This is a genomic window from Streptomyces xanthophaeus (assembly GCF_000725805.1).
GTDB lineage: Bacteria > Actinomycetota > Actinomycetes > Streptomycetales > Streptomycetaceae > Streptomyces > Streptomyces xanthophaeus.
Window position 1 is genome coordinate 1 of the sequence record NZ_JOFT01000027.1, and the last position, 57671, is coordinate 57671.

44 protein-coding genes (1 of these 44 running past the window's edge) are annotated in these 57671 nt (G+C 72.5%); 11 read left to right on the top strand and 33 right to left on the bottom strand.

The genetic code is table 11. The annotated features are described in order from the left end of the window. Window positions 1-387 precede the first annotated feature (387 nt). The 3 genes from IO30_RS0117270 to thyX all read right to left on the bottom strand — a co-directional run bounded on the left by IO30_RS0117270 (window position 388) and on the right by thyX (window position 4028). Window positions 388-2073: a ribonuclease J gene (locus IO30_RS0117270; protein WP_031143983.1), complete on the bottom strand. Its 1686-nt coding sequence runs from the start codon at window positions 2071-2073 to the stop codon at window positions 388-390. Window positions 2074-2187: 114 nt separating this feature from the next. After that, entirely contained in the window at window positions 2188-3087 is a 900-nt protein-coding gene (gene dapA / locus IO30_RS0117275) for a 4-hydroxy-tetrahydrodipicolinate synthase (protein ID WP_031143985.1), read from the bottom strand. Window positions 3088-3287: 200 nt separating this feature from the next. Beyond that, window positions 3288-4028, bottom strand: a complete 741-nt coding sequence (gene thyX, locus IO30_RS0117280; protein WP_031143987.1) for an FAD-dependent thymidylate synthase — start codon at window positions 4026-4028, stop codon at window positions 3288-3290. Window positions 4029-4308: 280 nt separating this feature from the next. On the opposite strand from thyX, the gene IO30_RS0117285 reads away from it, so the two are divergent. Beyond that, a complete protein-coding gene (locus IO30_RS0117285; RefSeq protein ID WP_031143989.1) occupies window positions 4309-4548 on the top strand; it encodes a hypothetical protein in 240 nt (79 codons plus the stop codon). A gap of 48 nt (window positions 4549-4596) precedes the next feature. Then, window positions 4597-5157, top strand: a complete 561-nt coding sequence (locus IO30_RS0117290; RefSeq protein ID WP_031143991.1) for a PH domain-containing protein — start codon at window positions 4597-4599, stop codon at window positions 5155-5157. 33 nt (window positions 5158-5190) lie between these two features. Here the strand turns inward: IO30_RS0117290 and IO30_RS0117295 are convergent, their stop codons facing one another. From IO30_RS0117295 to eccD, 6 genes are all read right to left on the bottom strand, one after another. Next, on the bottom strand, window positions 5191-5643 hold the full coding sequence (locus tag IO30_RS0117295; protein WP_031143992.1) for a hypothetical protein: 453 nt from the start codon (window positions 5641-5643) through the stop codon (window positions 5191-5193). A 3-nt stretch (window positions 5644-5646) separates the two neighbouring features. Beyond that, the gene (gene dapB, locus IO30_RS0117300; protein ID WP_031143993.1) at window positions 5647-6399 is read right to left on the bottom strand and encodes a 4-hydroxy-tetrahydrodipicolinate reductase; all 753 of its coding nucleotides are present in this window, start codon (window positions 6397-6399) and stop codon (window positions 5647-5649) included. Window positions 6400-6424: 25 nt separating this feature from the next. Continuing rightward, complete coding sequence (locus IO30_RS0117305) at window positions 6425-7804, bottom strand: M16 family metallopeptidase (protein ID WP_031143994.1); 1380 nt, start codon at window positions 7802-7804, stop codon at window positions 6425-6427. Continuing rightward, entirely contained in the window at window positions 7801-10023 is a 2223-nt protein-coding gene (locus tag IO30_RS0117310; RefSeq protein ID WP_031143995.1) for a polyribonucleotide nucleotidyltransferase, read from the bottom strand. Before IO30_RS0117310 ends, IO30_RS0117305 begins: the two co-directional genes overlap by 4 nt. Window positions 10024-10326: 303 nt before the next feature. After that, a complete protein-coding gene (rpsO, locus tag IO30_RS0117315) occupies window positions 10327-10614 on the bottom strand; it encodes a 30S ribosomal protein S15 (RefSeq protein WP_031143997.1) in 288 nt (95 codons plus the stop codon). A 182-nt stretch (window positions 10615-10796) separates the two neighbouring features. Further along, on the bottom strand, window positions 10797-12302 hold the full coding sequence (eccD, locus tag IO30_RS0117320; RefSeq protein ID WP_031143999.1) for a type VII secretion integral membrane protein EccD: 1506 nt from the start codon (window positions 12300-12302) through the stop codon (window positions 10797-10799). 217 nt (window positions 12303-12519) lie between these two features. Between eccD and IO30_RS0117325 the strand changes: the two genes are divergently transcribed. Both IO30_RS0117325 and IO30_RS0117330 read left to right on the top strand, forming a co-directional pair. Beyond that, entirely contained in the window at window positions 12520-16473 is a 3954-nt protein-coding gene (locus tag IO30_RS0117325) for a type VII secretion protein EccC (RefSeq protein ID WP_031144000.1), read from the top strand. Window positions 16474-16592: 119 nt separating this feature from the next. After that, window positions 16593-16838: a DUF397 domain-containing protein gene (locus IO30_RS0117330; RefSeq protein ID WP_031144002.1), complete on the top strand. Its 246-nt coding sequence runs from the start codon at window positions 16593-16595 to the stop codon at window positions 16836-16838. 86 nt (window positions 16839-16924) lie between these two features. On the opposite strand, the gene IO30_RS0117335 is transcribed toward IO30_RS0117330, so the two are convergent. The 4 genes from IO30_RS0117335 to eccB all read right to left on the bottom strand — a co-directional run bounded on the left by IO30_RS0117335 (window position 16925) and on the right by eccB (window position 20759). Further along, window positions 16925-17233 (bottom strand): WXG100 family type VII secretion target, encoded by a 309-nt coding sequence (locus IO30_RS0117335; protein WP_031144004.1) that lies wholly within the window; start codon window positions 17231-17233, stop codon window positions 16925-16927. 41 nt (window positions 17234-17274) lie between these two features. Beyond that, a complete protein-coding gene (locus tag IO30_RS0117340) occupies window positions 17275-17637 on the bottom strand; it encodes a WXG100 family type VII secretion target (protein ID WP_031144006.1) in 363 nt (120 codons plus the stop codon). A gap of 213 nt (window positions 17638-17850) precedes the next feature. Beyond that, window positions 17851-19176 (bottom strand): type VII secretion-associated serine protease mycosin, encoded by a 1326-nt coding sequence (gene mycP / locus IO30_RS0117345; protein WP_078904745.1) that lies wholly within the window; start codon window positions 19174-19176, stop codon window positions 17851-17853. Between the two features lie 2 nt (window positions 19177-19178). Then, window positions 19179-20759, bottom strand: coding sequence for a type VII secretion protein EccB (gene eccB / locus IO30_RS0117355; RefSeq protein WP_031144010.1), 1581 nt, complete (start codon window positions 20757-20759; stop codon window positions 19179-19181). Between the two features lie 258 nt (window positions 20760-21017). Between eccB and eccE the strand changes: the two genes are divergently transcribed. The 3 genes from eccE to IO30_RS0117370 all read left to right on the top strand — a co-directional run bounded on the left by eccE (window position 21018) and on the right by IO30_RS0117370 (window position 25985). Beyond that, window positions 21018-22292, top strand: a complete 1275-nt coding sequence (eccE, locus tag IO30_RS0117360) for a type VII secretion protein EccE (protein ID WP_031144012.1) — start codon at window positions 21018-21020, stop codon at window positions 22290-22292. After that, complete coding sequence (locus tag IO30_RS0117365; protein WP_031144014.1) at window positions 22289-22987, top strand: hypothetical protein; 699 nt, start codon at window positions 22289-22291, stop codon at window positions 22985-22987. Before eccE ends, IO30_RS0117365 begins: the two co-directional genes overlap by 4 nt. A gap of 142 nt (window positions 22988-23129) precedes the next feature. Further along, window positions 23130-25985: an SCO5717 family growth-regulating ATPase gene (locus IO30_RS0117370; protein ID WP_031144016.1), complete on the top strand. Its 2856-nt coding sequence runs from the start codon at window positions 23130-23132 to the stop codon at window positions 25983-25985. A gap of 105 nt (window positions 25986-26090) precedes the next feature. Here IO30_RS0117370 and IO30_RS0117375 read toward each other — a convergent pair whose 3' ends face one another. From IO30_RS0117375 to rimP, 9 genes are all read right to left on the bottom strand, one after another. Beyond that, window positions 26091-27047 carry a bifunctional riboflavin kinase/FAD synthetase gene (locus tag IO30_RS0117375; RefSeq protein WP_078904175.1) on the bottom strand — a complete coding sequence of 319 codons (957 nt, stop codon included), beginning with the start codon at window positions 27045-27047 and terminating at the stop codon, window positions 26091-26093. 162 nt (window positions 27048-27209) lie between these two features. Then, a complete protein-coding gene (locus IO30_RS42020; RefSeq protein WP_157853332.1) occupies window positions 27210-31373 on the bottom strand; it encodes a hypothetical protein in 4164 nt (1387 codons plus the stop codon). A 464-nt stretch (window positions 31374-31837) separates the two neighbouring features. After that, a complete protein-coding gene (gene truB / locus IO30_RS0117385) occupies window positions 31838-32746 on the bottom strand; it encodes a tRNA pseudouridine(55) synthase TruB (protein ID WP_031144022.1) in 909 nt (302 codons plus the stop codon). Next, window positions 32746-33210 (bottom strand): 30S ribosome-binding factor RbfA, encoded by a 465-nt coding sequence (rbfA, locus tag IO30_RS0117390; RefSeq protein ID WP_031144024.1) that lies wholly within the window; start codon window positions 33208-33210, stop codon window positions 32746-32748. The genes truB and rbfA overlap by 1 nt, the downstream gene beginning before the upstream one ends. Window positions 33211-33244: 34 nt before the next feature. Continuing rightward, on the bottom strand, window positions 33245-33538 hold the full coding sequence (locus IO30_RS0117395; RefSeq protein WP_030030358.1) for a DUF503 domain-containing protein: 294 nt from the start codon (window positions 33536-33538) through the stop codon (window positions 33245-33247). 185 nt (window positions 33539-33723) lie between these two features. Further along, entirely contained in the window at window positions 33724-36840 is a 3117-nt protein-coding gene (gene infB, locus IO30_RS43620; RefSeq protein WP_078904176.1) for a translation initiation factor IF-2, read from the bottom strand. A gap of 151 nt (window positions 36841-36991) precedes the next feature. Further along, window positions 36992-37279 (bottom strand): YlxR family protein, encoded by a 288-nt coding sequence (locus IO30_RS0117405; protein ID WP_078904177.1) that lies wholly within the window; start codon window positions 37277-37279, stop codon window positions 36992-36994. Window positions 37280-37459: 180 nt separating this feature from the next. Then, on the bottom strand, window positions 37460-38470 hold the full coding sequence (gene nusA / locus IO30_RS0117410) for a transcription termination factor NusA (RefSeq protein ID WP_031144032.1): 1011 nt from the start codon (window positions 38468-38470) through the stop codon (window positions 37460-37462). Between the two features lie 2 nt (window positions 38471-38472). Further along, window positions 38473-38970 (bottom strand): ribosome maturation factor RimP, encoded by a 498-nt coding sequence (gene rimP / locus IO30_RS0117415; RefSeq protein WP_031144034.1) that lies wholly within the window; start codon window positions 38968-38970, stop codon window positions 38473-38475. Between the two features lie 157 nt (window positions 38971-39127). On the opposite strand from rimP, the gene IO30_RS0117420 reads away from it, so the two are divergent. The 4 genes from IO30_RS0117420 to IO30_RS0117435 all read left to right on the top strand — a co-directional run bounded on the left by IO30_RS0117420 (window position 39128) and on the right by IO30_RS0117435 (window position 42081). Further along, entirely contained in the window at window positions 39128-39679 is a 552-nt protein-coding gene (locus tag IO30_RS0117420) for a hypothetical protein (protein WP_031144036.1), read from the top strand. Continuing rightward, window positions 39676-40116, top strand: a complete 441-nt coding sequence (locus IO30_RS0117425) for a ferritin-like domain-containing protein (protein WP_031144038.1) — start codon at window positions 39676-39678, stop codon at window positions 40114-40116. Before IO30_RS0117420 ends, IO30_RS0117425 begins: the two co-directional genes overlap by 4 nt. Before the next feature lie 93 nt (window positions 40117-40209). Continuing rightward, entirely contained in the window at window positions 40210-41112 is a 903-nt protein-coding gene (locus IO30_RS0117430) for an aminoglycoside phosphotransferase family protein (protein WP_031144040.1), read from the top strand. Window positions 41113-41154: 42 nt separating this feature from the next. Then, window positions 41155-42081 (top strand): slipin family protein, encoded by a 927-nt coding sequence (locus IO30_RS0117435; protein ID WP_037894375.1) that lies wholly within the window; start codon window positions 41155-41157, stop codon window positions 42079-42081. A gap of 59 nt (window positions 42082-42140) precedes the next feature. Here IO30_RS0117435 and IO30_RS0117440 read toward each other — a convergent pair whose 3' ends face one another. The 11 genes from IO30_RS0117440 to IO30_RS0117490 all read right to left on the bottom strand — a co-directional run. Further along, window positions 42141-43835, bottom strand: a complete 1695-nt coding sequence (locus IO30_RS0117440) for a proline--tRNA ligase (protein ID WP_031144043.1) — start codon at window positions 43833-43835, stop codon at window positions 42141-42143. A gap of 42 nt (window positions 43836-43877) precedes the next feature. After that, window positions 43878-44450, bottom strand: coding sequence for a GNAT family N-acetyltransferase (locus IO30_RS0117445; protein ID WP_031144045.1), 573 nt, complete (start codon window positions 44448-44450; stop codon window positions 43878-43880). Window positions 44451-44509: 59 nt separating this feature from the next. Continuing rightward, window positions 44510-45403: a GNAT family N-acetyltransferase gene (locus tag IO30_RS0117450; RefSeq protein WP_202205092.1), complete on the bottom strand. Its 894-nt coding sequence runs from the start codon at window positions 45401-45403 to the stop codon at window positions 44510-44512. Window positions 45404-45523: 120 nt separating this feature from the next. Then, window positions 45524-46681: a flavodoxin-dependent (E)-4-hydroxy-3-methylbut-2-enyl-diphosphate synthase gene (ispG, locus tag IO30_RS0117455; protein ID WP_031144049.1), complete on the bottom strand. Its 1158-nt coding sequence runs from the start codon at window positions 46679-46681 to the stop codon at window positions 45524-45526. Between the two features lie 172 nt (window positions 46682-46853). Further along, entirely contained in the window at window positions 46854-48155 is a 1302-nt protein-coding gene (locus IO30_RS0117460) for a M50 family metallopeptidase (protein WP_031144051.1), read from the bottom strand. Continuing rightward, entirely contained in the window at window positions 48152-49405 is a 1254-nt protein-coding gene (gene dxr, locus IO30_RS0117465) for a 1-deoxy-D-xylulose-5-phosphate reductoisomerase (protein ID WP_031144053.1), read from the bottom strand. The genes IO30_RS0117460 and dxr overlap by 4 nt, the downstream gene beginning before the upstream one ends. A gap of 21 nt (window positions 49406-49426) precedes the next feature. Further along, window positions 49427-50764, bottom strand: a complete 1338-nt coding sequence (locus tag IO30_RS0117470) for a serine/threonine-protein kinase (RefSeq protein ID WP_157853333.1) — start codon at window positions 50762-50764, stop codon at window positions 49427-49429. Window positions 50765-50831: 67 nt separating this feature from the next. Next, on the bottom strand, window positions 50832-52775 hold the full coding sequence (locus IO30_RS0117475; protein ID WP_031144057.1) for an acyl-CoA dehydrogenase family protein: 1944 nt from the start codon (window positions 52773-52775) through the stop codon (window positions 50832-50834). Window positions 52776-53034: 259 nt separating this feature from the next. Beyond that, window positions 53035-54480 carry an aldehyde dehydrogenase family protein gene (locus IO30_RS0117480; protein WP_031144058.1) on the bottom strand — a complete coding sequence of 482 codons (1446 nt, stop codon included), beginning with the start codon at window positions 54478-54480 and terminating at the stop codon, window positions 53035-53037. Between the two features lie 600 nt (window positions 54481-55080). Further along, entirely contained in the window at window positions 55081-56661 is a 1581-nt protein-coding gene (locus tag IO30_RS0117485) for a PucR family transcriptional regulator (protein WP_031144059.1), read from the bottom strand. A gap of 271 nt (window positions 56662-56932) precedes the next feature. Further along, window positions 56933-57671, bottom strand: partial view of a hypothetical protein gene (locus tag IO30_RS0117490; protein ID WP_031144061.1) — the 3' end only. The gene runs 1625 nt beyond the window's last position; 739 of the gene's 2364 nt are visible here — the last part of the coding sequence; the start codon falls outside the window, past its right edge — the gene reads right to left on this strand; its stop codon occupies window positions 56933-56935.

Consider the following 57671-nt stretch of genomic DNA (forward strand, 5'->3'; position numbering starts at 1 on the left):
CACCCTCTCGGGCTTTCCTCCGGGCTTCGTTCTTCGTTTCCGACTCTATCAGACTCTTTCGTGTCCGATTCCCGGTCGAAGCGGGTTTCGCTTTCCAGGATTCCGCTTTCGCGTTTCCCTTTCCGGCGATTCCGACTCTATCAGATTCTTTTCCGTGCCGTTTCCGGTTGGATTCGAATTCAGATGGCCTTCGGAGGGCCTTTCCCTTTCGGGTGGATCAGACTTTATCAGGTCTCCCTGGGTCCGACATTCCCACCCGCTCGCACGACACGTACGGGCACACGTGTGTGCCCGGGTCCGTGCGAGGTGGAGACGTAAAGGTACTGGAGCGGGGCCCCTGGATGCAAATCCAGTTGCCCCGCCCCGGTGTGGCGGCTACCGCGAGGGTCAGACCTCGACGACGACCGGGAGGATCATCGGGCGGCGACGGTAGCCGTCCGAGACCCACTTGCCCATCGTGCGGCGGATGAGCTGCTGGAGCTGGTGCGGCTCGGCCACACCGTCCGCGCCGGCGCGGGCGATGGCTTCCTCGATCTTCGGCAGGACGGACGCGAAGGCCGAGTCCTCGATGCCGGAGCCACGGGCCTGGATGCTCGGGCCGCTGACGACCTTGCCCGTGGTGCTGTCCACCACGACGTAGACCGAGATGATGCCCTCTTCGCCGAGGATCCGGCGGTCCTTCAGGTGCACCTCGGTGACGTCGCCGACCGAGAGGCCGTCCACGTACACGTAGCCCGCCTGGACCTTGCCGGAGATCCGGGCCTTGCCGTCGATCAGGTCGACGACCACGCCGTCCTCGGCGATGACGATGCGGTCCTTCGGGACGCCCGTCTGCGCGCCGAGCTCGGCGTTGGCGCGCAGGTGGCGCCATTCGCCGTGGACCGGCATCAGGTTCCGCGGCTTGCAGATGTTGTAGAAGTACAGGAGCTCGCCCGCCGACGCGTGGCCGGATACGTGCACCTTGGCGTTGCCCTTGTGCACCACGTTGGCGCCCCAGCGGGTCAGGCCGTTGATCACGCGGTAGACCGCGTTCTCGTTGCCCGGGATCAGCGACGACGCCAGGATCACGGTGTCGCCGGGGACGATCCGGATCTGGTGGTCGCGGTTCGCCATGCGGGACAGGGCCGCCATCGGCTCGCCCTGGGAACCGGTGCAGACCAGGACGACCTCGTGGGCCGGCAGGTCGTCGAGGGTCTTCACGTCGACCACGAGGCCGGCCGGGACCTTCAGGTAGCCCAGGTCACGGGCGATGCCCATGTTGCGGACCATCGAGCGGCCGACGAAGGCGACCCTGCGGCCGTACTCGTGGGCTGCGTCGAGGATCTGCTGGATGCGGTGCACGTGGCTCGCGAAGCTCGCCACGATGATCCGGTTGTGGGCGTTGGCGAAGACCGTGCGCAGCACGTTGGAGATCTCGCGCTCCGGCGGGACGAAGCCCGGGACCTCGGCGTTCGTCGAGTCCGAGAGGAGGAGGTCGATGCCCTCTTCGCTCAGGCGCGCGAAGGCGTGCAGGTCGGTGAGCCGCTTGTCCAGCGGGAGCTGGTCCATCTTGAAGTCGCCGGTGGCCACGACCAGGCCCGCGGGGGTCCGGATCGCGACGGCCAGGGCGTCGGGGATGGAGTGGTTGACCGCGATGAACTCGCAGTCGAACGGGCCGAGGTTCTCGCGCTCGCCCTCCTTCACCTCAAGGGTGTAGGGGCGGATGCGGTGCTCCTGGAGCTTCGCCTCGATGAGGGCCAGCGTCAGCTTGGAGCCGATCAGCGGGATGTCCGGCTTCTCCCGGAGGAGGTACGGGACGGCGCCGATGTGGTCCTCGTGGCCGTGCGTGAGGACGATGCCGTCGATGTCGTCGAGGCGGTCCCGGATGGACGTGAAGTCCGGCAGGATCAGGTCGATGCCCGGCTGCTCCTCCTCGGGGAAGAGCACGCCGCAGTCGACGATCAGCAGGCGGCCGTCGAACTCGAAGACGGTCATGTTGCGGCCGATCTCGCCGAGACCGCCCAGGGGGGTGACCCGGAGGCCGCCCTTGGGGAGCTTCGGCGGCGGGCCGAGTTCAGGATGCGGATGGCTCAAAAGTGTCTCCTCACCACACACGCCACGTACCTCGGAAGGCACGTGGCGCGCATGTCATTCGTGCACTTGCTGTTGTCTGTTTCGGTCTTGCGTATTCAGTTGTGAAGTCTGTTATCAGAGCTGTACCCCGCCGGCGGCAAGATCGATCTTGAGCTGCGCCGTCTCTTCGGCGGTCAGCTCGATCATCGGGAGCCTCAGCGGGCCCGCGGGCAGGCCCTGCAGGTTCAGCGCGCCCTTGGTGGTCATCACACCCTGGGTGCGGAACATGCCGGTGAAGACCGGGAGCAGCTTCTGGTGGATCTCGGCGGCCTTCTGGACGTCTCCGCCCAGGTGGGCCTCCAGCATCGCGCGCAGCTCGGGGGTGACCACGTGGCCGACCACGGAGACGAAGCCGACCGCGCCGATCGACAGGAGCGGCAGGTTCAGCATGTCGTCGCCCGAGTACCAGGCCAGGCCGCTCTGTGCGATGGCCCGGCTCGCCTGGCCGAGGTCGCCCTTCGCGTCCTTGTTGGCAACGATACGGGGGTGCTCGGCCAGCCGTACCAGTGTTTCGGTGTCGATCGGGACACCACTGCGGCCGGGGATGTCGTAGAGCATGACCGGCAGCCCCGTGGCGTCGGCGACCGCCGTGAAGTGCCGGAAGAGTCCCTCTTGCGGCGGCTTGTTGTAGTACGGGGTCACGGCCAGCAGGCCGTGCGCCCCGGTCCGCTCGGCCTGGCGGGCCAGCTCGACGGTGTGACGCGTGTCGTTGGTGCCGATGCCCGCGACCACGTGGGCGCGGTCTCCGACGGCTTCGAGTACGGCTCGTACGAGATCGTCTTTCTCCGCGTCGGTGGTGGTCGGCGACTCACCGGTCGTGCCGTTGATGATCAGGCCGTCGTTGCCTGCGTCCACCAGGTGGACGGCGAGCCGCTGCGCGCCGTCGAGGTCGAGTGCGCCGTCCGCCGTGAACGGCGTGATCATAGCGGTGAGGACCCGCCCGAAGGGGGTCTGCGGAGTCGAGATCGGAGCCATGGGTAACACGCTACTCGCTGCCATGCTCGCGGTGTCCCCTCGGGGGACGTCTACAGAGTGTTGGACGCCGGCACTGCCTGCTCGGGGGTTCAAGCAGTGCCGGGTCCGTTTGATCAGCCTAGATGAACTTTACGAAACGCCGCAATACGGACACTTAGGACTTGACCCAGCACATCAGTACGCCACGGGTGTACCGGCCCTTACGGGGCAACGCGCCCGTTGCCGTTGAAGGCTGCGTACGTGAGCGGCATCAGCCGGGCCCAGTGCTGCTCCATCTTCTCGCCGACCATCTCGATCTCCCGCTGCGGGAAGGACGGGACCGCCGCGAGCTCGTGCTGCGTGCGCAGTCCGAGGAAGTGCATGAGCGAGCGCGCGTTGCAGGTCGCGTACATCGAGGAGAAAAGTCCGACCGGCAGGACCGAACGGGCAACCTCGCGGGCCACGCCCGCCGCGAGCATCTCCTGGTAGGCCTCGTAGGCCTGGCGGTAGGAGTCCTCCATGACGCGGCCCGTGAGTTCCTGCTGCGCCGTGGTGCCCTCGACGAAGACGTACTTGCCGGGACGGCCCTCCTGGACGAGCTTGCGCTCGGCGTCGGGGACGTAGAAGACCGGCTCGAGCTCCCTGTAGCGGCCCGATTCCTCGTTGTACGACCAGCCCACGCGGTGACGCATGAACTCGCGGAACACGAAGATCGGCGCGCTGATGAAGAAGGTCATCGAGTTGTGCTCGAACGGGCTGCCGTGGCGGTCCCGCATCAGGTAGTTGATGAGCCCCTTGGACCGCTCCGGGTCCTTCTGCAGCTCCTCCAGGGACTGCTCGCCGGCCGTGGACACGCGGGCGGCCCACAGCACGTCGGAGTCGGCGGCGGAGTGCTTCACCAGCTCCACCGTCACATCACTGCGGAAGCTGGGTTTCAGATCTGAAGCGGCGGTCTCGCTCACCGGGGGTCCTTCCAAACGTGCGTTACCTGGGGCGCGCCCACTCTACGTCGCCCCCCGGCGCTCCCCGCGCAAGTGCCTCGCCGTCCGGGACCGGGCGCCCGCGCCCGCGCTGCCCTCCTCACAGCTGACGCAGCGCCATGAATTTTGGTTAATGTCCCGAATTCAGGCACCGATTGGGGCACCCGTACGTCCTACTCACCAGAGGCACACGCACACCACCGCCGCCACCGCCACACCCGCCACCGCTCAGGTGGACCCGACCGCGAGGAGAGTCACTCCCATGTTCAGCCGGCGCGAACCCGTCCCGTTCGCCTTCGTCGCCGAGGCCGACCGTTTCCGCAGCAACGTCACTCCGCCGCCGCGCGAGAGTCTGGGCAAGACCCAGATCGCCGCCCGTAGTCTGGTCGGACTGACCGTGGTGGCGGGGCTCGTCGGCTCGCTCCTCTTCGGCCTGCCAGCACTGCAGCCGAGCAAGGCACCCGAGAAGTCGCAGCAGTCGCAGGCCTCCGAGGGGCGGTAGCCTCACGGGCACAGCCCAACCGAACGTGCATGTGAGTGAGGTCCAGCCGTGCCCCTGCCCTTCCTGACGGCCGACGGCGTCTTCGACACGGATGACCCCGGCGACGAGGTACTGGCCCACGACGACCAGGACCGCTGGCGGCGTCCCTACCGGCCAGGCCCCTGGCGCGTCGCCATCGCCGCCGTACTGCTCCTGCTGTCCGCCTTCATGCTGCTGGCCACGATGATCATCGCCTTCGCGGGTACCTGGGCGGGCGCCTTCGGCTGCCTGGCCGCCGCGCTCGCCGTCATCGGGGCTGCGGTGCAGATGCTGCGTGCGGGCGTCTGGGTGAACCGCACGGGGCTGCGCCGGGTCGGGTTCTTCGGGACCCGCTCGATCGCCTGGAGCGAGATCACCGAGGTCCGTACGGTCCAGCAGCCCGTGCGCTGGCTCGGGCTGCCGAGGACCGTGCAGGGCCAGGCGCTGACGGTGGCCGGGCAGGGCGGCACGGAGCTGCCGGTGCTGCTGACCGACCACAACGCCGACTTCCTGGCCCGGACCGAGGCCTTCGACCGGGCCGCGGACGCGGTCGAGGCGTGGGCCGAGGAGTACCGGCCGCTGCCCGCCTGAGCGGCGCCGCAGGACATGGAGCCCGTACGGGGATCAGCCCCGTGCGGGCTCCGCGTCGTGCAGGGCGATCGCCCGCTGCATGGCCTTGCGCGCCCGCGGGGTGTCGCGGGCGTCGTGGTAGGCCACGGCGAGGCGGAACCAGCTGCGCCAGTCCCCCGGCGCGTCCTCGGTCTCGGCCTTGCGGCGCGCGAAGACCTCGTCGGCGGAGTCCCGCAGGATCCGGCCGTACTGGTCCCGCTCCAGCTCGTCGACGGGCAGTGCGCCCTCCGCCTCCAGCTCGGTCGCGAGCCGGTTGGCCTTGGTGACGAACTGGGTGTTCTTCCAGAGGAACCACACGCCGATGACGGGCAGGATCAGCACCGTCACCCCGAAGGTGACGGTGAGCCAGGTGCCCTGCTGGATCAGCAGCAGTCCCCGGCTGCCCGCCAGGACGAAGTAGACGACCAGGACGGCAGCCGTGAGGAAGTAGGTGATCTTCGCGCGCATGGCTCAGCCCAGGTCGAGGAAGTGTTCGAGGCCGAAGGTGAGGCCCGGGGTCCGCACGACGCGGCGCACGCCGAGCAGGATGCCCGGCATGAAGCTGCTGTGGTGCAGGGAGTCGTGACGGATCGTCAGGGTCTCGCCCTCGCCTCCGAGGAGGACCTCCTGGTGGGCCAGCAGGCCGCGCAGCCGGATGGCGTGCACCGGGACGCCGTCGACGTCCGCGCCGCGCGCTCCGTCGAGTGCGGTGGCGGTGGCGTCGGGCTGCGGGGCGCAGCCCGCCTCGGCGCGGGCGGCCGCGATGAGCTGCGCGGTGCGGGTGGCCGTACCGGAGGGGGCGTCCACCTTGTTGGGGTGGTGCAGCTCGACGACCTCGACGGACTCGAAGTATCGGGCCGCCTGGGCCGCGAACTTCATGGTGAGGACGGCACCGATGGAGAAGTTCGGGGCGATGAGCACACCGGTCTGCGGGGATCCGGCCAGCCAGGTGTTCAGCTGCGCGAGGCGGTCCTCGGTCCAGCCGGTGGTACCGACGACGCCGTGGATGCCGTGGCGGATGAGGAAGTCCAGGTTCTCCATCACCGAGGCGGGTGTCGTCAGCTCGACCGCGACCTGGGCACCGGCCTCGGCCAGCGTCTCCAGCTTGTCGCCGCGGCCGAGGGCGGCCACCAGCTCCATGTCCTCGGCGGCCTCGACGGCCTTGACCGCCTCGGCGCCGATACGGCCCTTGGCTCCGAGGACTGCCACGCGCAGCTTGCTCATGTTGCTTCCTTACCTACGTACGGAACTATGCGACGGCCTCGTCGAGGCGGGCGGCCTGCTTCTCCTTGAGCGGGCCGATCACCGCGAGCGAGGGCCGCTGGGCCAGTACATCCTGTGCGACCGAGCGGACGTCGTCCGGGGTCACGGAGGCGATCCGGGCCAGCATGTCGTCGACCGACATCTGGTCGCCCCAGCACAGCTCGCTCTTGCCGATGCGGTTCATGATCGCGCCGGTGTCCTCCAGGCCGAGGACGGTCGATCCGGAGAGCTGGCCGATGGCCCGCCTGATCTCCTCGTCGCTGATCCCGTCGGAGGCGACCTTGTCGAGTTCGTCGCGGCAGATCCGCAGCACGTCGTGGACCTGGCTGGGCCGGCAGCCCGCGTACACGCCGAAGAGGCCGGTGTCGGCGAAGCCCGAGGTGTACGAGTACACGCTGTAGGCGAGGCCGCGCTTCTCCCGGACCTCCTGGAAGAGGCGGGAGGACATGCCGCCGCCGAGGGCGGTGTTCAGCACGCCCAGGGCCCAGCGCCGCTCGTCGGTGCGGGCGAGGCCGGGCATGCCGAGGACCACGTGGGCCTGCTCGGTCTTGCGGCCCACCAGGTCGACGCGGCCGGAGGTGCGGATGCGCTTGGTGCCGGTGCGCGGGCCGATCGGCTCGGCATCGGCGCGGCCGAGGGCTCCGGCCTTCTCGAACGCGGCACGGACCTGGCGTACGACCTTGTTGTGGTCGACGTTCCCGGCTGCGGCCACGACCAGGTGGGTCGGGTCGTAGTGCTTCTTGTAGAAGCGGCGGATCCGGTCGGCGCCGAGGGCGTTGATCGTTTCGACGGTGCCGAGGACGGGACGGCCCAGGGGGGTGTCGCCGAACATGGTCTGCGCGAAGAGGTCGTGCACGCAGTCGCCCGGGTCGTCCTCGGTCATCGCGATCTCTTCGAGGATGACCCCGCGCTCGGCGTCGACGTCCTCCTCACGGATCAGCGAACCGGTCAGCATGTCGCAGACGACGTCGATGGCCAGCGGCAGGTCCGTGTCGAGCACGCGCGCGTAGTAGCAGGTGTACTCCTTCGCCGTGAAGGCGTTCATCTCGCCGCCGACCGCGTCGATCGCGGAGGAGATGTCCAGGGCACTGCGCTTGCCGGTGCCCTTGAAGAGGAGGTGCTCCAGGTAGTGCGTGGCTCCGTTGAGCGTGGGCGTCTCGTCGCGGGAGCCCACGTGCGCCCAGATGCCGAAGGTCGCGGAGCGGACCGAGGGCAGCGTCTCGGTGACGATGCGCAGTCCGCCGGGCAGGACCGTGCGCCGGACGGTGCCGATGCCGTTCTGCCCCTTGAGCAGGGTTTGGGTACGGGCGACGGCCCGCCCCTCCGAAGAGGGGCGGGCCGTCACACGGGAACTACGCGACGTCACTTGTCGGAGTCGTCCTTGTCAGCCTCGGCGTCGGCGGTCTCGCCGTCGATCACGGGGATCAGGGAGAGCTTGCCGCGGGAGTCGATCTCGGCGATCTCGACCTGCACCTTGGTGCCGACCGCGACGACGTCCTCGACGTTCTCCACGCGCTTGCCACCGGCGAGCTTGCGGATCTGCGAGATGTGCAGCAGGCCGTCCTTGCCCGGCATGAGGGAGACGAAGGCACCGAAGGTGGTGGTCTTGACGACCGTACCCAGGTACCGCTCGCCGACCTCCGGCATGGTCGGGTTGGCGATGCTGTTGATCGTGGCGCGGGCGGCCTCGGCGGCCGGGCCGTCGGCGGCACCGATGTAGATGGTGCCGTCGTCCTCGATCGTGATCTCGGCGCCGGTGTCCTCCTGGATCTGGTTGATCATCTTGCCCTTGGGCCCGATGACCTCACCGATCTTGTCCACCGGGATCTTGACGGTGATGATCCGGGGGGCGTACTGGGACATGGCGTCCGGCGTGTCGATCGCTTCCATCATCACGTCGAGGATGTGGAGGCGGGCGTCGCGGGCCTGCTTGAGGGCGGCGGCCAGGACGGAGGCCGGGATGCCGTCGAGCTTGGTGTCCAGCTGGAGCGCGGTGACGAACTCCTTGGTGCCGGCGACCTTGAAGTCCATGTCGCCGAAGGCGTCCTCCGCACCGAGGATGTCGGTGAGGGCGACGTAGTGGGTCTTGCCGTCGATCTCCTGCGAGATCAGGCCCATGGCGATACCGGCGACGGGGGCCTTGAGGGGCACACCGGCGTTCAGCAGCGACATGGTGGAGGCGCAGACCGAACCCATGGACGTCGAACCGTTGGAGCCGAGGGCCTCGGACACCTGGCGGATCGCGTAGGGGAACTCCTCGCGGGACGGGAGGACCGGCACGATCGCGCGCTCGGCGAGCGCGCCGTGGCCGATCTCGCGGCGCTTGGGCGAGCCCACGCGGCCGGTCTCGCCGACGGAGTACGGCGGGAAGTTGTAGTTGTGCATGTAGCGCTTGCGGGTCACCGGGGAGAGGGTGTCCAGCTGCTGCTCCATGCGGAGCATGTTCAGGGTGGTGACGCCCAGGATCTGGGTCTCGCCACGCTCGAACAGCGCCGAGCCGTGCACGCGCGGGATGGCCTCGACCTCGGCGGCCAGCGTACGGATGTCCGTGACGCCACGGCCGTCGATGCGGACCTTGTCCTTGATGACGCGCTCGCGCACCAGGGCCTTGGTCAGGCTGCGGTAGGCGGCGGAGATCTCCTTCTCGCGGCCTTCGAAGGCCGGGAGGAGCTTCTCGGCGGCGAGCTCCTTGACGCGGTCCAGCTCGGCCTCGCGGTCCTGCTTGCCCGCGATGGTCAGCGCCTGGGAGAGCTCGCCCTTGACGGCGGCCGCGAGGGCCTCGTACACGTCGTCCTGGTAGTCCAGGAAGACCGGGAACTCGCCCTCGGGCTTGGCGGCCTTGGCGGCCAGGTCGGCCTGGGCCTTGCAGAGGACCTTGATGAACGGCTTCGCGGCGTCGAGACCGGCGGCCACGACCTCCTCGGTCGGCGCCTCGGCGCCGCCCTTGACGAGGGCGATGGTCTTCTCGGTGGCCTCGGCCTCGACCATCATGATCGCGACGTCGCCGTCGTCCAGGACGCGGCCCGCGACGACCATGTCGAAGACGGCGTCCTCGAGCTCGGTGTGCGTCGGGAAGGCCACCCACTGGCCGCGGATCAGCGCGACGCGGACGCCGCCGATCGGGCCGGAGAAGGGCAGGCCGGCCAGCTGGGTGGACGCGGACGCGGCGTTGATCGCGACGACGTCGTACAGGTGGTCGGGGTTGAGCGCCATGATCGTGGCGACGACCTGGATCTCGTTGCGCAGGCCCTTCTTGAAGGACGGGCGCAGCGGGCGGTCGATCAGGCGGCAGGTGAGGATCGCGTCCTCGGAGGGGCGGCCCTCGCGGCGGAAGAAGGAGCCGGGGATCTTGCCCGCGGCGTACTGCCGCTCCTCGACGTCCACCGTCAGGGGGAAGAAGTCGAGCTGGTCCTTGGGCTTCTTCGACGCGGTGGTCGCGGAGAGCACCATCGTGTCGTCGTCCAGGTAGGCAACGGCGGAGCCGGCGGCCTGGCGGGCCAGACGGCCCGTCTCGAAGCGGATGGTGCGGGTGCCGAAGGAACCGTTGTCAATGACGGCCTCGGCGTAGTGGGTCTCGTTCTCCACTAGCGTTTTCTCCATTTTCGTCGTCTCCGTCCGCCGCCCGTGTGGCGGTGGACGGTTGCGGAGAAGCGCTCCTGGCCTGGGGGCCGGTCTTCGATCGAAGCACCCGGTTCGGTGCCCGCTGGGGGCTTCCGGGTGCCACTACCGAGGACCGGCGGCGTAGGGAGGGCGCTCCTCCTCTTCAGTTGTGCACGTCTTCTCAGACGCTCACGTGCGTAGTTTCCAGACTACAAAGGGTCCGGTCCGTCCCGCACGTACAGCAAAGGGAGCGGCCCCCGGATGTGGGAACCGCTCCCTCCACAAGCTTTACTTGGCGCCGGCCGCACCGCGGCGGATGCCGAGGCGCTCGACCAGCGTACGGAAGCGCTGGATGTCCTTCTTGGCCAGGTACTGCAGCAGGCGGCGACGCTGGCCGACCAGGATCAGCAGACCACGACGGGAGTGGTGGTCGTGCTTGTGCGTCTTGAGGTGCTCGGTCAGGTCAGAGATGCGGCGGGACAGCATCGCGACCTGGACCTCGGGAGAGCCGGTGTCGCCCTCCTTGGCACCGAACTCGCTGATGATCTGCTTCTTCGTAGCGGCGTCGAGCGGCACGCGTACTCCTCGTTTTAGGTCTTCAGTGCCACCGAGTGCCCCAGGTCGAATTCTCTGGGGATCTTCCGTAACTCGGGAGGCGGGGTCCGCTGAGCGCAGTCCACAGACCCTTGGGCAAGGATCCGGGGGCGCGTACACAAACGGCCGTCACACAGCGTACCAGGCTGCCGATGGGCCCCGTCTCAGCTGGTGAGAGCGCGGGCCCTGGAGTAGACGTCGAGCACGGCCAGGGCCAGGGGCACCAGGCTGAGCAGCACGGCCGCCTCGGTGAGGTCGAGCAGCCGCCCCCAGAAGGGTGACAGACCCTTGCGGGGAATGACCAGCGCAATTCCGGCGAGGAGGGCCGCGCCGGCGATGACGGCGGCGGACAGCCAGATCGTCCGCAGGTCCAGGCCGCCGCGGTCGTGGTCCACGACGAGGGCACGGACCAGCTCGGCCGGCGGGTTCAGGGACAGGCCCAGGATCAGCAGGCCGAGGGCGGCGAGACCGGCGACCAGCGCGCACACCACCTGCGAGGTGTAGCGGAAGAGCCGGGCGCGCAGCAGCATGGCGAGGCCGGTGGCCAGGGCGAGCAGCCGGCCCCAGGTGTTGTCGGAGAAGCCGAGGACGGCGGCGGAGCCGACGGCGACCGCGGCGCAGCCGCCGACCAGGCCGAGCAGCATCTCGTGGCCGCGGCGGGCCTGGGCGGCGATGGCCTCGGCGTCGAGGGGGGCGCCCTGGTCGTGCTGGTCGGAGCCGGACTGGTCACCGTACGGCTCGGTGTCGTAGCGCTCCGGGGTCTCGTACTCCTCGATGGCGCTCTGCGGGGCGGCGTAGCCGATGGGCAGGCGGGCGAAGCGGGCGGAGAGGCCGGGCAGGAACGCGACCAGGCCGATGGCGACGGGCGCGCAGACAGCCGCGGTGGACGTGGCGGAGGCCTCCGCGGTGATGGCGAGGAAGGTGGCCAGGGTGCCGGTGGCGGCGAGGAAGGTGGCCGCGACGAAGGGGGCGTCCCCGCTGGGGGTGAGCGCGACCAGGGCCACGGAGGCGATCAGTACGCAGACGCAGCCGAGCAGGAACTGGAGGCGGCCGGGTCCGTGGCCCGCGGCGGGCGCCACGATGCCGGAGCCGGCGATCAGCAGGTGCGGGAGGGCACCGAGGCCGAGCGCCACGGCGGAGGCCCGGTCCCGGTAGACCCGGGCGCGCACTCCGGCCACGGCGGTGAGCAGGACTCCGACGGCCGCGGCGATGACGCCGGGCAGGCCGTGCATGTCGTGGCGGACGGGGTCGGCGTACCAGAGGACGAAGCCGAGCAGGACGAGCAGGACGGCGGCGCCGGCCAGGCCCGCGCCGCGCAGCATGTCGTCGCTCCAGCGGTGGCGGTCGCGCACGACGGCGGAGGCGACCGCGTCGGAGACGTCGTCGAAGACGGCGGGCGGCAGGGACTCGGCGAAGGGGCGCAGGCTGAGCACCTCGCCGTCGAGGACCTGCTGGGCGGCGAGGGTGCGGGCGCCGTCGAGGACGGCGCCGGAGCGGCGGACCAGGTGGAAGCCGGTGGGTGCGCCCACGGGCTGGGTCTGGCCGGTGAGGCGCAGCAGTTCCGGGTAGACGTCGGCGACGGCGATGTCCTCGGGGAGGGCGACGTCGATCCGGCTGTCGGGAGCCACGACGGTGACCCTGCAGAAGCCCGTCGTTGCGGCCGTACTCACCTGTGTGACCCCCTGGTTGGCGACTGATCGGCGCACCGGGTGCGGTGAGTTCCACACCGGATTCGCGGATGCGCATGCTGCGCGCGCCACCCTACCGGGCATATGGCCGACTGTCGGCAAGTAGGATCACCGTCGCATGGAGGAGACCCCCTCCGTGCCCGGGACTTGGGGGCGCCGGTTACGACGTCCCGTCCGTTTTCGAGGGATTGATGCTCCGGTGAGCCAGATCGTCGTCAAACGCCCGCCACGGTCCCTGCCGCCGGAAGTTCCATCGGAGGAGCTGCGGCTGGAGGCTCCGCCGGAACTCCCGCGGGGGCAGCAGGAGGGCATGCTGATGCAGCTCCTGCCGATGCTCGGCATGGGCTCCTCGGTCGTGTTCTTCTTCATGCCGGGTGCGGCCCCGTTCATGCGCATCATGGGCGTGCTGATGCTGGCGTCCACCGTGGGCATGGTCATCGCCCAGCTGGTGCGCTTCCGTCGCGGTACGCAGGGGCAAATGGCCGACGTGCGCCGGGACTACCTCAAGTACCTGTCCCAGACGCGCCGTCAGGTGCGCCGCACCGCGCGCTCGCAGCGCGACGCGCAGCTGTACCTGCACCCGGCTCCCGAGCAGTTGTGGTCGGTGGTCGCCGAGGGTTCGCGCCTGTGGGAGCGGCGGGTCGGCGACGGGGACTTCGGGCAGGCCCGGCTGGGGCTGGGTCCGCAGCGGCTGGCAACTCCCCTGGTGGCCCCGGACACCGCACCGGTGGACGAGCTGGAGCCGCTGACGGCGGGCGCGATGCAGCGCTTCCTGAAGGTGCACTCCTCGCTGGACGGGCTGCCGGTGGCGCTGTCGCTGCGGGCGTTCTACCACGTGACGGTCTCCGGGGAGCCGGATTCCGCGCGCGGGACGGCCCGGGCGCTGGTGGCGCAGCTGGCGACGCTGCACTCCCCCGAGGACCTGGTGGTGGCCGTGGTGGCCGCGCCGGGCGCGAGCGCCTCCTGGGACTGGACGAAGTGGCTGCCGCACGCGCAGGTCCCCGGGCAGGTCGACGGGGCCGGTACGAAGCGGCTGTTCGGCGACGACCTCGGCGAGCTGGAGACGCTGCTGGGCTCCCGGCTGGAGGGGCGTCCGCGGTTCAGCCGGGATTCCTCCCCGGTGCTGGACCAGCCGCACCTGGTCGTCGTACTGGACGGCGGCATGGTGCCGCCGGACTCGGCGTTCGCCGCGGCCGAGGGTCTGCAGGGAGTGACCATCGTCGAGGTGGTCGCGGGCGAGCTGGACGAGCCGCGCGGCGGGCTGTCGGTCGTGGTGCGGCCGGGCCGGCTGCGGCTGGAGTCGGGCATGGGGATCGTCTACGAGGGCACCCCGGACTCCCTTTCGGTGCCCGCGGCGGAGGCGCTGGCCCGGCAGCTGGCGCCGCTGCGCACCGGCGGCGGGGACGACGACGAACCGCTGCTGGCCAATCTGGACTTCACGGACCTGCTGAACCTGGGCGACGCCGCCTCCGTCGACGTGGCCCGGACCTGGCGTCCGCGGTCGGCCGGTGAGCGGCTCCGCGTGCCGATCGGTGTCGGCGAGGACGGCTCGCCGGTGATGCTGGACCTGAAGGAGGCGGCGCAGGAGGGCATGGGCCCGCACGGGCTGTGCGTGGGCGCGACCGGTTCCGGCAAGTCGGAGCTGCTGCGCACCCTGGTGCTGGGCCTGGCGGTCACGCACACCTCGGAGACGCTGAACTTCGTACTCGCCGACTTCAAGGGCGGTGCGACCTTCACCGGCATGGGGCAGATGCCGCACGTCGCCGCCGTCATCACGAACCTCGCGGACGACCTCACGCTCGTGGACCGGATGGGCGACTCCATCCGCGGCGAGCTGCAGCGCCGTCAGGAGCTGCTGCGCTCGGCGGGCAACTACGCGAACATCCACGACTACGAGAAGGCCCGCGCGGCCGGCGCCCCGCTGGAGCCGCTGGCCTCCCTGGTGCTGGTGATCGACGAGTTCAGCGAACTGCTGACGGCGAAGCCCGACTTCATCGACATGTTCATCCAGATCGGCCGCATCGGCCGTTCGCTGGGCGTGCACCTGCTGCTGGCGTCCCAGCGGCTGGAGGAGGGCAAGCTGCGCGGCCTGGACACGTACCTGTCGTACCGGATCGGTCTGCGGACCTTCTCGGCGTCGGAGTCGCGGACGGCGATCGGCGTGCCCGACGCCTACCACCTGCCGTCGGTGCCCGGTTCGGGCTACCTGAAGTTCGGCACGGACGAGATGACCCGCTTCAAGGCGGCCTACGTGTCGGGCACCTACCGCTCGGGCGGACCCGACCTGTCGGTGGGCCTGTTCCCGGTGGAGCGGCGGCCCGCGCTGTTCACGGCGACTCCGGTGCCGGTGGTGTACGCGGCCCCGGACCCGGCGTACCTGGCGGCGCAGCCGACGCGGGAGGACGACGCGCTGGCGGACACGGTGCTGGACGTGATCGTGAGCCGGCTGGAGGGGCAGGGGGTGCCGGCGCACCAGGTGTGGCTGCCGCCGCTCGACCAGGCACCCCCGCTGGACCAGTTGCTGCCCGCACTGGCGCCGTCCGCGGAGCGCGGTCTGCATGCGGAGGGGTACACGCGGCCCGGCGGGCTCGTCGTACCGCTCGGCCTCATCGACAAGCCGTTCGAGCAGCGTCGCGAGGTGCTCTACCGGGACTTCTCCGGCGCGGCGGGCCACATGATGGTGGTCGGCGGTCCGCAGTCGGGCAAGTCGACGATCATGCGCACCCTGATCGCCTCGTTCGCGCTCACGCACACCCCGCGCGAGGTACAGTTCTACGGGCTGGACTTCGGCGGCGGCAGCCTCTCCTCGCTCGCCGAACTGCCGCACGTGGGCGGGATCGCCTCACGGCTGGACCCGGAACGGGTGCGGCGTACGGTCGCGGAGGTCGGGGGCATCCTCAACCGCCGCGAGGAGTTCTTCCGCTCGAACAACATCGACTCCATCACCACCTTCCGGCGCCGCCGGGCCGCCGGCGAGCTCCCGGGCGAGCCGTGGGGCGACGTCTTCCTGATCGTCGACGGCTGGGGCGGCTTCCGCAACGAGTACGAGGGTCTGGACCAGGTCGTCACGGACATCGCGTCGCGCGGTCTGGGCTACGGCATCCACGTGGTGATCACCGCGGCCCGCTACATGGAGGTGCGGCCCGCGCTCAAGGACCAGATGCTCGGCCGGCTGGAACTGCGGCTGGGCGACACGATGGACTCGGAGTTCGACCGCAAGGTCGCGGCCAACGTGCCCCCGGGGATGCCGGGCCGCGGTCAGGTGCCGGAGAAGCTGCACTTCCTGAGCGCGCTGCCGCGGATCGACGGCTCGCACGAGGCGGAGGACATCTCCGAGGCCACCGCCGCGTTCGTGTCGGCGGTCAAGCAGCACTGGACGGGGGCCTCGGCTCCAGGGGTGCGGCTGCTGCCGCGGCTGCTGCACGCGGACCAGCTGCCCCGGGGCGGGGAGCACCCCGAGCGCGGGATCGCCATCGGCATCGACGAGACAGCCCTGGAGCCGGTCTACATCGACTTCGACGCGGACCCCTTCCTGCTGGTCTTCGGCGAGAGCGAGTCCGGCAAGACGAACCTGCTGCGGCTCATCGCCCAGCAGATCGCCGAGCGCTACACCCCCGACCAGGCCCGTCTGGTCGTGGGCGACTACCGGCGGAGCCTGCTCGGGGCGCTGCCGGAGGAGCACCTGCTGGAGTACGCGCCGATGGCGAGCTCACTGCAGATGCACATGGAGGCGCTGGGCGGGGTGTTCTCCCGGCGCCAGCCGCCGGCCGACGTCACCCCGCAGCAGCTGCGCGACCGCAGCTGGTGGACCGGTCCCGACGTGTTCATCATCATCGACGACTTCGACCTGGTGGCCACCAGCCAGGGCAATCCGCTGGCGCCGCTGGTGGAGTTCCTGCCCTTCGCACGGGACACGGGCGTCCGCTTCATCATCGCGCGCAACTCGGCGGGTGCTTCGCGTTCGCTGTACGAGTCGTTCATGCAGCGGATCAAGGAGCTGGGCGCGCAGGGCATCCTGCTGTCCGGTGACCCGTCCGAGGGCGACCTGGTCGGCAACGTGCGGCCGCGTCCGATGCCGCCGGGCCGCGCCTACTTCGCCACGCGCAGGCGCGGTACCTCGCTGGTGCAGCTCGGGCGGATGCCGCAGCAGTAGGCGGCGGCCGCGGCGGGCCCCGGACCTGCGGGGGCGCATCGGGCGGAATCCCGCCCGGTGCGCCGCGACAGCACCGATACTCGGTGGTGAAGACCGCGCCACCGAGGGAAAGGCCGCACATGGGCACCCAGCAGGAGAAGGACGAGCTGTACGCGCTCGACATCAGCGGCGTCGAGTGGGAGGGCCCGCCCGGGACCAGCCCGGACGAGGAGCGGGTCGAGATCGCCCGGCTCCCCGAGGGTGCGGTGGCGATGCGGTCCTCACTGGACCGGGACACCGTGCTGCGGTACACCGCGGCCGAGTGGGAGGCCTTCGTCCTGGGGGCCAGGGACGGCGAGTTCGACCTCGACCGCCCGGAGTCCTGACGGCGGCGCAGAGGGCAGAGGTACGACGAAGGGGCGCGCCCGGTGCGGGCGCGCCCCTTCGTCGTGTGCTCACGCGGGTGCCGGGCTCAGAAGGCCTCGGTGAACAGCGCCGAGGCCTTCTTGTCGGTGGCGCGGTAGTCGTCCTTGCCGCGCTCGACGAGGAGGGCGGTCTCTTCGAGACGGTCCTTCATGTGGTCGGCCTTGCCCTTGTACTTCTTCTGGAGGTCGACGTAGGCGGCGTGGGCCTCACCGTCCCAGGTGTCCGTGACCACGGTCAGTGCCGCGTCCATCGCGGCCAGGTCATCGACGATGTTCTTGGAGACCTGGCGGATCCGGTTCGCCATCGCCTGGACAGTCTCGTACTGGACCTTGGTGCGGCCGTCGTCGGCAGCCATGCTCTTCTCCTTCGTGCGGGGCTGGTGGGAAAACGGCTCGGTCAGACGCCGTTGAGGGCCGAGTTGTTCGGCGGCGGGGGCGGCGGCGTCTGGCCACCCTCGGCGGCCGCACGTGCGAACGCCGCACGCACCTCTTCGTCCTGCGCGTTGCTCAGGTTCTTGGTCTGCGACACCGCGTTGTGCAGGACACCGAGCAGGCGGCGGATCTCGTCGTGGTCGGTGTTGATGACCTCCTGGGCGCGGCCGAACGCCTGGGCACCCACACCGGTCCAGCCCGCGCTCACCGTGGCGAGGATGTCGGCCAGTTCACGGGACTGCTTGGTGACGGCGTTGGCCGTTTCGGCAATCTTGTTCTTGGCCTGGACGACGGGATCGTCTGCAAGTCCGAAAGTTCCTGTGCTCATCCGAAGCTCCTCACTTCTCAATTCGCCCACAGAACCGGCGGATTGCGTGGCGGAGCGGACGGTCCCCGGCGCGGCTTCGGCCACGCGCCCCGGGCATCCCCCTCCGCTTCACGCGATCCCCCGATCACATTCGTGAAGTCTGCCGCCACTCTAGCCAGTTCATCGACCGGGCCCAACACCGGATGGGTGCTTCCGTTGATGAACTGTGACCGTTCACTGCAAACGGCGGCCGCGCTTACGGGCGTCCCGGACGACCGTGGCCGTCCCCGCGATGACGGCGATGAGGACGGCTCCCGTGCCCAGAGCGTACGTGCCGAACCGTTCCTCGCGTTCCTGCGCCGTCTCGGTCAGCTGCAGGGCCGCCGCCTGCGGGGCGGCGGCGGGCGGCGGACCCGGGTCCGGTACGGGTGCCTTGGGGGCCTCGTGGTCCTGGCTGACCGCACGCACGGGGTCCACGACGCCCCATCCGACGTAGTCGTCACGGCCGTTGACCGAGCGCTCCGCGGTGTTCTGGATCTGCCAGACGATCTGCTGCGGGGTCCAGTCCGGGTGCTCGGCGCGCAGCAGGGCGGCCACTCCGGCGACGTACGGGGCGGAGAAGCTGGTGCCGTTGTCGATGCACTGGCCGAAGCCGGGGACGGTGGAGACCATGTCGACGCCGGGCGCCGCCACCCCGACGAAGTCCCCCGGCTGGGAGAAGGCGGCCCGCTCGTTGTTGCGGTCGGCCGCGGCCACCGCCAGTACTCCGGGGAAGGCCGCCGGGTACGTCTTGCGCTTCTCGCCGCTGAGGCCGTCGTTGCCCGCCGAGGCGACCACCACGGCCTTCGCGTCGAGGGCCTTCTGGACGGACTTGGCCAGCTCGGAGTCCGCGGTCAGCGGGGCGTCGGTGTCCTGGGAGATGTTGATGACCTGGGCGCCCTGGGAGACCGCGTGGTCGATGGCCTGGCTCAGGGTGAGGGCGTTGCCCTTGCCCTGCCCGTCGTTCTGCCGGATGGGGATGATCGTGGCCTCGGGGGCCAGGCCCACGAAGCCCGTGCCCTGCTGGGGGCGGGCCGCGATCAGGCCGGCGACCTTGGTGCCGTGGCCGACGGTGTCGGTGGTCCCGTCGCCGCCCTTGGGGTCGACGAAGTCCTTGCCCGCGCCGGTGTCCAGGGCGCCGCTGAGCTGCGGGTTGGCGCGGTCCACGCCGGTGTCGATGACCGCGACGCGCACGCTCTTGCCGGACTTGTCCTTGCCCTTGGTCTGCGCCCACAAGGCGTCGAGGAGGAGCCGCTGGAGGGCCCAGGGCCGGTCCTCGATCTGCTTCTTCATGGGGAAGGTGCACTCGCCCGCGCCCGCGAGTCCGAGGGCGTACGGGGGCTGCGGCGGGGCGCCTTCGGCGCCCGCGGCCGCAGCGGCGCCGGCCGCGCCGCAGAGCGCGCCGAGGGTGAGGGCCGCGGTGAGGAGCGCGCCGCGGCGCACCGGGGCGCGTCCGGCCGCGGGTGCGGGCGCGGATGCGGATGCGGGCGCGGATGCGGGTTGCGTGTTCTGGTTCGTCATCGTCACGAACCCTGGGGCTGGCGGGCCGAGTTGGTGTCCAGGCGCGGGCCCTTGGAGAGGAACTCCGACCAGGCGATGGGCACCATGGCCGGGACGGTGCCGCCGTAGCCGAGCCTGATCTGCGCCTGGCTGGCCTCGGGCCGGGCGTCCGAGGAGCCCTTGTCCTGCTGGTCGGGTGCGCCGATCTTCGACTGTTCGGCGTCGCTGTCGCCGTTGGCCTGGACCGCGTACCGCAGACCGGTGTCGGTGACCAGGAAGAGGGATCCGCCGGCCGTGGTCTGCTTGCCCTGGACCTGGGTGTAGAGCAGCCCGGAGCCCGGGGTGACGTACGCGCTCGTACCGCTGGCCGTGATGTCGATGGGGAAGGCGGTGCCGGCCCAGGTGCTCAGGGTCTGGTTGCCCTGCCCGTCGACCGAGCGCAGGACGTTGCAGACGGTGTCGCGGCCGCCGGAGCCGCCGGAGCCCGTACCGGCGGCGGGCTCGGACTGGTTGATCCGCTCCGCCTTGCGCTGCGGCCACCGCACCGTGCCGAGGAAGGGCGTGGCGTCGGGGTCGAGCGACTGGAGGTCGATCTCCCGTGCCTTGCCGTGCATGTTGAGGCCGTCGGTCTCGGGCGCCGAGATCAGCAGCCAGGCGACGAACTCGGAGACCGGTGCGACCTTCCCGGGCAGGACCACGTAGTGCTGGGTGCCGGCGCCGGTCTGGGCCGTGAGCACCATGCCGACCTTGTTGTCCGCGGTGCCCAGGCCGCTGACGCCCGCATCGGCGCCCGCCTTGCCGGGAAGCTGCGGGAAGGCCAGGTCCTCGCCGGCGTTGAGGGTCGCCAGCCACTGCTCGGTGACCTGCTGGGGGGTGGCTCCGGTCCCGACCAGCGCGGTGGTCATCGTCCCGGCGGCGGGAGTGCCCTCGGGGAACTTGTACTTCGTACCGGTCCCGTCGACGAGGTAACGCTCCTTGCCCGCACCGGTGCTCTGGACGTACAGCGACTGGGTGTCGGTGACCTTGCGGGTGTCGTCCAGCAGGCCCGCCTCGCGGTCGGCGAGGACGAAGGTGGCCGTCTGCACCCCGCGGCCGTTGCCGCCGGGCTGCTGGCAGACCGCCCAGCGCTTGGCCTTGCCGGCGTCCGCCTGGCTGGGGAGCCGGTCGGGGGCGTAGGGGATGCCGACGATGGGGCCGCGCGGCGGCTTGCCCGCGTCCAGCACCTTGTCGTCGACCTGCACGACCTTGAACTTCTTCGGATCCAGCAGCAGTCGGGCGGAGGAGAGGTTGAGCACCGGGTGCAGCCGGGTCTGGTCCTTGCCGTTCACCTTGGTCGTCAGCACCACGTAGCGGGTCGTCGACTGCTTGCCGACGATCACCTGGGTACCGGGCTCCGCCCAGCCCTTGGGCGCCGTGGGCTTGAACATGCCCCAGGCCCCGAAGCCGACGAGCACGAGCGCGCCGATGATCACCCCGGGCAGGACCGCGCGCAGCGGCCGGGGCGCACCCTCTTCGGTCCCCGTGGCGGAGGGCTGGAGGAACGCGGCCACCGTGCGCCGCTTCGCAAAGGTGTACGCGTTGAGCTCATCACGTCGTGATGCCATGACCGTCTGTTTCTCCCCGCACGGCCCGGTAGGTGAGTACGGTCCCCGGGCCTCGATTGTCGGACCGGGCACCTACTATGCCTCTTGACGGACGGTATGCACGGGCCGGGTAGGGTGAGGCTGCCGCTCAGCGCCTCCCGGACCCGGGTGGTCAGGGCTCGTTGGGGCGGATCGGGGAGATGACGGAGCCGGGCGGCAGGTGTCGCGCGGCCCCGGGACGCACGGGGTCTGTCCCCGGAAAGGGGAGGGGCGCGCGTGATGGCCACTGCTACGGAGCCGGCCGCCGGCCCGGCCGCACCCGCGCGGGGCGGGGTGACGCCGCATCCGAAGTCGAGCCCGGGCCGGTTCGGTCCGTTCCGATTGCAACAACTGGTACTGCTTCAAGTCGCCGCAGCGGTCCTGCTGGTGGCCTGGGTCGTCGAACCGCTGCTGCTCGTACCCGCCGGTGTGCTCGCGGTCGTCCTGCTCCTGCTCGCCGTCGTACGCCGCCACCAGCGCTCGCTGCCCGAGTGGATCGGCGGCGCGCTCGCCCTGCGCGCGCGCCGTCGGCGGGCCGCGTCCCTGAGCGTTCCCGCGGGCACCGAGCCGGGGCTGGCACCGCTGGTCGAGGCCGATCCGGCGCTGCGGACCCTCACGTTCAGCGACCGCGACCGGCGGCCCGTCGGGATGATCGGCGACGGGACCTTCCTGACCGCGGTCGTCCAGGTCGACACGGACGCCACCGCGCTGCGGCCCGACCGGGCCGCCCGGCCGCTGCCCCTCGCCGTGGTCCGCGACGTCCTGGAGGTGGACGGCATCCGGCTGGAGTCCGCGCAGTTGGTGCAGCACACCCAGCCCGCGCCGGCCCCACACCTGCCCGCCCAGTCGATGGCCACCCGCAACTACGCGCCGCTGCAGGCCCGGACCGGCACCCCGGCGGTCCGGCTGACCTGGATCGCGCTCAAGCTCGACCCGGAGCTGTGCCCCGAGGCGGTCACCGCGCGCGGCGGCGGCCTGGAGGGTGCGCAGCGCTGTGTGGTGCGCACCGCCGACCAGTTGGCGAGCCGGCTGGCCGGAGCCGGGTTCAAGGCCACGGTGCTGACGGAGCAGGAGCTGACGGCCGCCCTGGCGACCTCCTCCTGCGCGAACCCGATGGCGATCACCCAGGCGGGCCGGTCGGCCAGCACGGGCCGGCGTACCGAGGAGACCCCGCGGACCTGGCGCTGCGACGACCGCCGCCACACCACGTACTGGATAGGCCGCTGGCCGCAGCTCGGCGGCGCCGGGGCGGCGGCGCTGCCGCAGTTCGTGGCGCTGCTGACCTCGCTTCCCGCGCTGGCGACGAACTTCAGCCTGACGATGGCCCGGGCGGAGCGGCAGGGCGTGACGCTGACCGGACACGTCCGGGTCACCGGGCGCAGCGACGAGGAACTGGTCTCGGCCCGCCGCGAGTTGGAGCGGACGGCCCGGGGCGTGAAGGCCGGGCTGGTACGGCTCGACCGTGAACAGGTACCGGGGCTGCTGGCTTCGCTGCCGCTGGGAGGCGCGCGATGAGGGGCGGTTTCGGACTGGTCGGGCCCCGGCGGGAGCGCCATGTGGTGCCCGCGGCGGACCTGGACTCGCTGGCGCTGCCGGTCGGGGACGACGGGGTCGTCATCGGCGTGGACGCCGAGGGCCGGCCGGCGGTGCTCGGCATCAACCGGCCGACGCCCTACGAGGTGACGCTCATCGGCGGCCTGTGGACGGCCCAGGTGCTGGCGCTGCGCGCGGCGGCCACCGGGGCCCGCGTGGCGGTGGAGACCGGGCGCGGGCAGGCGTGGTCGGGGCTGGCCCAGGCGGCCGGCGGCGGGCAGCAGTGCGTCACCCTGCACGAGGTGGGCCGGGTACCGCCGCAGGGCGCGTCCGCGGGCAGCCCGGTGCTGGTGGTCCGCGACTGCGGGATGCGGCCGCCGCGCGGCCGGGTGGTCGCGGGGCCGTGGCAGTCGGTGCTGACCCTGCTGCCGTACCTGAGCCCGACGGCGCCGCGGCTGCTCCAGCAGTCCTCGCTGGTCGGCGTGCAGCGGGTGTCGCCCGACGAGGCGGAGCAGATCGGCGGCCTGATGAACCTGCCCCGGCCCGCGGTGGATTCCCTGCCGACCCTGGGCGACGGGGTGACGCTGTGGTGCACGCAGCGGGACCGGCAGTTCGTGATGACCCAGGGGACGGACGCGGAGACGGGCCTGCTGGGCCCGTCGCGGCGCATCGACTGACCCGGGGCGACCGGGATGCGGGGCCTGCCGACGGCGCGGGCCGAAGGGGCGCGGGCGTGTGCGGCGCGGGCGCGATTAGGCTGAGTGCGGGCGTGGCGTCGAGGCGGGCGCCGGACCGGTGTTCGACAGACCAGGAGGACCAGTGAACGGCGATCGGAACGAGAGGCGCGGCGGGACGTGGGACGTCCCGACGGACGATCAGTCCGACGCGGAGCCCGAGCTGACGGGCGAGTTCACCATCGACTACACCCCGCCGGCCTGGTACACCCAGGACGCGGCTCCGGCCGCGGCGGTGCCGGGGCTCCCGGAGGGCAGCGGGTTCGAGCCGCACCGCCCCTCGGACGTGGCGTCGCCCCCGACCATGCGGATGGCTCCGCCGGCTCCGCGCACCCCGTCGGACGGCGCGGGCCTGCCCGCGGCGTTCTCGGCCTCGGGCGACCCGACGCCGATCGCGGCCGAGGCCGCGGCCGCGCCGTACGCGGCCCCGGGTGAAGCGGCACCCGCCGCGGCCCCCTCGGCCCCTGCTCCGGCCGAGGGAGCGCCGGCCGCGCCGTACCCGGCCCCGGGTGAGGCAGCACCTGCTGCGCCGTACCCGGCTTCCTCCGACGCGGCACCCGCCGCGCCGTACGGGACCCCGGCCTCACCTGAGGCGACCGCACCGCCCGCGCCGTACACGGCTCCGGCTCCGGCCGAGGCAGCACCGCCGGCGCCGTACACGGCTCCGGCTCCGGCTCCGGCTCCGGCTCCGGCCGAGGTGACCGCACCGCCCGCGCCCTACGGGGCTCCGGCCGACGCCGTACCTGCCGCGCCCTCCACGGCCCCGGCCCCGGCTCCGGCCGAGGCCGAGGTCGCACCGCCCGCGCCGTACGCAGCCGCGGCTCCGGACCCGTACGCGGCTCCGCCCGCACCGTTCACCGCGCCGGCCGACGCGACACCCCAGGCCCCGGCCGAGGCGCCGTTCGCGGCTCCGGCCGACGCCGTACCTCCGGCGCCCCTCCTGCCTCCGGCTCCGGCCGAGGCCGAGGCGGCACCGCCCGCGCCGTACGCAGCGCCGGCTCCGGCCGACGCCGTCCCGGCCCCGTACGCAACTCCGCCCGCGCCCTTCGGCGCGCCGACCCCGGCCGACGCAGACGCCCCTGCCGCTCCGGAGACCCCTTTCGGGGGACCCGAAGCGGTTGCGGCCGCCCCCGAGGGAGTGACCGGTTCCACCGGTCCGCACGACACCCCGGCGACGGCCGGGACGCCCGGCTTCCCCGGCGGCCAGGCCCCGACCCCCTTCGCGGGGTCCGGCGGCGAACTGCCCCCGCCTCCGCCCGCGTTCGCGGTGACCCAGGCGCCGGAGGGCTACGGCTTCCCGCCGCAGAGCCAGGCACCGGCCCCCGCGCAGCCGCAGGCACCCGAGGGCTACGGCTTCCCGCCCCAGGCCGCCACCCCCGCGCCGCCCCAGCCGCAGGCCCCTGACGGCTACGGCTTCCCGCCGCAGGCCCAGGCACCGGCCCCCGCGCAGCCGCAGGCACCCACCGCGCCCGACGGGTACGGGTTCCCGCCCCAGGCCGCAGCCCCCGTACAGCCGCAGGCACAGCCCCAGGCCCCCGACGGGTACGGCTTCCCGCCGCAGGGCCAGGCACCCGCGCCCGCACAGCCGCAGGCACCGGCACCGGCACAGCCCCAGGCCCAGCAGCCGCAGCCGCAGTTCGACCCGCGCGGGGCCGCGCCCTGGTCCGCCGGGCCGTCACAGCAGCAGCCGCACCAGCCGCCTCAGCCGCACGACCCCCGCTACGCGACCGGCCCGGCCACCGGTGGGGCTCCGCTCGGCTACACGGCCGCGGTCGAGCTGTCCTCGGACCGCCTGCTGCGCAACAAGCAGAAGCCCAAGAACAGCGGCGGCGCCGGAGGCGGTGGCGGCGGCCTGTTCCGCTTCGGCGGCAAGGCGGCCGAAGCCGAACGCCAGCGCAAGCTCGAACTGATCCGCACCCCGGTGATGTCCTGCTACCGCATCGCCGTCATCAGCCTCAAGGGCGGCGTCGGCAAGACCACGACCACCACCGCCCTCGGCGCCACCCTCGCCACCGAGCGCCAGGACAAGATCCTGGCCATCGACGCGAACCCCGACGCCGGCACCCTCGGCCGCCGCGTCCGCCGCGAGACCGGCGCCACGATCCGGGACCTCGTCCAGGCGATCCCGTACCTCAACTCGTACATGGACATCCGGCGGTTCACCTCCCAGGCCCCGTCCGGGCTGGAGATCATCGCCAACGACGTGGACCCGGCGGTCTCCACCACCTTCAACGACGAGGACTACCGCCGCGTCATCGAGACCGTGGGCCGCCAGTACCCGATCGTCCTCACCGACTCGGGCACCGGTCTGCTGTACTCCGCCATGCGCGGGGTCCTGGACCTGGCCGACCAGCTGATCATCATCTCGACCCCGTCCGTGGACGGCGCCAGCAGCGCCAGCACCACGCTCGACTGGCTCTCCGCCCACGGCTACGCCGATCTCGTCTCCCGCTCCCTCACCGTCATCTCGGGCGTGCGCGAGACCAGCAAGATGATCAAGATCGAAGACATCGTGCAGCACTTCGAGACCCGCTGCCGGGGCGTCGTCGTGGTGCCCTTCGACGAACACCTCGCGGCCGGGGCCGAGGTCGACCTCGACATGATGCGGCCCAAGACCCGCGAGGCCTACTTCAACCTCTCCGCCCTCGTGGCCGAGGACTTCGTCCGGGCCCAGCAGCAGAGCCAGCACAACCACTGGGGCGCGCCGCAACAGCCCCAGCAGTCCCAGCAGTCCCAGCAGTCCCAGCCCCCACAGCAGCCGTACGGGCAGCCCCAGGGCCAGCCGGGCAACCAGCCGGGGTACCCGCAGCAGCCCCAGCCCGGCCAGCCCCAGCAGCCGTACGGCCAGCCGTACCCGCAGCCCGGCCAGCCCTGGCAGCCTCCGGCCCCGCAGCCGGGGCAGTACCCGCAGCAGCCGCCGCGCGACCCCCGCGTCGGCTGACCGGGCGCGTACGGCAGCACCGCGCCACCGCAGCAAGGAGGGCCCGTACCTGCCCGGATCGTCGATCCGGGAAGGTACGGGCCCTCACCCGTTCGCGCAGGAGCGTCAGCGCTCCGCGTCGTACGCGTCCGTCAGCACCCGCGCCCGCTTCACGTCGTCCGCGATGGCCTCCAGCAGGCCGTCCAGGGACTCGAACTTCGCCATCCCGCGCACGTAGGCGAGGAAGTCGACGGTGACGTGCATGCCGTACAGGTCCAGCCCGATGCGGTCGATCGCGTACGCCTCGACGGTCCGTTCGGTGGCGTCGAACTGCAGGTTCGTGCCCACCGAGATGGCCGCGGGCATCCGCTCGCCGTCCGCCGTCAGCCAGCCCGCGTACACCCCGTCCGCCGGGATCGCGGTGTGCGGCCGGGTCTCGACGTTCGCCGTCGGGTAGCCGAGCTCGCGTCCGCGCTGCGCGCCGCGCACGACCACGCCCTCGACCCGGTGCGGCCGCCCCAGGATCTCGGCGGCGCCCTCCATATCACCCTCGGCGACCAGCCTGCGCGCCAGCGTCGAGGAGAACGGCACCCCGCCGCCCGCCTCGCCGCGCTCGACCAGGTCCACGACCTCGACCTCGTAGTCGTAGGTGGAGCCCAGCTCGCGCAGGAAGTCGACGTTCCCGGCCGCGCGGTGGCCGAAGCGGAAGTTCGGTCCCTCGATGACGGCGCGCGCGTGCAGCTTGTCGACGAGCACCTTCACGATGAAGTCGGCCGGGGACAGCTGCGAGAAGTCCGCCGTGAACGGCAGGATCAGCAGGGCGTCCACGCCCAGCGCGCCCATCAGCTCGGCCCGCCGGTCGTACGGGGCCAGGATCGGCGGGTGGCTTCCGGGACGGACGACCTCGCTCGGGTGCGGGTCGAAGGTGACGACGACGGAGGGCAGGCCCAGCTCGCGGGCCTTGGCCACGGCCCGTCCGATGATCAGCTGGTGACCCCGGTGCACACCGTCGTACGAGCCGATGGTGACGACGCTGCGTCCCCAGTCCTGGGGGATGTCCTCCAAGCCACGCCAGCGCTGCACTGTGACCGCTCCTCGCCCGAACCCTTGTAGTCCTTGAACTGATTGCCGATTGCAGGTCTAAGACTGCCATGCCGGGGACCGGTGGCCAGCATCGGCGTCCGTCCGTCGGCCGCCCCGGTCCGGGTCCGGCCGTCACCGCAGGTCATGTCACAGCACGCCGCATCACGTCACATCCTGAGCCGCGGCAGCCGAGATGAGCGTCTCCACCGTCCTGCGGGCGCTCGGACCCAGCAGCGCCGCGGCCTCCGTCGCCGCCTCCGCCATCCATCGGACCACGAACGAACCGAAGGCCGGGTCCCTGCGGGCCAGCTCCACCGTCCGCCGCTCGAACACCGCGAGCCCGCCCGGAGCCCGCATCAGCTGCCGCCCGGTGCGCCTCAGCAGCTCCCGGGTCCGGCCGGGCGGCCGTACGCCGGCCCCGGAGGCCACGGCACCGAGGAACACGTCGAGTACCTGCGGGTCGCTCTCCTCGCGCAGCAGTACGTCGGCCAGCTCGCCGCGCAGCGGCTGCGAGGCCGCGCCGCCCGGCGCGGCCAGGACCGGGGCCAGCGCGGACCGCACGCCCACCGGGGCGGACCGGAGCAGGTCGAGGACGAGCGGCCGGAGCACGGAGGCCGCGACCGGGCCCTGTTCGAGGCGCAGGTCCACGAAGGCGGCGGCGTGCGGGGCGTCCTCGGGGTGGCGCGCCAGGTGTTCGCGTACGAGGTCACCCGCGCGCCGGGCCAGCCCCGGCGTCGTCAGCGCGGCCAGGGCCCGCACCACCTCTCCGTCGGCCCGCTCCCGCAGGGCTGCGAACACCGCGTCCTGGTCGGGCAGTACGGGCAGGGCTGCGACCAGCGTCGCCGCGGGGAGCCGGGCGCCGCACGCGGGTCCGTCGGCGGTGCCGGGGTCACGGAAGCGGGCGAGGGCCTGCGGCAGGTACCGGCCGCGCACCTGCGGGTCACGGAGCAGTACGGCCAGGGCGCTGCCGTGCAGGGCGGCGTCGGCGGGGCGGGCGAGCAGCGCCTGGGCGGCGTGGCGCAGCAGGTCGCGGTCGGCGGGGGTGCGCACGTGCGGGGCGGCGGCCTGCCCGTACACGGCGGCCGCGACCCGGCGCCCGGGCCGTTCGTCGTGCGCCCAGCGGTCCACGGCCCGGCACAGGGCGGAGGACTCCTCCTCGGCGAGTACGGCCAGCAGTTCGTCGGCGCACGGGTGGGCGGCGGCCACGAGCGCTTCGGTCAGATCGTCCGGGGCGCGGCGGCGGTGCGTGTGGAGCAGGGCCTGGGCGGCGGCGGCGACCGTGGCGCCGGGGCGGCCGCGCAGGCGGCGCCCGTCGGTGAACCAGGCGCAGAGCAGCGGCTGGGCCAGCTTCGGGTCACGGGCGAGGCGGCGGGCGGCGGCGTCGAGGTAGCGGTCCCCGGGAACGGCTTCGGCCGGGTCGGCGGGCAGCAGGCGGCGCAGGAGGTCGAGGCGGTCGGGCTCGGGCAGCCGGAGCCGGTTCCAGAACCACCCGCCGAACTCGCCGGGCCCGGTGCGGGCCACGTGCTCGGCGAGGGCGTGCAGGACGGGCAGGTGCGGGAGGGCGTCGGGCGTCCTGAGCAGGCTCTCGCGCAGCAGCCGGGCCGCCCACCAGGCCTGGTCGCGCAGGCTGTCCCCGGCGGTGGGGCCTGCGGAGGCGGGGCCTGCGGAGGCGGGGCCTGCGGAGGCGGGCGGGGTGGCCGGCGGGGTCTCCTGGAGGTCCTCGGCGAGGCCGTTGAGGCGGTGGACCAGGCCCATCAGCGTCCGGTGCCGTTCCTGCGGGGGCAGCCTGCGCAGGGCTTCCAGGACGGGCCCGATCCGGTGCCGGGGCACGGGCCGCCCCGGTCCCGCAGGACGGCGTACGAGGGTGGCGAGGGCCGTCGGAACGTCCAGGTGGCAGGCCTGGACCCAGTCGGACAGCGCCTCGTGGCCGAAGCGGTAGCCGGACCCGGCGGGTACCAGCAGCCCTTCGGCGAGCACGGCCGCGGCCCAGCCGGTGCGCCAGGGGAACAACTCCTCGAAGGAGGCGCGGTCCAGCTGTCCCCGGCCGGGCCCCAGGCACCGGCGGGCGGCCTCGTGCACCCTGCCCGCCACCCGTGCCGCGAGCCGCCGGACGCCCGGGCCGTGCACCCCGGCGGGCCCGGCCCCGTCTGCGGCGACCCGGACGGCCGCTCGCAGGCAGAGCAGGTCCAGGTGGGCGGCGAAGACCTCGTCCCGGCCGGGGCGGCCGGAGGTGACCCCGGCCGCACGGATCCCGGAGAGCAGGCGCAGGGTGAGCGGATGGCGGGCGTCGGCCGCGTGCACGGCGTCGGCGGGGATGCCCAGCCGGGTCAGGGCGGCCCCGGCCTCGGCGGGGGTGAGGTCGCCGAGGAGCAGCGCGGGCGGCAGCCGCCGGGCGGGCCGGGCCGGGACGTGCAGGTCCCCGGGCGGGTAGAGGGCCCCGGCCCGTTCCCAGTGCTCGGGCCGGGCAGCGACGATCATGCGGGCGCCCGTGGCGCGGAGCCAGGCCGCGGTGGCCGCGGTCCAGGGTCCGGGCGGGTCCGACAGTTCCGGCGGCGCCTCCTCCGCGGAGTCCAGGACGATCAGCAGGCCCCGCCCGGCATCCTCACAGAGCCGCGCCACCCGCTCGGCGACGCCGTCCTGCAGGGGCGGCGCCGGTGCTACGGAGCCCGCCGAGGCCGCGGCACGCTGCTGCGGCACGGCCACCGCCGCAGGCACCCCGGCCGGATCAAGCACAGCCCACCCCCCGGCCCCGACCCCAAGTCCCGGGCCAGGACGAGAACCGGACCCGAGCCCGGGACCGATGCTGGAGCTGGAGCTGGAGCCGAGACCGGAACCGAAGCCCAGGGCTGAGCCAGAGCCGACCCCGACACCGAGACCGGAGCCGGACCCGACACCGGAGCCGGAGCCAGAGCCCGGACGGGAGCCAGGTCCGGACGCGAAGCCGGAGCCGGAGCCGGAGCCGGGCCCGAGAACGGAGCGTGACCCGACACCGAGACGGGAGCCAGGTCCGGACGCGAAGCCGGAGCCGGAGCCGGGCCCGAGAACGGAGCGTGACCCGACGCCGAGACGGGAACCGGGCCCTGGACCGGAGCCGGAGCCGGGGCGGACATCGGGACCGGAGTCGGGCCCGAGGCCGTGACCGGGGCTGGTGGGATCCGGGCCGGAGCCGGGACCCGGCGGCGCGGGGGCCTGCGCGGGGGCACGGACACAGTCAGAAGGCTGAGCGGAACCAGGCGACGCCCCGGTGAACTGAACCGCTGCGGCCGAGATCCGAGAACCCGCGGCCGATGTTTGAGAGCCCGCGGCCGAGATCCGGGACCCAGCGGCTGAGGTCCCGGGCCCGTTGGCCAGGATCTCGGATGCCGTGGACAGGGTCTCGGATGCCGTGGACAGGGCCCGGGACACCGCGGCGGCCAGGGAGTCGTCGCCGCCCCGCAGGTCCGACCCGCGGAGCCACAGGGTGGGGGCGGGGTGTCCGCGCCGCGCCCGGCGCGCGGCCAGGGCTGCCAGGGCCGTGGTCCTGCCGGTGCCCGGTTCCCCCACCAGGCCGAGGACCGGACGGTCCCCCGCCGTGAAGGCGTCCAGTTCCGCGGCGATGCCCGGCCGCTCCACGGGTTCGCTTCCAGGTCCGGCGCCGTCCGGAGGGAGGGCCGGGCCCCGGGTGGCCGCGGTCAGTTCCAGTGCTCCGGCGAGGTTCAGGTCCGCCCCGTGGCCGGGCACGGTAGCGGCGTTGCGCTCCAGCAGTACGGCCAGGGGGCCGCCCGGGTCTGCGGCGGCCGCCGCATGCAGGGCCACGGCGAAGTCACCGGTCCGGTGCTCCGCCTGCAGAGCAGTGCTCACCACCGCGAGCACCGCACCGGTCGTGGCGTCGAGAACCGGGCCCCCGCAGGCCTCTCCGCCCCGCCTCAGCGCGTCCCGCCCGTCGGTGCCGATCGCCAGCTCCAGGGCCAGGTCCGCCGGCACGTCGTGGGCTTCGCCCACCGCCCGGCAGGTCACCTCGGCGCCCCCCAGCACCCGCGCCTGCCGCCATCCCCGCGCGGCCAGCCGTACGTAGGCCCCCGGGGCGACCGGTCCGCGCAGTGCCACCGGCAGCGGCCGCACCCCCAGCCCGTCGGTCCGCACCAGCGCCAGCCCCACCCCCGGCAACACCGTCACGTCCGCGGGTCCGGCCAGCCAGGTCCGCCCGCCGGGTCCGGGTGCGTGCAGGAACACCTGGGTCAGTCCCGCGACGGCCCGGTGGCTGGTGATCACCGTCCCGGCCAGGTCTGCGAGGAATCCGCTGCCACGCGGCAGCCCGGCCGGATCGCGGAGGATGACGAGCTCCACGCCCTCGGCGTGACCGGCGCCTCCGTACACGTCCGAGCCGGTCCCGCCGAGCACACCGGTCCCGCCGGCCCCGCCGGTCCCGCCAGCCCTACCGAGTACACCGGTCCCGCCGGTTACGTCCGTTCCCTGGGTCCCGCCGACCTCGTCCGTCGCCACAGCCGCACCACTCCCCCGCCGCTCCCCGTCCTCACGACGGTAGGCAGGTGAAGATCAGCACGAAAAGGACGCAAGACGAACGCGCCCCCCTACGCTCCCCGCATTCACTCCGAGCGCCTGCTCGGACGGGTGAATACCGGGGTCCGGGTGGATAGAGACCTACCCGAGGGGGGTCGTGGAGCGGTGAGCAGCAGTACATGTGCGCTCACCGCTCCACGTCGACAGCGTCAGCGACAGCGACGTCCACATCGACATCGAATCGAATCGACGCGGCACCCGCTACGCGGTAGCAGGCGGCCCGTACCGGATCAGGCGAAGACCGCGAGGGACTTCGCCTTCCCGCCCTTGCTCTCCACGAGCCCGAGCAGCTGGCCCTCCGGGCCGTAGACCGCGACCGCCTTGCCCGCCTCGTACACCTCGGGCATGTCGATCCGCACGCCGTTGGCGAGCAGCGAGGCCCGCCGTGCGTCCAGGTCCCAGCGCGGGAAGGCCGCGTCGGCCGCCTCGCCGATCGGCATGACGGTCAGCTCCTCCTGGAGCTGGTCCAGGGTCCGGGCCCGGTCGATCTTGTACGGGCCGACCCGGGTCCGCCGCAGCGCGGTGAGGTGCCCGCCGACGCCCAGGTCGGCGCCGAGGTCACGGGCCAGGGCGCGGATGTACGTACCGCTGGAGCAGACGACGGAGACGACCAGGTCGACGACCTTGGTGCCGTCCTCGGCCTCCGCCTCGCGCATGTCGTACACCTGGAACGAGGAGACGGTCACCGGGCGGGCCGGGATCTCGAAGTCCTCGCCGTCGCGGGCGCGCTTGTAGGAACGCACGCCCTTGATCTTGATGGCGCTGACCTTGGACGGGACCTGCATGATCTCGCCGGACAGCTTGGCGATGCCCTCGTCCACGGCCTCCCGGGTGACCCCGGCGGCATCCGTGGAGGAGGTGATCTCGCCTTCGGCGTCGTCCGTCAGGGTGTTCTGGCCCAGCCGGATCGTGCCGAGGTACTCCTTCTCCGTGAGCGCGAGGTGACCGAGGAGCTTGGTCGCCTTCTCCACGCCCAGGACCAGCACGCCCGTCGCCATCGGGTCGAGGGTGCCGGCGTGGCCGACGCGGCGGGTCTTGGCGATCCCGCGCATCTTGGCGACCACGTCGTGCGAAGTGAAGCCGGACGGCTTGTCGACGATGACAAGGCCGTCCGGAGTCTTCCCTGCGTCGGTGCTCATTACGCGGTTGCGTCCTCGTCGTCGTCCCCGGCCGAGTCGTCCTCATCGGGCTTCTTGTACGGGTCGGCGTCGCCGGCGTACTTCGCGCCGGAGGAGACCTCCCGCACCTGGGCGTCGGAGGTACGCGCCTTCTCGAGGAGGTCCTCGATGGTCTTGGCGTTCTCCGGGAGGGCGTCCGCGACGAAGGTCAGGGTGGGCGTGAACTTGGTGCCCGCCGCCCGGCCGACCGCGGAACGCAGAACGCCCTTGGCGCTCTCCAGGCCCGCAGCCGCACTGGCCCGGTCCTCGTCGTCCCCGTAGACCGTGTAGAAGACCGTGGCCTCCCGCAGGTCGCCGGTGACCCGGGTGTCCGTGATGGTCACGTGCGTCCCGAGGCGGGGGTCCTTGACGCCGCGCTGCAGCTTCTCGGCCACCACCTCCCGGATGAGGTCCGCCAGCTTCTTCGCCCGCGCATTGTCGGCCACTGGTCCGTCTCCTTCTTTTCTTGCAGACAAGCAATCAGTCTTCATCACCGTGGAAGCGCCGTCGTACGGACAGCAGCTCCACTTCCGGACGTGCCGCGACCAGCCGCTCGCAGCGGTCCAGTACGTCCGAGAGGAACCCCGCGTCCCCACTCACCAGAGCGACCCCTATGCGGGCCCTCCGGTGCAGGTCCTGGTCGCCCACTTCGGCCGCGCTCACGGAGAACTTGCGTTGGAGCTCGGCGACGATGGGCCGGACGACGGAGCGTTTCTCCTTCAGCGAGTGGACGTCGCCGAGGAGCAGATCGAAGGACAGAGTCCCCACGTACATGCAGTTCCGGATGTCCCGCCGGTGCGGGTTCGATGGCCTGCCGGGCCGTCGCCCGTCAGGATCACCCGTCCGCCGTACGGCCGGGTCATCAGAACCGTACACGCAACGGCCGGGGCCGATCGACGGATATTCCGCCGACCGGCCCCGGTGTTACGAGTTACGACACGGTGCGAACCGCCTCGCGCTTACGCGCGGGGCTTCTCGCGCATCTCGTACGTCGCGATGACGTCGTCGATCTTGATGTCGTTGTAGCTGCCGAGGTTGATACCGCCCTCGAAGCCTTCGCGGATCTCGGTGACGTCGTCCTTGAAGCGGCGCAGACCGGAGATGGTGAGGTTCTCGGCGATGACCTTGCCATCGCGCAGGAGCCGCGCCTTGGTGTTGCGCTTGACCTCGCCGGACCGGATGAGGACACCGGCGATGTTGCCCAGCTTGGACGAGCGGAAGATCTCGCGGACCTCCGCCGTACCGAGCTCGACCTCTTCGTACTCCGGCTTGAGGAGACCCTTCAGGGCCGCCTCGATCTCCTCGATGGCCTGGTAGATCACCGAGTAGTAGCGGACGTCGACGCCCTCGCGGTCCGCCATCTGCGCGGCACGGCCGGCCGCACGGACGTTGTAACCGATGACGATGGCGTCGGAGCCCATCGCCAGCGAGATGTCGGATTCGGTGACCGCACCCACACCGCGGTGCAGGACCCGGATGTCGACCTCTTCACCGACGTCGAGCTGGAGCAGCGAGGACTCGAGAGCCTCGACCGCACCGGACGCGTCGCCCTTGATGATGAGGTTGAGTTCCTGGACCAGACCGGCCTTGAGCACGGAGTCGAGGTCCTCGAGGGACACACGACGGACGCGCTTGGCGAAGTTGGCGTTGCGCTCACGCGCAGCACGCTTCTCGGCGATCTGACGGGCCGTACGGTCCTCGTCGACGACGAGGAAGTTGTCGCCGGCGCCGGGGACGTTGGTGAGACCCAGGACCAGGACGGGGGTCGACGGACCCGCTTCCTCGACGTTGTTGCCCTTGTCGTCGAGCATGGCGCGCACGCGGCCGTAGGCATCGCCCACGACCATCGTGTCGCCGACGCGGAGGGTACCGCGCTGGACGAGGACGGTGGCAACGGCACCGCGGCCGCGGTCGAGGTGGGACTCGATCGCAATACCCTGAGCGTCCTGCTCCGGGTTGGCGCGCAGGTCGAGCGAGGCGTCGGCGGTGAGGACGACGGCCTCGAGCAGGGAGTCGATGTGCAGACCCTGCTTGGCGGAGATGTCGACGAACATCGTGTCGCCGCCGTACTCCTCGGCGACCAGACCGAACTCGGTGAGCTGACCGCGCACCTTGACCGGGTCGGCGCCTTCGACGTCGATCTTGTTGACCGCGACGACGATCGGGACGCCGGCGGCCTTGGCGTGGTTGAGCGCCTCGATCGTCTGCGGCATGACGCCGTCGTTGGCCGCGACCACGAGGATCGCGATGTCGGTCGACTTGGCACCACGGGCACGCATGGCGGTGAACGCCTCGTGACCCGGGGTGTCGATGAAGGTGATCTTGCGCTCTTCACCGTTGACCTCGGTACCGACCTGGTAGGCACCGATGTGCTGCGTGATGCCGCCGGCCTCGCCCGCAACGACGTTCGTCTTGCGGATGGCGTCGAGCAGTCGGGTCTTACCGTGGTCGACGTGACCCATGACGGTCACGACCGGCGGACGCGGCATGAGGTATTCCTCGCCGCCCTCGTCCTCGCCGAACTCGATGTCGAAGCCCTCGAGGAGCTCGCGGTCCTCTTCCTCCGGGCTGACGATCTGGACGACGTAGTTCATCTCGCCGGCCAGCATCTCGAGCGTCTCGTCGGAGACGGACTGCGTGGCAGTGACCATCTCGCCGAGGTTCATCATCACGGCGACGAGCGACGCCGGGTTGGCGTTGATCTTCTCCGCGAAGTCGGTGAGGGAGGCACCGCGCGACAGGCGAACGGTCTCGCCCTGGCCGCGAGGCAGCATCACGCCGCCGACGGACGGGGCCTGCATGGCCTCGTACTCCTGGCGCCTCTGACGCTTGGACTTGCGACCACGACGCGCCGGACCACCGGGACGGCCGAAGGCACCCTGCGTGCCACCACGGGCACCGGGACCGCCGGGACGCCCGCCGAAGCCGGGACGGCCGCCGCCACCGGCACCAGCCGGACCGCCGCCGAAGCCGCCGCCACCGGGACGCGGGCCGCCGAAGCCGCCACCGCCGCCGGGACGCGAGCCGGGACCGGCCGGACGGCCGGCGAAGCCGCCGCCCGCGGGACGACCGGCGCCACCGGGACGCGCGCCACCCGCACCGGGACCACGGCCACCGGGGCCGCCACCAGGACGGGGACCGGGACCACCGGCAGCGGGACGCTGCGGCATCATGCCCGGGTTCGGACGGTTACCACCGGGAGCACCACCGGGACGCGGAGCGCCGCCCTGCGGACGGGGCATGCCGCCCGGGGTCGGACGGCCTGCGCCCTGGCCCTGCGGACGCGGGGCGCCGCCGGGGCCGCCCTGCGGACGGGGAGCACCCTGGCCGCCACCGGCGCCGGGGGCACCGGGACGGGGAGCGCCGGCCGGACGGGGCGCCTGCGGGCGCGCCATGCCGGTCGAGCCACCGGAGGTGAACGGGTTGTTGCCCGGACGGGGACCCGCCGGACGGGCGCCCTGGGGGCGCGGGGACTGAGCACCGGCCGGGCGCGGGGCCTGGGCGCCGGGGGTGGCGCCGGCCGGACGCGGGGCGCCGGGACGGGCACCGGTCTGGCCGCCCTGACCCTGGGCCGGACGCTGCTGCGCCGGACGGGGGCCGGGAGCCGCGGCGGGACGCTCGGTGCGCGCCGGGGCGGCCGGGGCCGCCGGAGGCGCGGAGAACTCGGTCGCCACGGGCGCCGCCGGAGCGGGCTTCGGGGCGGCCGGGGCCTTCGGACCGGGACGCGGGCCGGAGGCGGCCGGGGTCACCGGGGCAGCGGGCGCCGCGGCGGCCGGAGCCTCGGCAGCGGCCGGCTTGGGGGCCGGTGCACCGGGCTTCGGCGCAGCGGGACGTGCCGGGGCGGGAGCCCCGGGCTTTGCAGGCGCGGCGCTACGGGGCGCGCCGGGCTTCGCAGCGGACTTGCCGGCGTTGCCGCCGGGCCCCTGCAGTGCGTCAGTCAACTTGCGTACAACCGGCGCCTCGATCGTCGAGGACGCCGAACGGACGAACTCACCGAGTTCCTGGAGCTTGGCCATGACGACCTTGCTCTCAACTCCGAACTCCTTGGCGAGTTCGTATACCCGGACCTTAGCCACTTCGCTCCTTTTAGGTCCGGGTTACGCCGGACCGTCGCTACTTCATGGGCGTACTCATCGCGTACTCATCGAGTGCTCATCGCAATCTCGACCTACTTCCAACTCGCGAGGTACCTGACCGCACGGGTTACCCGTGCCGTTCTCTTACTTCTTACGGTGTCGCCTCGGCCGCTACGGCCAGTGCTTTGCGCAGTTCCTCCGTGTCGAGCGGTCCGGCGGACCGGAGGGCCCGGGGGAACGCGCGTCGGCGGACCGCCTGGTCGAGGCAGACCACGGCAGGGTGCACATAGGCACCCCGGCCGGGCAGCGTACCGCGCGCATCGGGGACGCATTCGTCCCCGATCGCCACGATGCGCAGCAGATCGCTCTTGGCCGCTCGCTCCCGGCACCCCACACAGGTGCGTTCGGGGCATGCGCGGGCTTGCGTCCGGCCAGACACGCCTAAGTCTACCTCCCCGCACCGACCTCTCCCCCGGCAAGGTGCGGGGAGAACGTCGAACGGCTGTCGTGTTGTCTTGATCTATGACGTCACGGCCCGCCACCGGGCCCGTTTCCGGTCCCGGCGGCGCAGTGGCCGTGATCCTTGTCTACCGGCTGGTAAGGCCCGGCCGGTAGTGGTTTATTCCCCGTCCCGGGCGCGGTCCCCGTCGGGGGCCGTCTCGGTGTCGGGACGGATGTCGATGCGCCAGCCGGTGAGCCGCGCGGCGAGGCGGGCGTTCTGGCCCTCCTTGCCGATGGCCAGCGACAGCTGGTAGTCCGGCACGGTCACCCGGGCGGAGCGGGTGTCCCAGTCGACGACCTCGACCTCGCTCACCCGGGCGGGTGACAGCGCGTTCGCGACCATCTCCGCCGGGTCGTCCGACCAGTCGACGATGTCGATCTTCTCGCCGTGCAGCTCGGCCATCACGTTGCGCACGCGGCTGCCCATGGGGCCGATGCAGGCGCCCTTCGGGTTGAGGCCCGAGCGGGTGGACCGGACGGCGATCTTGGTGCGGTGGCCGGCCTCGCGGGCGATCGCCGAGATCTCGACGCTGCCGTCGGCGATCTCGGGGACCTCCAGCGAGAACAGCTTCTTCACCAGGTTGGGGTGGGTGCGCGAGAGGGTCACGGACGGACCGCGGACGCCCTTCGCCACCCGCACGACGTACGCCTTCAGGCGCAGACCGTGCGTGTACTCCTCACCGGGGACCTGCTCCTGCACCGGCAGGATGGCCTCCAGCTTGCCGATGTCGACCAGGACGTTCTTGGGGTCCTTGCCCTGCTGGACCACGCCGGTGATGACGTCGCCCTCGCGGCCCGCGAACTCGCCGAAGGTCAGGTCGTCCTCCGCGTCGCGCAGACGCTGGAGGATCACCTGCTTGGCGGTCGTCGCGGCGATCCGGCCGAAGTCCGACGGGGTGTCGTCGAACTCCTTGGGCTCCTGGCCCTCTTCGAGGTCCCTCGGGTCTTCCGTCGCCCACACGACCACGTGACCGTTGGTGCGGTCCAGCTCGACGCGGGCGCGGCGGAAGCTCCCCTCGGTCCGGTGGTACGCGATGAGGAGGGCCGACTCGATCGCCTCGACGAGCAGGTCGAAGGAGATCTCCTTCTCCCGGACCAGACCCCGCAGGGCACTCATGTCGATGTCCACGACTACGCCTCCTCTTCCTTCTTGTCCTTGCGGTTGAACTCGATCTCGACACGCGCCTTGGCGATGTCGGTGAACGCGATGCGGCGGGCGGTCGCCTTGCGGCCCTTCACGCCCGGTACTTCCAGATCCAGACCCTCGTCGTCCACACCGAGGATGCGGGCGATCAGTTCCCCGTCGGGCGTCAGCTGGAACTTCACGAGGCGGCCGGTCGCCCGTACGTAGTGACGGTGCTCGCTCAGCGGGCGGTCGGCGCCGGGGGAGCTGACTTCGAGGACGTACTCGTCCTCGCCCATCACGTCGGATTCGTCGAGCTTGTCGGAGACCTCACGGCTCAGCTCGGCACACGCGTCCAGCTCCACACCTTCGTCGGAATCCACGATGATCCGCAGCATCCGGCGCTTGCCCGCCTTGGAGAGCTCGATCTCTTCGAGGTCCAGGCCCTTGGCGGCGACGAGCGGCTCCAGCAGTCCGCGCAGCCTGTCGCTCTGGGTGGTGCTCATCCGGGTGACTCCTCGGCCGCGTGTGCTGTTGTGGTTTTCCGTCGTGTGTCAGGTCAAAGGGTATCCGGTCGCGGAGGGTGTTGCCGTCCGTCCTCACGGGGGACCCCCGGGTACCGTGATCACACCTGCCCCGCCATCACCCCCCGAGGACGTCCCCGTGCCCTGGACCCTGCCACCGAGGCCCTCGCGCCGGAGCCTGCTGACCGGCGCCGCCGGCGCGGCCGGAGCCGCGCTGCTCACCGGGTGCTCCGGCGGGGAGCCCCCCGCCGCGGACTCTTCCATTCCACTCGAACGGCAGATGCGGGAAGCGGCCGTCCGTGACAGCGAGCGCCTGCTGGAACGTTACGACGCCACCACCGCCGCCCATCCGGCCCTGGCCCCGCGGCTCGCCCCGCTGCGCACCGCCGTCGCCGCCCACACGGCGGCCCTGGCCTCCTCCCCCGGCCCCGTCACCGGCTCGCCCACCGCGGCCCCCTCGTGGGCGGCCTCGCCCACCACCGTGACCTCGGCGGGGGCGCCCGCGCCGGTGCCCGCGCAGCCTGCCGACGCGCTGACCGCCCTCGCGGACGCCGAGCGGAGCCTGTCCGAGGCCCGCACCATCGACCTCGCCGGGGCGCCCGGGGAGCTGGCCCGCCTGCTGGCCTCGGTGGCCGCCTGCGGCGCCGTCCACGCGTACCTGCTCACCTCGACCCCCGGAGCCAAGCCGTGAAGCCCGAACCCTCCGTCCCCGGCGGGGCCCTGGAGGCCGCGCAGGCCGCACTCGCCGCCGAGCACGCGGCCGCGTACGGCTACGGGGTGATCGGCGCCCGGGCCGACTCCGCCCGCACCACCGAGGCCCGCGAGGCGTACAGCGGCCACCTGGCGCGGCGGGACGCGCTCGCCCGGACGGTACGGGAGCTGGGCGGCTCGCCCCGGCCCTCGGAGGCGGCGTACGTCATGCCGTTCGCGGTGCGCACCCCCGCCGACGCCGAGCGGCTCGCCGCCGACATCGAGGACCGGGTGGCGGGCGCGTACTCGGACCTCGTGCGCGCGGCGGAGGGTCCGCTGCGCCGCATGGCAGCCGACGCGCTGAGCGCCTCGGCGCTGTGCGCGGCACGCTGGCGCGGTGTCGGCGTAGCCTTCCCTGGGCTCACGGAAAAGCGCTGAGCACGGCGCGGGGGCACCAGGAGGGCCGGGCACGGCCCGGATCCACCGGACGACCCCCTGGGCCCCGGTACAGCTGAAAGGGACCACGCACGCATGGCTTTCGAACCGCCGCAGCGGCTTGTACGGGCGCTCGGCGAGACGCCGGAATCGGACCGGGACCCGGACTGGCTGGGGCAGTTGCCCGGTCTCACCGAGGCCGCGCTGGCACGGCGTGAGGTACGGGCCCAGCGGGTGCAGGCCCCGGGCGGCCGCAGCAGTCTGGTGGTCCTCGTCCACTACGCCGACGGGACCCCGGCCGCGCTGAAGCTCGCGCCGCCGCACGCCCACCCGGAGCGGGAGCTGGCCGCGCTGGCGCACTGGGGCGGCTTCGGCTCCGTACGGGTCCTGGACAGCCGCCACCACGAGGAGGACGGGGCGCTGCTGCTGGAGCGGCTGCACCCGGAGGTCTCGCTGAGGTCGCTGCCGGAGGCGAAGGCGCTGCTGGAGGCCTGCGGCACGCTGCGCAGGCTCTGGGTGGCGCCGCCGCCGGGGCAGCTCTGGGAGACGGTGGCGCAGCGTACGGAGCGCCAGTCGCAGGCGCTGCGGACGGCGCCGCCGGAGATCCGGCCCCTGGCCGACGTGGCCCTGTCCTTCCGGGACGAGCTGGTCGCGGCCGCGCCGGAGCAGCTCCTGCTGCACGGGAACTTCCGGCAGGGCAAGGTGCTGGCGGGCGAGCGGGCGCCGTGGCTGACGGTGGGCCCGGACCCGCTGACGGGTGAGCGGGCGTACGACCTGGCCCGGCTGGTCCGCGACCGGCTGGAGGACCAGGTCGCCTCCTCGGCCGGCGCGGCGGGGGCGCGGCGCCGGGTCAACAAACTGGCCGACGCCCTGGAGGTGGACCGGGAGCGACTGCGGGGCTGGACCCTGTTCCGGGCCGTGGAGTCGGGCAACCGGGCGCTGGCCGCCGGGCGGCGCCGGGACGCGGAGATGCTGCTGGAGTTCGCGGGCTGGCTGTAGGGCATACCGTAAGTACGTACGGATGTCCGGCAGGGGGCCGTCATGGTCGAGGAACTGCTGACAGCGGTGATCGCCGCCGGTGCGGGTGTCGCCCTCTACATGGGCGCCGCCGCCCGGGTGGTGAAGCAGTACGAGCGGGGCCTGGTGTTCCGTCTCGGGCGGCTGCGCGAGGACATCCGCGGCCCCGGCTTCACCGTGATCGTCCCCGGTGTGGACCGCCTGCGGAAGGTCAACATGCAGATCGTGACGCTGCCGGTGCCGGCCCAGGAGGGCATCACCAGGGACAACGTCACCGTGCGGGTGGACGCCGTCGTGTACTTCAAGGTCGTCGACCCGGCGAGCGCGATCGTGGCGGTGGAGGACTACCGCTTCGCCGTCTCCCAGATGGCGCAGACCTCGCTGCGGTCGATCATCGGGAAATCGGATCTGGACGACCTGCTCTCCAACCGGGAGATGCTCAACCAGGGCCTGGAGCTGATGATCGACAGCCCGGCCGTGGGCTGGGGCGTGCAGATCGACCGGGTCGAGATCAAGGACGTGTCCCTGCCGGAGACGATGAAGCGGTCGATGGCCCGGCAGGCGGAGGCGGACCGCGAGCGCCGCGCCCGCGTGATCAACGCGGACGCGGAGCTCCAGGCCTCGCACAAGCTGGCCGAGGCGGCCGAGGTCATGGCGGACCAGCCCGCGGCGCTCCAGCTGCGGCTGCTCCAGACGGTGGTGGCGGTGGCCGCGGAGAAGAACTCCACGCTGGTCCTGCCGTTCCCGGTGGAGCTGCTGCGTTTCCTGGAGCGCGCCGCTCCGCCTCCGGGGGCGGTCGCGTACGAGGACCCGGCCCCGGCCGGCCCGGCCTCCGAGGGCCCCGGGCCGGCCGCGGCCGACGAGGTACGGGGAGCAGGACTGACCCCGTACGGGCCCGCGCCGGAGCCGGTCGGGCCCGCCCCCGACCGGGACGGGACGCCGCCCGGGTAGCCGCGGCGCGGCCCGCCTCACATCGGGCGGGCCACGTCAGGCGGGCCGGGTCGGGCAGGTCACGTCAGGCGGGCGAGGGCCTCGGCCAGCGGGAGCTCCTCGCGGGTGCCCGTCGCGCGGTTCTGCAGCTCGACCACCGATTCGGCCGAACGGCGGCCCGCCACCAGGATCCACGGGACGCCGATCAGCTCCGCGTCCGTCAGCTTCACGCCCGGGGACAGGCCCGGACGGTCGTCCAGCAGGACCCGCAGGCCCGCGGAGGCCAGGGCCGTGGCCGCCTCCTCCGCCAGCGCCAGCGGGACCGCCTTGCCCGCCGCGACCACGTGGACGTCGGCCGGGGCGACCGCCGCGGGCCAGCACAGCCCGCGCTCGTCGGCCGTCTGCTCGGCCAGCGCGGCCACGGCGCGCGAGACGCCGATGCCGTACGAGCCCATGGTCACCCGGACCGGCTTGCCCTCGCGGCCCAGCACGTCGAGCCCGAAGGCGTCGGCGTACTTGCGGCCCAGCTGGAAGATGTGCCCGATCTCGATCGCCCGGTCGAGCCGCAGGCCGGCGCCGCAGGAGGGGCAGGGGTCGCCCGGCTCCACGACGACCACGTCCAGGTACTGGTCCACCTCGAAGTCCCGGCCGCAGACCACGTTGCGGGCGTGGGTGTCCGCACGGTTGGCGCCGGTGACCCAGGCGGTGCCGGGCGCGACCCGCGGGTCCGCCAGGTAGCGGACCTTCTCCAGGCCCTGCGGGCCCACGTAGCCGCGTACCAGGTCGGTGCGGCCCTCGAAGTCCTCCGCCGTGACCAGTTCCACGACGGCCGGGGCCAGGTGCTCGCCGAGCTTGCCGAGGTCCACCTCGCGGTCGCCCGGCACGCCGACGGCCATGATCTCGCCGTCGACCTTCACCAGCAGGTTCTTCAGGGTCGCCGAGGCGGGGACGCCCAGGTGCGCCGCCAGGGTCTCGATCGTCGGGGTGTCCGGGGTGTCCACCTCCTCCAGCGCCGGGTGCTCCGCGGCCACCGGGGTCAGCGGGAAGGTGACGGCCTCCGAGTTGGCCGCGTAGCTGCAGGAGGGGCAGTCCGCGAAGGTGTCCTCGCCCGCCGGGGCGGGTGCCAGGAACTCCTCCGAGGCCGATCCGCCCATCGCTCCCGAGACCGCCGACACGATCCGGTGGTCCAGCCCGAGCCGCTCGAAGATGCGGACGTACGCCTCGCGGTGGAGGCGGTACGACTCCTCCAGGCCCTCGTCGGACACGTCGAAGGAGTAGGAGTCCTTCATCTGGAACTCGCGTCCGCGCAGCACCCCGGAGCGGGGACGCGCCTCGTCCCGGTACTTGGTCTGGATCTGGTACAGCATGACCGGCAGGTCCTTGTACGACGTGCACTGGTCCTTCACGAGGAGAGTGAAGATCTCCTCGTGGGTCGGGCCGAGCAGGTAGTCCGCGCCCTTGCGGTCGCGGAGCCGGAACAGCAGGTCGCCGTACTCCGACCAGCGCCCGCTGACCTCGTACGGCTCCTTGGGCAGCAGCGCCGGGAGCAGCACCTCCTGGGCGCCGATTCCGTCCATCTCCTCGCGGACGATGCGCGAGACGTTCTCCAGGACCCGCTTGCCCAGCGGCAGCCAGGTCCACACTCCGGCCGAGCTGCGCCGGACGTAACCGGCGCGGACCAGGAGCCGGTGGCTGATGGTCTCCGCGTCGGCCGGATCCTCGCGGAGGGTCTTGGCCATGAGACGGGACATGCGCTGCACGTGTTGCGTTGACATACCGGGAGGTTACCGGGGCCGTTCGGGATCCCGGAACCGGATTCAGGGCCTGCGCAGCGGCAGCGGGGCTCCCATGACGGCGTACGGGAGGCTCGCGCTCGGGAAGTGGACCCGGCGGGCGAGGTCGCTGTAGCCGAGCGCCCGGTAGAGCCGGCGGGCCGGGCTGTCGGTGTCGATGGCGGAGAGGATCGAGCGCGGCTCGGCGGCGCCGTCGGTGATGCGGGTGATCAGTGCGCGGCCGACGCCGTGGCCCTGGAAGCCGGGGTGGACGTGGAGTTCGGTGATCACGAAGGAGCCTTCGAGCCAGCCCTCATGGCCGCCTGCCCGCAGGTAGGGCTCGACGATGGTGGACCACCAGTACGTCCGGTCGTTCGGCATCCCGTAGACGAATCCGGTGAGCGTCCCGTCCTCGGTGAACGCGCCGAGCGCCCGGGCTCCGCCGCAAGCCATGTGACGCTGCACGATGTAGCGCCGGATACCGACCTCCTCCTCGCTGAGGCCGAAGGCGACCGCCTGCACGCGCAGGGCCTCGTCCACCCGGCCGGCGAGGTCGAGCGGGCCGATCTGGAGGCCGGCGGGGCGGGCGGGGCCGTCGCCCCCGGGGATTGGCAGCATGCGGCGACCTTACTGCGGGGTAGGTGCGCTCCGATATGGCGGCGCAGGAGCGTGACCGGTCAGAACAGGACGCTCATGAAGGCGCCGACCTCGCGGAAGCCCACCCTTCGGTAGGACGCCCGCGCGGCGGTGTTGTAGTCGTTGACGTAGAGGCTGACCACGGGCGCCACGTCCCGCAGCGCGTACGCGACGACGGCGGCCATCCCGCTCTCGGAGTGGCCGCGGCCACGGAATTCGGGGTCGACCCAGACGCCCTGGATCTGGCAGGCGCGTGCGGTGGCGGCGCCGATCTCCGCCTTGAAGACGACCTTGCCGTCCTCGATGCGGGCGAAGGAGCGGCCGGTGCCGACGAGCTCGGCGACCCGGGCCTGGTAGAGCAGCCCGCCGTCCCCGGTCATCGGCGAGACGCCGACCTCCTCGGTGAACATGGCCACGCAGGCGGGCATGATCAGGTCCATCTCGTCCTTGCGGATCCGGCGGACGAGCGGGTCGGCCCGGACCGTGCTGGACGGCTCCTCGATGATCATGAGGGGCTGGTGCGAGCGGATGTCCCGGGCCGGTCCCCAGCTGGGCTCCAGGAGCTGCCACAGCAGCCGGGTGGCGTCGGCGGGACCGACGATCGAGGAGCAGCGGCGGCCGGTGCGGCGGGCCCGGTCGGCGAAGGCGCGGATGGCGTCGGGTCCGGCGCAGACGGGGACCAGGTTGGCGCCGGCGTAGCAGAGGGAGCGCAGCTCGCCGTCGGCGTACCAGCCCCACATCTCGCCGCCCAGGCGCCAGGGGTCGAGTCCGGCGACCTGGACCCGGGAGGTGACGAAGGCGTTCGCGACCGGCTCGCGTCCGAGGACTTGGAGCGCGGCCTCGAGGTCACTGGGCTCAAGGACCCGGGTGGTGGTCTGCGTCAACACTGGGGCCTCACCGTACAAGTCTGCTGATCTCCGCACTGTACCCGGCATGGCTGGGGGATGCCGCGTCCCGCAGGGCACGAAAAACCCCGGTCCCGTCCTCCCAGCTGGGAGAACGGGACCGGGGCGGTGTCCTTCAGGACCGGTCCGGGACCGGTCCCGGAGCGGGTCTCAGACGCCGATGGCGACGGTGGGCTCGCCGGACATCACGCCGTCCTTCTCCATCTGCTCGGCGATCTTCATCGCCTCTTCGATGAGGGTCTCCACGATCTTCGACTCCGGGACGGTCTTGATGACCTCGCCCTTCACGAAGATCTGGCCCTTGCCGTTGCCGGAAGCGACGCCCAGGTCGGCCTCGCGCGCCTCGCCCGGGCCGTTCACGACGCAGCCCATGACCGCCACGCGCAGCGGGACCTCCATGCCCTCCAGGCCCGCCGTGACCTCCTCGGCCAGCTTGTAGACGTCCACCTGCGCACGCCCGCAGGACGGGCAGGAGACGATCTCCAGGCGGCGCGGCTTGAGGTTGAGCGACTCCAGGATCTGGATGCCGACCTTGATCTCCTCCACCGGCGGGGCCGAGAGGGAGACGCGGATCGTGTCGCCGATGCCCTCGGAGAGCAGCGCGCCGAAGGCGACGGCCGACTTGATGGTGCCCTGGAAGGCCGGACCGGCCTCGGTGACGCCCAGGTGCAGCGGGTAGTCGCAGGCCGCGGCCAGCTGGCGGTAGGCGTTGACCATGACGACCGGGTCGTTGTGCTTGACCGAGATCTTGATGTCGCTGAAGCCGTGCTCCTCGAAGAGGGAGGCCTCCCACAGCGCGGACTCGACCAGCGCCTCGGGGGTGGCCTTGCCGTACTTCTTCAGCAGCCGGGCGTCGAGCGAGCCCGCGTTCACGCCGATGCGGATCGGGGTGCCCGCGTCCTTGGCGGCCCGCGCGATCTCCTTGACCTTGTCGTCGAACTGCTTGATGTTGCCCGGGTTCACCCGGACCGCGGCGCAGCCCGCGTCGATCGCGGCGAAGACGTACTTGGGCTGGAAGTGGATGTCCGCGATCACCGGGATCTGCGACTTCTTCGCGATCACCGCGAGCGCGTCCGCGTCGTCCTGGGTCGGGCAGGCCACCCGGACGATGTCGCAGCCGGAGGCGGTCAGCTCGGCGATCTGCTGGAGCGTGGCGCCGATGTCGGAGGTACGGGTGGTGGTCATCGACTGCACCGAGATCTGCGAGTCGCCGCCGACGGCCACGGAGCCGACCTGGATCTTGCGGCTGACCCTGCGGTCGGCAAGCTTCGTCGGCACGGCCGGCATTCCGAGTGAGATGGCAGTCATCTGCTGTGCAACCCCAAGGTGTGGATCAAGGTCCCGAGATCGGCGGGCTCCAGCCTCCGAGATTACGCCAAGCACCGCCGCCTCCCCGCATCCGGAGGGCCATGACACCCGAACGTAGGGGGCCGGGCACGATGCGTGCCCGGCCCCCGTTCCCACGTGCTATCCGGACCCGCTAGGTGATCTTGATCGGGTTGACCACGTCCGCCACCAGCACGAGCAGCGTGAAGCAGACGAAGACGGCGGCCACCACGTACGCGGCGGGCATCAGCTTCGCCACGTCGAAGGGGCCCGGGTCGGCGCGCCGGAAGAGCCGGGCGAAATTGCGCCGGACCGACTCCCACAGGGCGCCCGCGATGTGCCCGCCGTCCAGCGGGAGCAGCGGCAGCATGTTGAACAGGAACAGCGAGAGGTTGAACATGCCCAGCACGTTGAGCATGAGCGAGATGCGCTGCTCGGACGGGATGTCCAGGGTGGCGATCTCCCCGTTGATCCGGGCCGCACCGACGATGCCCATCGGGGAGTCCGGCTCCCGCTCCGCGCCGTTGAACGCCGCGTCCCACAGGGCCGGGACCTTCGCCGGGAGCTGGAGCAGCCCCTGCACGCTGTTCTCCACGATCTCGCCCATGTGATCGACGGACTGCCCGAAGGACAGGGCCGCGATCTCGCTGCGCGGGGTGAACCCGAGCCAGCCGGCCGTCACGTACTCGCCCTTGACGTACCCGCCGTGGCCGTCCGTCTTGGCGACCTGGTTGGGGATCAAGGTCACCGGCAGCGTCAGCTGCTGTCCGTCGCGCACGACGGTGACGGTGGCGGGGCCGACGGTGTCGCGGATCTTCGCCTGCAGGGCCGTCCAGTCCGCCACCTTGCGGCCGTTGAAGGCGACGATCCGGTCGTCCTTCTGGAGGCCGGCCTGCTTGGCCGGGGCCGCCGGGTCGCCGTCCTTGCAGACCTCGCGGTTCTGGCTCTGCTTGATCACGCACGGCGAGACGGTCAGGACCTGGGTGGTCGTCTGGTTGACCCCGAAGGTCATCCACACGCCGAAGAAGATCGCCAGCGCGAGCACCAGGTTCATGAAGGGGCCGGCGAACATCACGATCACGCGCTTCCACGGCTTGCGCGTGTAGAAGAGCCGCGTCTCGTCGCCGGGCTGGAGCTCCTCGTACGCCGCCGAGCGCGCGTCCTCGATCATCGAGCGGAACGGCGAGGTCGAGCGGGCGGTGACCTTGCCGTCCTCACCGGGCGGGAACATCCCGATCATGCGGATGTAGCCGCCCATGGGGATGGCCTTGATCCCGTACTCGGTGTCGCCCCGCTTGCGCGACCAGATCGTCCGGCCGAAGCCGACCATGTACTGCGGCACGCGGATGCCGAACAGCTTGGCCGTCGAGAGGTGGCCGAGCTCGTGCCAGGCGATGGAGAAGAGCAGCCCGATCACGAAAACGACGATGCCGATCGCCGTCAGCAGTATCGTCATGCGCCCGCCTCCACGGCGGTGCGAGCCGCCATCTCCTGTGCCCGGGCCCTGGCCCAGGTCTCCGCTTCGAGGACGTCCTGGACGGTCAGGGAAGTTCCCGCGTCCGGCGTCCCGTGCTCATCGACCACGGCAGAGACCGTATCCATGATTGCTGTGAACGGCAGCCGACCGGCCAGGAACGCCTCGACGCACTCCTCGTTCGCCGCATTGAACACGGCCGGGGCCGTACCGCCGAGGGTACCCACGTGCCGGGCCAGGCCCACCGAGGGGAACGCCTCGGTGTCCAACGGGAAGAACTCCCAGGTCGAGGCCTTGGTCCAGTCGAAGGCGGGGGCCGCGTCCGGGACCCGGGCGGGCCAGCCCAGACCGATCGCGATGGGGCCGCGCATGTCGGGCGGGGTGGCCTGGGCGAGGGTGGAACCGTCGGTGAACTCCACCATGGAGTGCACGTACGACTGCGGGTGGACCACGACCTCGATCTGCTCGAACGGGATGTCGTAGAGCAAATGGGCCTCGATGACCTCCAGGCCCTTGTTGACCAGGGTCGCCGAGTTGACGGTGATGACCGGGCCCATGGACCAGGTGGGGTGGGCGAGCGCGTCCTGGACGGTGACCGTCGCCAGCTCGGCGCGGGTGCGGCCGCGGAAGGGCCCGCCGGAGGCGGTGACCACGAGCTTGCGCACGTCGGCCCGGTTCCCGGCGGCCAGCGCCTGGAAGAGGGCCGCGTGCTCGGAGTCCACCGGGATGATCTGGCCGGGCTTCGCGAGTTCCTTGACCAGGGGGCCGCCGACGATCAGCGACTCCTTGTTCGCGAGGGCCAGGGTGCGGCCCGCGCGCAGGGCGGCGAGGGTGGGCGCGAGGCCGATGGAACCGGTGATGCCGTTGAGGACGGTGTGGCACGGGGAGGCGGCCAGTTCGGTCGCCGCGTCGGGCCCGGCCAGGATCTCGGGCAGCGTCCCGGACGCCCCGTACTGGGCGCTCAGCGCCTCCTTCAGGGCCGGTACGGCGTCCTCGCGGGCCACGGCCACGGTGTCCACCCGCAGCCGCCGGGCCTGCTCGGCCAGCAGCTCGACCCGGCCGCCCGCTGCGGACAGCGCGGTCACCCGGAACCGGTCGGGGTTGCGCAGGGCGAGGTCGATGGCCTGGGTTCCGATGGACCCGGTGGAGCCGAGGACGACGACGTCCCGGGGGCCGGCCGCGGCGTCGAAGAGGAGGTGCGGATCGGCGAGGGGGGCTGGGCGGTCGCTCATGCCCCCCATTGTTGCCGCAACTCAGGAACGGTTGGACACGGAGTCCCCGTGAACGGCGCCGGCGAGCAGTTCGGGGAGCGTTCCGGCGAACTCCGGCAGCGAACGGGCGGCCGTCCACCAGGCGTCGGCGTCCGTGCCGAGGGCGCCCGCGAACAGCCGGTCCGCCTCCGCCCGGGCGTCGAGGACGGCCTGCGGCCGGTCGTGCCGGTCGGGGTAGTCGACGTCGCCCAGCCAGTGGTCCTCGTCCAGCGCCCAGGCGGCGGGCGCCTTGTGCGCGATCACGTCGGTGCCCGTGAGCAGACCGCTGTCGAGGCAGGCGCGCACCCACCGGACGTCCTCGCGCAGGTCACCCATGGCGTTGGGCACCGCGAGGCTGGCCAGGGCCAGCTCCCGCTGGACGCCCCCGTCGGGCTCCGGGGAACCGGGCGCCAGCGCCTCCACGGCCGCTACGAGCTCCGGGCCCGCGGCGGGCCCGGACCGCCCTTCGGGTACGGTCCCGGCCGCCACCGCCGCCACCAGCTCGGGCAGGGTGCCGGCGAAGCCGGGGGCGTGCCGTTGCAGCTCCGCCCACAGGCGCGGGTCGTCGCCCAGCGCCGGACGCAGCACCCGCTGCAGCGCCGAGCGCATCCCGGCCCACTCGGCGAGGTTCCAGGCGAAGCGGCCGATGGCGTGCGCCTGGCCGAGCAGCAGGGTCCGGTGGGCGGGGGCCACGGCCGCCACGAGCTCTTCGAAGGTCAGCCTGCCGGTCCGTACGGCGCGTACGGCGGGGCGGTGCCACCGGGGGCCGTACGCGGCCTGCGCACGGGTGTCGAGCAGCGCCAGGCAGGACCGCCGGTCCAGTCCGGCCACCAGCAGCAGCGCCTCGACCGAGCCGGGCGGCAGCGGTTCGCGGGCGTGCTCGCGGAGCAGGAGTCCGGGGTCGAGCGCGTACGGCAGGGTGAGCACGTCGAGCGGGATGCGCGGCCGGTGACGGCCGTGCCGGCGCAGCAGGCCGATCAGCTCCTCGCCCGTCAGCGGCGGCGCCCCCGGCTCCCGGCCCAGCTCGGCCCGCAGGGTGGCGAGCAGCTCCGGCGCGGGGCCGGGCCGGGCCGCGTACCGCGCGGGGCCGGGGAGGCCGGGCAGCGGGCGGCCGAGCACCTGCGGGTTGCGGGCGATGGTGCGCCGGTCCTCGTCGCTGCCGTCGCGCAGCAGCAGGGTGACGACCGGCGCCGGGAGGTATTCGTCGCGGCACAGGTAGCGGCGGGTGGGGGCGTCGAGGCGGCCGAGGAGTTCGGCCGCGACCGCGTCCGGTGCGTGGCGCAGCAGCAGCGCCACGCACCAGGCCAGCCTTCTGCTCTCCCGGTCTGCGTCCACATGCATCCGATTCCCCGTCGCCGCTCCCGTACGCCTCTCCGGCGTGGGGCGATGATCGCAGGTCAGCGGGCGGTCAGCGAAGGGGACGGTGGACGTTTTCCCGGGTGGAGGGGCCGGGGGTGGCGTCGGCGATCCACGGGCCGTCGCCCGAGGGGTCGAGCACCCCTTCCTCCAGCCAGGTGTAGGTACCGGACAGGACGCCCCGGACCAGGGTGCCGTCCACGTCGTCGGTGTTGGACCAGAGCCGCCCGAAGAGCTCCTCGACGCGGATCCTGGACTGCCCGCAGAAGGCGTCGGCGAGCTGGTAGGCCTCGCGGCCGTGGTCGCCGGCGGCCCGCAGGTGCTCGGCGCGCACGCAGGCCGCGCTCATCGCGAAGAGTTCGGCGCCGATGTCGACGATCCGGCCGAGGAAGCCCTGTTTGGTCTCCATGCGGCCCTGCCAGCGGGACATCGCGTAGAAGGTGGAGCGCGCAAGTTTGCGGGCGCTGCGTTCGACGTAGCGCAGGTGGGTGGACAGGTCGGGGTGGCCGCTCGGGTGGAAGGCGCGGTAGGTACCGGGGACCTGCCCGGCACCGGTGGCCAGCTTGGGCAGCCAGCGGGCGTAGAACCCGGCGGCGCGGGCACCGGCCTTGGCCTTGTCCCCCAGCGCCTTCTCGGGGTCGATGAGGTCGCCCGCCACCGACAGGTGGGCGTCGACGGCCTCGCGGGCGATCAGCAGGTGCATGATCTCCGTCGAGCCCTCGAAGATCCGGTTGATCCGCAGGTCGCGGAGCATCTGTTCGGCGGGGACGGCCCGCTCGCCGCGGGCGGCGAGGGAATCGGCGGTCTCGAAGCCGCGGCCGCCGCGGATCTGGACGAGTTCGTCGGCCATCAGACAGGCCATCTCGGACCCGTACAGCTTGGCGAGGGCCGCCTCGATGCGGATGTCGTTGCGGTCCTCGTCGGCCATCTGGGAGGCCAGGTCGACCACGGCCTCCAGGGCGAAGGTGGTGGCGGCGATGAAGGCGATCTTGGATCCGACGGCCTCGTGGCGGGCCACCGGGCGCCCCCACTGCTCCCGGACCCCGGACCACTCGCGGGCGATCTTCAGGCACCACTTCCCGGCACCCACGCACATGGCGGGCAGCGACAGCCGGCCGGTGTTGAGGGTGGTCAGGGCGATCTTCAGCCCGGCGCCCTCCGCGCCGATCCGCTGGGCGGCGGGCACCCTGACCTGGTGGAAGCGGGTGACGCCGTTCTCCAGGCCGCGCAGGCCCATGAAGGCGTTGCGGTGCTCGACGGTGATCCCCGGCGAGTCGGCCTCCACCACGAAGGCGGTGATCCCGCCCCGGTGGTTCTCGCCCTTGGGCACCCGGGCCATGACGACAAGGAGGTCGGCGACGACCCCGTTGGTGGTCCACAGCTTCACGCCGTCGAGGACGTACGCGTCGTCCCCGTCGGGGACGGCCGTGGTGGCCAGGCGCGCCGGGTCGGATCCCACGTCCGGTTCGGTGAGCAGGAAGGCGCTGATGGCGGTGGTGGCGCAGCGGGGCAGGTAGGCGTCCTTCTGCTCCTGGGTGCCGAACATCTTCAGCGGCTGGGGCACGCCGATCGACTGGTGGGCGGAGAGCAGGGCGCCGATCGCGGGGCTGACGGAGCCGACGAGGGCGAGCGCCTTGTTGTAGTAGACCTGGGTGAGACCGAGGCCCCCGTACTTGGGGTCGATCTTCATGCCGAGCGCGCCGAGCTCCTTGAGCCCCCGCACGGTCTCGTCGGGGATCTTGGCCTCGCGTTCGATGCGGGCGCCGTCGATCGAGGTCTCGCAGAACGCCCGCAGCCTGGCCAGGAAGGCCTCGCCGCGCCGGACGTCCTCGGCGGCGGGGAGCGGGTGGGGATGGATGAGGTCGAGCCGGAACCGTCCCAGGAAGAGTTCCTTAGCGAAGCTGGGCTTGCGCCAGTCCTGTTCCCGGGCCGCTTCCGCGACCTGCCGTGCCTCTCGCTCGGTCACCTTGGGCTGTGCGGGCTGTGTTGCGGACATGCGGGGACTCACCTCGCCGCCGGAGTCGGTTCACCGGATTACCTGCCGGTGCTACTTGTGAGTCGTACCCCGTCCGGCTCCGCCGGAAAAGCCGGGGCGGTCCGGTCGGGGGAATCGGCGGCCGGGAGCCGGGGAACGGGGGCGGCCGGCGGCATCCTCCGGGATGCCGCCGGCCGCGTGTGTCCACCGCCCGGAAAAGGGGGACGGCCGGAGCCCCCGCACAGTAGGCTCCGGCCGTCGGCTCTATGGCCGTACGAGATCAGATGTCGAGGCCGGTCAGGACCAGGACCCGCTCGTACGTGTAGTCGTCCATCGCGTAGCGGACGCCCTCGCGGCCCACGCCGGACTGCTTGACGCCGCCGTACGGCATCTGGTCGGCGCGGTAGGACGGTGCGTCGCCGATGATCACACCGCCGACCTCGAGCTCGCGGTGGGCGCGGAACGCGGTCTGGATGTCCCGGGTGAAGACGCCGGTCTGGAGACCGAACTTCGAGTCGTTGACGGCGGCGAAGGCCTCGTCGGTGTTCTCGACCTTCTTCAGGGTCAGGACCGGTCCGAAGACCTCCTCGGTGGCCAGCTTGACGCCGTCCGGCACCTCCGCGAGCACGGTGGGCTCGTACGAGGCACCCTCGCGCTTGCCGCCCGTGAGCAGCTTGGCGCCGGCGGAGACCGCCTCGTCCACCCAGGACTCCACGCGCTGGGCAGCGGCCTCGGAGACGAGCGGGCCGACGTCGGTGGCCGAGTCGGAGGGGTCACCGGTGACCTGCGCCTGGACCTTGGCGACGACCTTCTCGACGAGGCGGTCGTAGACCGAGGCCTCGGCGATCACGCGCTGCACGGAGATGCAGGACTGACCGGCCTGGTAGTTCGAGAAGGTCGCGATCCGGGTCGCGGCCCAGTCGAGGTCCGCCTCGGAGGCCCAGTCGTCCAGGACCACGGCCGCGGCGTTGCCGCCGAGCTCCAGGGTGCAGTGCTTGTGGGGCACCGACTGCTGGATGGCGTAGCCGACGGTGTCGGAGCCGGTGAAGGAGATCACGGGGAGGCGCTCGTCCTTGACCAGGGCGGGCATCTTGTCGTTCGCGACCGGCAGGACCGACCAGGAGCCGGCCGGGAGGTCGGTCTCGGCGAGCAGCTCACCCAGGATCAGCCCGGACAGGGGCGTCGCCGGGGCGGGCTTGAGGATGATCGGCGCGCCGACGGCGATGGCGGGGGCCACCTTGTGGGCGCACAGGTTCAGCGGGAAGTTGAACGGCGCGATGCCGAGGACCGGACCCTTGACGAAGCGGCGCGTGAGGGCGAGACGGCCGACGCCACCGGCGTCGGTGTCGAGGCGCTGGGCCTCTCCGCCGTTGAAGCGGCGGGCTTCCTCGGCGGCGAACCGGAACACGGAGACCGCACGGCCGACCTCACCGCGCGCCCACTTGACGGGCTTGCCGTTCTCGGCGGAGATCAGCTGGGCGATCTCCTCGGTGCGCTCGGTGAGCCGCTTGGACACGTGGTCCAGGGCGGCGGCCCGTACGTGGGCGGGGGTCGCGGAGAACTCCGCCGTCACGGCGTACGCCGCGGCCACGGCCTCTTCGACCTGCGCGTCGGTGGGCACGCTGACGGTGCCGACCAGCCGGCCGTCCCACGGGGAGTGGACGTCGAAGCTGTCCTCGCCGGTGGCCTGGCGGCCGGCGAGCCAGAAGGCGTGGGTGGAAGTCATGCGAATCCCGGCCCTTCGATGTGTGCGGTGGGTCCTTGTCCCCTCCACCGTAGGACTCCGCCGGGGATTCGGCGTTTGTCCGGGGTGTAGTACCCGCGGTTCGCGTCGCGCCGCTTTGTCAGTGTCGCGGGGCGGATCCCTGGCGGGGCTCGTGCGGTGTGGCCGGGCCCGGGCTGCGCCGAGCCTCCTGGGGCTCCGCCCCAGACCCCGCTCCTCAATCGCCGGAGGGGCTGATTTTTGGCTCCCGTGGCATTGCGGGTGCGGTCCCTGGCGGGGCCTGTTCGGTGGGGGTCGGGGAGCGGTGCCCCTCCGGGGTATCTCCTCGGCTCGCGCACTGAGCCCGGTCAAGATGTGGCGGCCCAGGTTGCGCGCTCGTCCTGCGGGGAAAATCCAGCCCCGCCGGCGTTTGAGGAGCGGGGTCCGGGGCGGAGCCCCGTAGCAACGGCGCCGCAGGCGGGGCACCACCCCACGGCCAAGCCCCGCACGGGACACGGCGGAGCCCCGTAGCAACGGCGCCGCAGGCGGGACACCGCCACACGGCTGAGCCCCGCAGGGGAAACCGCGGAGCCCCGTAGCAACGGCGCCGCAGGCGGGACGGCGTCAGGACGGCGCCGATGTCGCCTTCAGGGCCAGCCAGAGTTCCATGCGGACGTCCGGGTCGTCGAGGGAGCGGCCCAGGATCTCCTCGACCCGCTTCATCCGGTAGCGCAGGGTGTGCCGGTGCACGCCCAGGTCGGCCGCGGCCGCGTCCCACTGGCCGTGCCGGGAGAGCCACGCCTGCAACGAGGCGACCAGGTCGCCCCGCCCCACCGCGTCGTGCTCGCGCAGCGCCCGCAGGGTGCCGTCCGCGAAGGCGCGTACCGCCTCGTCCGCCAGCAGCGGCAGGACCGAACCCGCCGCCATGTCCTCGTGCTCGACGAGCGGCCGGCCGCGCCGCCGGGCCACGGCCAGGGCCTGGTCGGCCTGCTTCATCGCCACCGCCACCCCGGCCGGCCCCGCGGGAGCGGACAGGCCGACGACCAGTTCGTCCGGCTCCGGCCCGGTGGCCTCGCGGCCGCGCCGCGACTCCAGGGCCTCCGCGTGGTCCGCGCAGGCGTGCACGGCCGCGCCCCCGTCGGCGGCCAGGACCACGAGCCTGCTCGGCTCCGGCACCACCAGCAGCGTCTCGCCGGTACGGGCCGCCGCCGATTCCACCGCATCGGCCAGCAGCGCCAGCCCCTCGGGCTGTGCCGTCCCCGGCAGGGCCGGTTCGGCCACGATCAGCCGGAAGGGTGCCTCCAGCAGGGCCCCGTACAGGTCCCCGGCCACGGCCCGGGCGTGCTCGGCCTCCCCTGCCAGGAGCATGCGCAGCACCGCCGCCCCCAGCCGGGACTCGGCGTCGTGCAGGGACCGCGAGCGTTCGGTGGTGAGGGTGAGCAGCGCCACCGCGGAGTGGACCGCGTACCGCTCGGCCGTGCCGAGCGGGGCCCCGGTGCCCACGGCGAGCGCGCCGCGCGCGCGGCGCCCGGTGCCCAGCGACTGGAGTTCGACCCGGTCGTCCGAGCCGCCCACCACGGCGCTGGCGGGCGCGGGCCGCTCCCGCAGCCGTTCCACGTCCGGGGTGAGCCGGGCGGCCCGGCGCGCGGCCCAGTCGGGGGCGGCGGCGACGACCGCGCCGGAGGTGTCGTAGAGCGCGGCCCAGCCGTGCACGTGGGCCGCCAGCTTCGTCAGCAGCTCGGCGGGCCCGTCGGCGGACAGCGCGGCGCGGGTCAGCTCGCGCTGCGCCTCGAAGCCGGCGGTGACGGCCCGGTACTGGTCCGCGGCGAGCGCGGCGGAGACGGCCTTGCTGATCGCGAGGAAGGGGGTGCGGCGCGGCACCTCCAGCAGGGGCAGGTCCTCGGTCCGCGCGGCCTCGACCAGGGCCTCGGGGATCGCCTCGTAGTTGACGCCGATCGCGAAGCCGATGCCGACGACCCCCGCCGCGGCGAGGCGGCGTACGTAGCGGCGCATCTCCTCGGGGTCCTCGGCGTCCAGCTTCATGGCGGTGATCAGGAGCAGTTCCCCGCCCTCCATGTAGGGGACGGGGTCGGCGAGCTCGCTGACGTGGGCCCAGCGCACGGGGGTGTCGAGGCGGCTCTCCCCGGCCCGGACGCTGAGCTTGAGCGCCGAGTGCTGGACGAGCGAGGCGAGGGTGAGCGGCATCGGTTACCAGGGGCCTTAGCGGGAGGGGGCGGCGGGCGCGGCGGCGTGACATACGGCGGGGTGTGGAGGGACGGCGGCGAGGAGCTGGGCCGGGCCGTATTTCGCCGTGTCGTCGAACGGCTCTCCTTGATTCTGCCACCCCGTACGGGTCGGGGCCGTACGGGTCGGGGCCGTATGGGTCGGGGCCGTACGGGTCGGGGCCGTCCGGGTCGGGGCCGTACGGGTCGGGGCCGTACGGGTCGGGGCCGTCCGGGTGCGGGGTCCGCGCCGCTCAGGCCGTTCCGGTCAGCCGGACCAGCAGCGGAGCCGCCCGTTCCCCGCGGACGGAGGTCAGCGACAGTACGGCGTGCCCGGGCGGCACGGCGTGCGCCAGGTCCGAGGCGGACCACCGTTCCCGTTCCACCTGCCGCACGGTCACCGCGTCCGTGGTGACCGCCTTGCCGGTGACGAGCTTGCGGAAGGCGTGGATCGCCCGGGTCAGGGGCTGGTCGGCGAAGACGGTCCGGTGGGTGACATCCCGCGTCTCCACCCACTCGGTGCCCCAGGACTCGGCGAACCGCTTGCCGTCCCAGGTCGTGACGCCCGAGAACGCCATCCGGCAGCCGACGGCCCCGAGCAGCGGGGTGCGCAGCGGCTCCGGTACGTCGTCCAGCGTGCGCAGCGTGAGCAGGACTCCCGCATTCGCCGAGCGCAGCCGCTGTACGCCGCGGACGGTCTCGGGGGTCAGGGTGTGCGAGGCGTCGTCGACGGCGAGGAAGGCGAAGAGGGAGCGGTCGGTGCGGGCGGTGGCGGCGGCGTTGAACTGGGCGAGCAGCAGCCGGGCCAGCATCCGGGAGGCGTCGGCGTGGCCGCGCTCGGGCAGGTCGACGCGGACCCGGATGGGGTGTTCCAGGGCGCGCAGGGAGAACGGGCGGCCCTGGCCGGTGGTCTCGAAGTCGCCGACGTTGAAGAAGGAGGCGAAGGCGGGCCGGTCGAGCAGGGCCACCCGGTCGGCGAGGGCGGGGCCGGGG

Excerpts from the sequence above, each read along its gene's own strand:
- dapA (WP_031143985.1), bottom strand. The coding sequence starts at position 3,087 with ATGGCTCCGATCTCGACTCCGCAGACCCCCTTCGGGCGGGTCCTCACC.
- IO30_RS0117285 (WP_031143989.1), top strand. The coding sequence starts at position 4,309 with ATGTTCAGCCGGCGCGAACCCGTCCCGTTCGCCTTCGTCGCCGAGGCC.
- IO30_RS0117295 (WP_031143992.1), bottom strand. The coding sequence starts at position 5,643 with ATGCGCGCGAAGATCACCTACTTCCTCACGGCTGCCGTCCTGGTCGTC.
- dapB (WP_031143993.1), bottom strand. The coding sequence starts at position 6,399 with ATGAGCAAGCTGCGCGTGGCAGTCCTCGGAGCCAAGGGCCGTATCGGC.
- IO30_RS0117330 (WP_031144002.1), top strand. The coding sequence starts at position 16,593 with ATGGGCACCCAGCAGGAGAAGGACGAGCTGTACGCGCTCGACATCAGC.
- IO30_RS0117335 (WP_031144004.1), bottom strand. The coding sequence starts at position 17,233 with ATGGCTGCCGACGACGGCCGCACCAAGGTCCAGTACGAGACTGTCCAG.
- IO30_RS0117340 (WP_031144006.1), bottom strand. The coding sequence starts at position 17,637 with ATGAGCACAGGAACTTTCGGACTTGCAGACGATCCCGTCGTCCAGGCC.
- mycP (WP_078904745.1), bottom strand. The coding sequence starts at position 19,176 with ATGACGAACCAGAACACGCAACCCGCATCCGCGCCCGCATCCGCATCC.
- eccB (WP_031144010.1), bottom strand. The coding sequence starts at position 20,759 with ATGGCATCACGACGTGATGAGCTCAACGCGTACACCTTTGCGAAGCGG.
- eccE (WP_031144012.1), top strand. The coding sequence starts at position 21,018 with ATGGCCACTGCTACGGAGCCGGCCGCCGGCCCGGCCGCACCCGCGCGG.
- IO30_RS0117365 (WP_031144014.1), top strand. The coding sequence starts at position 22,289 with ATGAGGGGCGGTTTCGGACTGGTCGGGCCCCGGCGGGAGCGCCATGTG.
- truB (WP_031144022.1), bottom strand. The coding sequence starts at position 32,746 with ATGAGCACCGACGCAGGGAAGACTCCGGACGGCCTTGTCATCGTCGAC.
- IO30_RS0117395 (WP_030030358.1), bottom strand. The coding sequence starts at position 33,538 with ATGTACGTGGGGACTCTGTCCTTCGATCTGCTCCTCGGCGACGTCCAC.
- rimP (WP_031144034.1), bottom strand. The coding sequence starts at position 38,970 with ATGAGCACCACCCAGAGCGACAGGCTGCGCGGACTGCTGGAGCCGCTC.
- IO30_RS0117430 (WP_031144040.1), top strand. The coding sequence starts at position 40,210 with ATGGCTTTCGAACCGCCGCAGCGGCTTGTACGGGCGCTCGGCGAGACG.
- IO30_RS0117435 (WP_037894375.1), top strand. The coding sequence starts at position 41,155 with ATGGTCGAGGAACTGCTGACAGCGGTGATCGCCGCCGGTGCGGGTGTC.
- IO30_RS0117440 (WP_031144043.1), bottom strand. The coding sequence starts at position 43,835 with ATGTCAACGCAACACGTGCAGCGCATGTCCCGTCTCATGGCCAAGACC.
- IO30_RS0117445 (WP_031144045.1), bottom strand. The coding sequence starts at position 44,450 with ATGCTGCCAATCCCCGGGGGCGACGGCCCCGCCCGCCCCGCCGGCCTC.
- IO30_RS0117450 (WP_202205092.1), bottom strand. The coding sequence starts at position 45,403 with ATGCCGGGTACAGTGCGGAGATCAGCAGACTTGTACGGTGAGGCCCCA.
- ispG (WP_031144049.1), bottom strand. The coding sequence starts at position 46,681 with ATGACTGCCATCTCACTCGGAATGCCGGCCGTGCCGACGAAGCTTGCC.
- IO30_RS0117460 (WP_031144051.1), bottom strand. The coding sequence starts at position 48,155 with ATGACGATACTGCTGACGGCGATCGGCATCGTCGTTTTCGTGATCGGG.
- dxr (WP_031144053.1), bottom strand. The coding sequence starts at position 49,405 with ATGAGCGACCGCCCAGCCCCCCTCGCCGATCCGCACCTCCTCTTCGAC.
- IO30_RS0117470 (WP_157853333.1), bottom strand. The coding sequence starts at position 50,764 with ATGCATGTGGACGCAGACCGGGAGAGCAGAAGGCTGGCCTGGTGCGTG.
- IO30_RS0117475 (WP_031144057.1), bottom strand. The coding sequence starts at position 52,775 with ATGTCCGCAACACAGCCCGCACAGCCCAAGGTGACCGAGCGAGAGGCA.
- IO30_RS0117480 (WP_031144058.1), bottom strand. The coding sequence starts at position 54,480 with ATGACTTCCACCCACGCCTTCTGGCTCGCCGGCCGCCAGGCCACCGGC.
- IO30_RS0117485 (WP_031144059.1), bottom strand. The coding sequence starts at position 56,661 with ATGCCGCTCACCCTCGCCTCGCTCGTCCAGCACTCGGCGCTCAAGCTC.